This window comes from Halomonas salsilacus, from assembly GCF_051216275.1.
In the GTDB taxonomy this organism is placed as follows: domain Bacteria; phylum Pseudomonadota; class Gammaproteobacteria; order Pseudomonadales; family Halomonadaceae; genus Halomonas.
The window spans coordinates 112,086-158,370 of the sequence record NZ_JBPKAQ010000010.1; the positions used below are offsets into that span (position 1 = coordinate 112,086).

The window sequence follows — 46,285 nt, forward strand, 5'->3', positions numbered from 1 at the left end:
CTCGCGCTGTGTCTCGCAGCGCGTGATCAACCTCGAGACCGCCCGCAAGTTGGGGACAGCCGCCGGTGCGCTGGCAGGCTCCCTCAAGGGCGCCTATTCATCGCTCTACTCTCCCAGCCGGCTGCTGGCCTCCTCGGCTCAGTTCCCCCTTAGTCGCATTGCCGCCGCCGTGATCGCGGCCGCGTCAGGCGGTATCGCGGGGGCAGCTGCCGGACACCAGATGATCCAGCACCTATTTCCCCCCGGTGAGGGCACCCCCTGGCTGTGCCTGGGCTGTGGCAATAGCTTCCGCATTCTCGATTGATCCGTTCACACCCTTTTCCCTACCCGCCGGCGATTTGCCGGCTTTTTTTCGTCAAGGAGCTTTCCCATGGCACATCTCATTGAGCAAATGGCCTACGTCGGCGATACCCCCTGGCACGGCCTGGGACAGCAGCTCTCCCGTCATCAACCGCTGGAGGTCTGGCGGCAGCAGGCGGGTATGGACTGGCACATCGAAGCATCCCCGGTGCGCTTCATCGCCGATGGCGCCGGGCACCTCGGCAGTATTCATTCCTTCCCGGAGCAGAAGGTGCTCTACCGCTCGGATACCCGGGCACCGCTGTCGGTGGTCTCGCAGCGCTACAAGGTGGTGCAGCCCGAGGAGGTGCTGGAGTTCTACCGTGACCTGACCGAGTACGCCGGCTATGAGCTGGAGACCGCGGGCGTCCTCAAGGGCGGCCGCAAGTTCTGGGCCTTGGCCCGCAGCGGCCTGGGTACCGCGCTGAAGGGGCAGGATCAGGTCAACGCCTACCTGCTGCTGGCGACGTCCTGTGACGGTTCGCTGGCGACGGTGGCGACGCCCACCTCGGTCCGGGTGGTCTGCAACAACACTCTGACCATCGCCGTGGATGGCATGAGCCAGGGCGTGAAGGTGCCGCACAGCACCGAGTTCCGCCCGCAGTTGGTTAAGCAGCAGCTGGGCATCTCGGTCTCCCTGCGTATTCCGGCGAACGTGACCGCTCATTCCGGCGATCGTGACCGAGTTGCTCACCGCTCTCTCGCTGGCTCTGGTTTTGTAAGCTGACCGGTCACGATGGGTCAACTGCTGCCGCTTGCGGTGCGGCGTTCTTTCGCATCGATTCTCCTCTGAGTGTCAGTCGATGGGCGCTGTGCAGCAGCCGATCCAGGATGGCGTCGGCCACCGTCGCCGCACCGATGTAATCGTGCCAGTGCTCGATGGGCAGTTGGCTGGCGATCAGCGTCGAGCTCCGGCCGTGCCGGTCCTCAATCACTTCCATCAGGTCCTGCCGTTGCGGTGCGGTCATCTTCTGCATCCCCCAGTCGTCAAGGATCAGCAGGTCGGTCTTCTGTAGCTGGCCCATCAGCCGGGCGTAAGAGCCGTCTCCCTGGGCAATGCGCAGCTGCTCGAACAAGCGCGGCACCCGCAGGTAGCGCACCGAATAGCCCTGCCGGCAGGCCTGGTTACCCAGCGCGCAGGCCAGCCAGGTCTTGCCGCACCCGGTGGGACCGGTGATACATAGGTTGAGCGCTTGTCCGATCCACTCGCCGGTCGCCAGCGGTGCCATACGGCCCCGCTCCAGGCCGCGTGGATGGCGGTAGTCGATGTCCTCGACGCAGGCCGTCACCCGCAGCTTGGCAGCCTTCAGCAGCCGGTCGAGGCGGCGGTTGTCGCGGTGCAGGACCTCGCGGTCGAGCAGCATGCCCAGGCGGTCCTCGAACGGCAGGTCGTAGGTATCCGGCTGGGTGAGCTGGTGAGCCAGGGCGTCATGCATGCCGGTCAGCTTCAGATGGCGCAGGGTGTCGAGCAGGGGCTGGGTCATCATGGGTCGTATCCTCCCGTCAGTGGTAGTACTCGGCACCGCGCACGTTGGTGTGGGGCGGCAGGTCGTCAGGCGTCTCGGGCAGTCGCACCTGCGGCTGCCGATCCAGCCCCTGCTTGAGGATCGAGGCCACGCTGGCGTAGCGGGTCGTGGGGATTGCCAGGGCATGCGCACAGGCCTGCTCCAGGCGGTCCTTGCCGTAGCGGCGGCTGAGCTGCAGCAGCCCCAGGCAGGCGCGGTAGCCATGCTCAGGATGAGGGCGGTCCTGCAGCTGCCGTTGGGTCATTTCCAGCGTGGCGACGCCGATGTCTTTCGCCCATTCCAGGAAGCGTCCCGGCGACCAGTCGCGATGGGCCCGATGCCGCTTGGGCATGTGCTCGGCCAGCGTCGAGAAGCGCCCCGGCGCGTGGCGCGGATGCGCTGCCACTCGATGACCCTTGTGGAACACCTCGACCACGACGTGGGTCAGGCGCACCTCCAGCACCTGGCCCACCAGGCTGTGGGGGACGCTGTACAGGCGCTTGTCGATGTCGAGGTGGTAGTCGATGCCGGGCCTGGCCTTGCGCCACTCGGCGAACTCGTAGGGTGTCTCCGGCAGGGGGCGGAGTACTGGTCGGTCGATGGCTTCAAACAGGTCGCACCGGCTCTCCTCGCGGCCCTGGAAGGGCCGTCGGTTGAGGTCGTCGAGCAGTTCGGCGATGGCCTGGTTCAGCATGACCAGGGTGAAGAAGGTGTGGTGGCGCAGGCGCGCCAGGATCCAGCGCTCCACCAGCAGCACGGCAGCTTCTGCCTTGGCCTTATCCTTCGGTTTGTAAGGCCGCGCTGGCAGCACCGCGACCTGGTAGTGCTGCGCCATCTCGGCGTAGGTCGTGTTGAGCTGGCTCTCGTAGCGGCAGGCCCGCGTGACAGCGCTCTTCAGGTTATCCGGGATAAGCAGTTCGGGGACCCCGCCCAGGAACTGGAAGGCACGCTGGTGGGAGCCGATCCAGTCGGGCAGCGCCTGGCTCCAGGTCGCCTCGGCGTAGGTGTAGCTGGACGCTCCCAACACGGCCACGAACACCTGAGCGTTACGCACCTCGCCGGTGGCCTGGTTGATGATGGGTACGGTGGGGCCGCAGTAGTCGATGAACAGCTTCTCGCCGGCGCGGTGGACCTGGCGCATGCTGCGCCGCTGACGGCCACGCCAGGCCCGGTAGTGATGGCAGAACTGGCTGTAGCGGTGCGCCTTGTCGCCGCGGGCCTCCACGTACTCCGCCCAGAGCAGCTGCAGGGTCACGCCCTTGCGCTTGAGCGCCTGGTGGACCTGGAAGTAGTCCGGCGCCGAGAAGCGCACCGGCGGCGTTTTGGCCGGGAACAGTCGCGCCTCCAACGCCGTCTCGTCGGTGCCGTCCGGCAGCGGCCACGTGATGCCGGCGACCTGCGCCAGGCTGACGTACTTGCTGACAACGCCCTTGGAGAGGCCACAGGCCCGCGCAATCTTCTCGTGGCTGAGTCCGGCGTCGTACTTGAGGCGCAACACCTCGGTGATGGTTCGCATGGGAATCCTCGGTGCTGGCATCGTCCCCTCCGGGGCCAAAGGCAAAAGGAGGGGTATGCCGTAAAAGTCCGAATCATTCCAGCGAGTTAGATGAGATTCCGGGATCGTGACCGATGATTCCGGCAACGTGACCGCAGATTCCGGGGAAGACGCCGAAATCGGTCACGATGAAACGGAATGGCCAGTCACGATGGTCCGGAATAGTCGGTCACGATAGATCGGAACGGTCGGTCACGATGGCGCGGAATACGCACTCCCAGTGGGACGACTTCATGTATCGGATGAAGACGCTGGCGGAGCGCAAGGTGAGCCAGGGGGAAGTGAAGAGCTATTTCCAGTCGGTGATCTGCAATGCCGAGGAGCCGCTGGAGGATCCCTCCAAGCTGCCCCATTACCGGGCGCTGAATCGCGTCCAGAAGCTCTACCACGGCGAAGGGCGGGGTTCTCAGCTGTGCACCGCGCAGGGCACCGCCTGGGGCCTGCTCAATGCCATCACCGAGTACGTGGACCACGAGAAGCGCGCCCGCAGCAACGACTACCGCATGGACTCCGCCTGGTTTGGCCAGGGGGCCAGCCTCAAGGACAAGGCCCTGGAGTCGGCCATGGCGCTGGTGGCCTGATAGGCATCTGTCGTGGTGGCGCGTTAACTATCCCCCCCCCCAACACACTCACTTATCCTTTCCACGGCATAGCGCCCGGCCCCGACAAGGCCGGGCGTTGTCGTTTCTGGAGGCAGTCATGCAACCGCCCATGACATTCGAGATCTGCCGCGCCCTGACCCAGCTGACTCGAGAGCTGCTGAAGGCCGGCGAGCAACACGCCCAGACCCACGTGCTGGCCCAAGGCCACGTCTATCGCGTGGACGTGTCGCTGGAGCCGGTCCCTGCCGACCAGCTGCAGGACGTCATCAACCGCTATCGCTAAGGAGAGATACCCATGGCAACCCCGATTCATCCTCAACACCCCCCGTCAGCCAAGACCAACGGCAAACACTCCACCCCCCCGGTGGCCCAGCCGCTTCAGGAGAGCTCGGCGATCATTCAGGTGATCGAGCGTGCCGCCCTCAACCCCCAGGTCGACATCGACAAGATGGAGCGCCTGCTGCAGATGCAGGAGCGCGTGCTCGACCGCCAGGCGCTGATGGCCTACAGCGCTGCCATGGCGGCCATGCAGACGGAGCTGCCGAGCATCGCCGAGCGTGGCCAGGGCAACAACGGGGCCTACGCCACCCTGGAGGATATCGTCGACACCGTGCGCCCGATCATGCAGAAGCACGGCTTCGCGGTGAGCTTCCGTATCCAGACCCAGGAGCGTGGCATTCAGATCACCGGCGTGCTGATGCACCAGGAGGGCCACCGCGAGGAGACCAGCATGCTGCTGCCGGCCGATACCAGCGGCAGCAAGAACGCGGTGCAGGCCTTCGGCTCTTCCACCAGCTACGGCAAGCGCTATGTGCTCTGCGCGCTGCTCAACATCACCACCCGCGGCCAGGACGACAACGGCCATGCCGCCGCTCCGGTCAAGCTCGTCACTCCCTTCCAGGCCGGGCAGCTCAAGCAGCTGATCGCGGCCTGTCCTTCCACCACCCAGGAATGGTTCGTCGGCAAGTATGGCGAGGCCGAGCGGGTACCGCGCAGCGATTTCGACAAGCTGCGAGCCTCGCTGCACAAGCGGGCACTGCCCAACCGTCAACGTCACTGAGCCATCGGCGAGGGGTAAGTCCCTCGCCGCTATGCCGTCATGTCACCAAGGAGATCGTCATGCAGATCCTGAAACTGGAACAGGGCACGCCCGAGTGGCATGCCGCCCGTCTCGGCATCATCACCATGTCCGAGCTGAAGACCCTGCTGGTCAAGGGTAAGGGGCCGGCGGGCTTCGGCGCCGGGGCGCTGAGCTACATGCATCAGCTGATCGGCGAGCGCATTACCGGGGAACCCTCAGACGCCTTCCAGGGCAATGCTCACACTCAGAGGGGCCATGAACTGGAGCCCATGGCCCGGGAGCTCTACCAGGAGGCCACCGGACTGCCTCGTCTCGAGCAGGTCGGCATCATCCTTAACCACGGGGTGGGCTACTCACCGGACTGCCTGGTGGATAGCCGAGGGCTGGCCGAGATCAAGACCAAGCTGCCCAAGTACCAGATCGAGCTGCTGCTCGAGGGTGAGCTGCCCCAGGAGCATGTCGCCCAGTGCCAGGGTGGCCTGTGGGTCAGCGAGCGCGAGTGGATCGACTTTGTCAGCTACTGGCCGGGTATGCCGCTGTTCGTGAAGCGCGCCTATCGGGACGAGGCGCTGATCCGCACCATCGCCGAGCGGGTCGAGGCGTTCTACGAAGAAATGGAGCGCCGCATGGCGCTTGTGATGGCGGCCTGAGGAGAACCACCATGACCCATCCCAAGCTGGTGGCCGGCGAAGTGGCCGGCACCTATTACGTCATTGATGCGGTGACAGAAGGTGAACTGCTGCAGATCGCCAAGCGGTTTGCCAAACGCAAGCTGGCCAGGGGACGCAAGATCACCCAGCCGGCGCTGGCCTTCGAGTATCTTCAGTTGCTGATGCAGGACTACGAGCACGAGGTATTCAGTGCATTGTTCCTCGACAACCGGCACCGCGTCATCCGCTTCGAGGAGCTGTTCCGCGGCACCATCGACTCGGCGAGCGTCTACCCCCGTGAGGTGGTCAAGCAGGCCCTGGCCTGCAACGCTGCTGCCGTGATACTAGTCCACAACCATCCCGCCGGTGATCCAGAACCCAGCGATGCAGACCGGCGTATTACCCAGCGGCTGAAGGACGCGCTAGGCCTGGTCGACATCCGCGTGATCGATCACGTCGTGGTCGGGAGTGAAGGGTGCGCGTCCTTTGCGGAGTTGGGGTACCTGTGAATCTAACTACACGCCATAATGCCGGTGCCCCCGTGCGTGGGGGCATCGGACTATGTCGGGATGGTCTTTTTTTTGGTTCATCGCACTTTGCCGGGAAACGCGGCGATCTGCAGACCCAGGCACGCGGGCTGCTGAGCATCAGCGCGCCGGTATCGTTCGCCATCCGCCATATGGCGCCGCTACTCAACGACTATCAGCGCGCGCACCCCGCCGCGGGCATCGACCTGCAGCTCAACGACCGCAATGTCGATATCGTCGAGGAAGGGTTCGATATTGCACTGCGCATCGGGCACCTGAAGAGTTCATCGCTGATCGCCAAACGCATCGCGCCCGTTCGCCTGGTGATGCACGCCTCGCCCGAGTATCTACAGCGTCATGGCATGCCCGCCAGCCCACAGGATCTCCGTGGGCACCGTTTCCTGCGCTACAGCTACATGGAAGAGAGCCGCGAGCCGCTGTTCCAGTGGCTGCAGCTTGCTGGTGGAAGTGAGATGAGCGAGATAAACAGCAACAATGGCGATGTGCTGATGGAGGCGGCGATCGCCGGCGCCGGTATCGCGCTACAGCCGACGTTCATTTCGAGTAGTGCCATCCAGCAGGGAAGGCTGAGGGTGGTGCTCCAGGAACATGAACCCGAGCCTCTCGGGCTCTACGCGGTTTACGCCCACCGCCAGCTGCTGGCGAGCAAGGTGCGTCACTTTGTCGATTTCCTGGATGGGTACTTTGGCAGCCCGCCCCACTGGGACAGTTTTTAGCCTGGATATTGCACCAAGCCGGGCGCTATCGCCTTCAACCCACGTTCTCTGCCGGTGAGAACCCGGTCAGCCACTAGCTAGCTGCGATGGGTCAGGCTCATCAGGTAAAGTGCCCCGGCCAGTGCTAATACCGAAAGTGCCAGGTAGATCGCCTCCAGAGGCGTCTGGAATCGAATATCCACGACCGCGCGGAAGAACTCGATGATCACTGCCAGGATGACGACCCGAGCAATCTTGTCCTTGAGCTCATCAAAGGACTCAACATTGAACGGGTGCTTGGAGGCATGCTCCTCAGCCTGTTCGATAGGAGAAACGAACAGCCGGTAGACCCCGAGCCCGAAGATCAGCAGCACAATGGCCACTAGATAGATGTCCACGGCCATGACGATGCTCGGAACCAGGGTGTCATGAATATCCACGGCCCCATCGACCAGATAATAGGACACTGCGGTAATCGCCAGCTTCAGGATATCCATGGTACCAATCAAGAACAGGACCAACGCCCCAAGAAGGCTCGGTATTACCGCCAGCATCACCAGAAAGCGCGAGTTCCAGAGCCAGTGCTCAACGCGCCCCTCCCATCGTCCTTGCCGGGGAGGGACAGTTTCTCGTTCTTGTAGCCGTTCCTGCGTCATGCCGTTCTCCTGATGCGCCATGGATCAAACTCAGATTGGGTCGTTTCAGCCCCTCCGCAACGAGTACTCGCGTCGCCGTTGTTCGGGGCCTGCCAGATAGGTTTCAACGCCCGTACCCTCGCTCCTCGACCGAAACATCGCCCATGTGCCAACCGTCGCGCCCCTGAGCCTTTACCCGATAGAAGGACCGGCCGATCAGCGCGCCAGACACGCCTGCAATCGGCAACACTGCCGACATTGGGCTGATGTACCAACTGTTACCGGCTCTGCAGCCTGTCATTAGGTAGTGATGAGTCCAGTCCAGCTCGGTAGGCCGCGAAGGCACGTCTGGCCGCCACCATGGCCTGACGTTGTTCTCCCTCGCCGGGACAGTCGAGGACCGCCTGGTCAACGTAACGCGGCCAATATCTACAAGCGCCCGGGGCGCCAAGAAAGCTCAGCGGGACTTCGCTTCCCAAGGACTCGCGAATGCAACGGGCGATCACCTCGGCTCCCAGCCGCGAGCCCTCGAGCACATAGCGAACCCCCAGCAATTCGGCCCGAGTGGCAGGAACCTGCATGCCAGGCATCATCACCCTCTCCTGGGGCATGATCCCCAAGGCTGCCAAATCAGCCTGCAGCTGTGGCAGGCGCATAGGCGATATCTGGTCACTCACTGATAGGAGGACAGCTCCCTCGAACACGGCACTTTCCAGGGCAGCATGGGGACCATGCATGGCGAGCAGCGAGCGCGCATAGCTTTCTCGGGTCAACCCAGAGCGAACCAGACGCTGCAGCTCGGGGTGGTGATCGAGCGCATGATGGTCCGTGCGTGTCGCTTCACGCAGCCGCTGCAAAACGGTGTAACCCTGGCGATCATCCATACCGCCCTCATTCATCATGACCCAAGGCCGTCGACAGCACGCGTAGCTTGAGCAGTTTCAGCTGGGTGTGTGAAGGCCATGGCCGTGAATAGCCCATGCGCTTCTCTACCCAACGCTCGAATGAGCGTCGAGGCGCGATGGGGTGTGCCCCGCTCGAGTTCTCGGCTGGCTTGTCAGGGTTGCCGCCCCAGGCAACTTCATGGATCTCCTCGGCACGGCACAGGAACAGGCGCAGCCGCCGACCGTCCTTGAGCGGTATCGAGGTGGCCAGCAGGCCGGCCACCTCAGAAAGCGGCATGTCCGGACACTCCCTGGCCAAACTTTCGCTGATTCGGGTCAAGGTGCCGTCGCTTTCGCACCAGGCACTCACCGCCTCTAGCGCCTCGGGCTCCAGGCATAGCCCTTCGGTGAACAGGTCACGGCCGTTGTCGAGCATCACGCCATGGGCTTCGAACTCATCCATCAGCCAACGGCTAATCGTAGGCCAGGCAGCCTCGAGGCTGCCCTGCTCGGCCAGATGACGGCGCATGGCATCGAATCGGCGTTCGATGGTATCGATCAGCTCCATGCGTTGACGTGCCTCGTAATCGCGTCTGGCGAACTCGAAGCGCTTCACCTCATCCGACAAGCGACGCAGTGCAAGTGGTGAAAGTCGTCGCGGTGTGTAGGCATGGAGCGAGATCAAGCCTGCCAATTTGTTGGCAACCAACAGAGGAAACGATACTGCGCCCTGCACGCCCATGTTCCCCATATAGTGCTGGTGCACGGGCGATACACTGCGCAGATCTACCAGGGAGAGGTCCGGCGGACTAGACGTGAGCCCTACTAACTCGACGCTATCTGCCTGGGCATCGGGGATGGTCCGCCAGGGGTTCTTTGCATACAGCGCCCGAGCCACCTGAGGAATGTCGCTAGCCGGGAAGCGCAGGCCCAGATAACTGCCCTGCGCCTGCTGACTGGTTGCCTCGGCGATCACCTCCCCATTGCCGCCGTGTAGGAATGTGTAATAGAGCACGCGGTCGAAGCCGCTGTACTGTCTGAGCGCGCTGACCAACGTCTCGCGGGCTAACGCGACGTCGGTGTCGTTTCGAAACGTTGACCAGTCGCCCCCCCGGGCAGACGACTGGCCCTCCTGATCAGGATGGCTCCCCGTGGCGGGCAGTAGTTCGATCATGATGTGCCCATCATCGCCACGCACCGCCGCCAGTGCGACCTCTTCCTCGAGTTCCCGCAAGGCGTTGTGAGTCAGCCGCTCGCCCGGGGCAGTGCCCAGTTGAGTCAACGCTTTCTCTAAATGCTCGGGGAGTGCACCGCCGACGAGCTGCTCTGCCGTCTCACCCAGCCAGTCGAATACGTTGCGTGAGGCGTGGGTGATGGTCAGCGCAGCATCGACCACCAGTAACGCCCCGTGAGGCTGTATCGCTCCGGAAAGGTGCAGCCTTTCCTGTTCACATGCATCGATGAAGCCGCGGGTGACATTCATGTCATTTTTGTTCCTGTGGTGTCGTTGTAATGTCGCTTCCGCTCAGACTGGCCAGCCGTCCAGCATAGTCAGCCTCTTCCTCGGGGCGAGCCATCAGGTAACCCTGCAACAGGTCACAACCTTGCTCCCGCAGCCATTCTCGCTGGACCTCCGTCTCGACGCCTTCTGCAACGGTCCGCAACTCCAGAGCCTTGGCCATGCCGAGTATCGCTCGCACGATAGCCTCGTCGTTGCGAAGATGACCGCCGAGGCCGTCGATGAAGCCCTTGTCGATCTTGAGTTCGCTCAGGGGAAGTGACTTGAGATAGGCCAGCGACGAATAGCCAGTGCCGAAGTCGTCGATGGACAGAGCGATGCCTGCCTCGCGCAGTCGCTCGATATTGCCCAGCGCCGTGCTGGTGCGCTCCACTAGCGTCCGCTCGGTCAGCTCCACCTGGAGAAGTGTGGCGCTGATCCCATAGGTGCACAGCCGCTCAAGCAGGATATCCAGGAAGCGCTCGTTCTGAAGGCTGGCCCCCGAGATGTTGATGGCAACCGGCAGCTGTACAAGCCCCTGAGCACGCCAGCGAGCCAGGGCCTCTATGGCCAGCTGTAAGACGCGTCGATCCACTTCCATGATCAGGCCGCAGCGCTCGGCGGCCGGAATGAACTCATTGGGAGGGATGTTGCCAAGCTCGGGGTCATGCCAGCGAAGTAGCGCCTCGGCGCCAAACAGCGTCCCATCTGCAGCGACGAACTTGGGCTGGAAAACCAACCGTAGCAGGTGGTCTTTCAAGGCCCGGCGCAAAGCGGTCTCCATATTGGCTTGATGCACCAGTTTCGCTTGCAGCTCCGGCTTGAACACCTCGAAGCGATCGCGCCCACTCTCCTTGGCGCGGTACATGGCGGTATCGGCGGCCTTGGTCAACTCCGATGCATCCTGGCCATCCTCAGGGTAGAAGGCCAAGCCGATACTGGCGGACACAAACAGAGAACGCTGCTGAACCACCACCGGCTCACGTAGCACCTCGACGATGCGCTGGGCGACCAATTCGGCTGCCTCCACTCCGGTGTTGTTCAATACCACCGTGAATTCGTCGCCGCCCAGGCGGGCCACGGTATCTATCTCGCGTACCACACGGCCAATGCGGCCAGCGACCTGAACCAGGAGTTCGTCGCCCGCATCGTGGCCCAGGGTGTCGTTGATGGCCTTGAAGTTGTCCAGATCAAGGAACATTAGCGCCAGTGGACTCTCACTTCGCCGGGCCTGCGCCAGAGCCAGATCAAGGCGATCCTGAAACAGGGTACGGTTGGGGAGGCCGGTCAAGGCATCGTGAGTGGCCAGATACTCGACCTTGCGCTGCGACTCCTTGAGGTTGGAAATGTCGGCAAAGACGCCGACGAAATGCTGGCCATCGCTTTCATCGATGCGGTTGATGGTCAACCACAAGGGAAGCGTTTCGCCGTTCTTGCGGCGACTCCATATCTCACCCTGCCAGAAGCCCTGTTTCTGTAGGGTCGCACGCATCATGTCGACAATAGGCGATTCCTGTGCGTCTTCTGCCATCAGGCGACCGATATCCTGGTCGATGGCCTCCTTAGCCGCGTAGCCGGTGATTCGCGAAAAGGCGGTATTGACGGACGTAATTCGGCCCCGGACGTCGGTGACCACGATCGCTTCGCCGGCTTGCTCGAATACCTTGGCGCTCAGACGCAGTTGACGTTCCGCCTGCTTACGCAGCGTGATGTCCTCGGACTCGGTGATGATCGAAACGGGCCGACCCTCGGCATCACGCAGTATCTGATGCACTGTGCGCAGCACGCGCTCCTGCGCGCCGGGCAGCAAATGCTCCGCGACAACCTGGCACTGTTGCCTGAGCGCCTGCATGTCATGGCTCCAGACATCGGCGGCAAAGGCTTCGGGAAACAGCTCGAAGTCGTTCTTGCCCATCACATTCTGGGCTTCAAGACCAAACGCTTCGCAGAAACTCGGGTTGGCGAATTCGTAGATCCCGGACAGGTTCTTCATCGCCAGCAGAATGGTGGTGTTGTGCATCAGGGTATCGAGCCGCACGCGCGATTCCTTAAGCGCCGTCTGAATCTCGGTCACTTCCGTCACGTCGACCAGACTTACCACCAGCAGTTCAACCTCTTGGCTTTCTCCGATACCCGGCGTGACCCCCATCTGTACCAGGCGCTCGCCCAAATTGATCAGCTCATCGTTCGGTTCGCCATGGGAAATAGCTCCGCTCAGAAGCGACTCCAGCGGCAACAAGGCCTCCGGAAGCCGCAGACGAGTAATGTGCTGCTGCAAAGCGCCTGTGCGCAGCTTGAACTGGCGCGACGCCGCAGCATTGTAGCGACGCAGATGATAGTCCCGATCGAAGACAAGGATCGGAAACTCCAGCGAGTCGTAGAGGTGTGTGTATTCATCATTGAGCTGCTGAAGCTCGGCGGTCTTGACGTTGAGCTCTTCGTTGAGGCTCATCAGCTCCTCGTTGGTGGCCTGCATCTCCTCATTGGCCGCCTCGAACTCCTCATTCGTCGCTTGCAGCGCTTCGTTGGAGTTCTGTGCCTCCTCATTGAGCGACTGCATCTCCTCGTTGGCGGTGGCGAGTTCCTCAATCAGCGACTGGAGATGCTCACGGGTCGCCTGCAACTCGCCCTCGGCTTCCGCAGGAGCCAATCCTTTGGGCGCGGCAGGGCTACCTTTGGCAACGGGAGATTCGCACGGCTCCATCATCACCATCATCATCTGGAGATTGCTGTTAGCTGCCACTGGCCGGACAGAGAGGCGCCAAGTCTCATTGTCGACGACACGCTTGTGGCCCAGCATCACTCTTGGCGACTTGCCTATCTGGTGAAGCATGTAGAGTAGCTCGGCACGGAAAGGGGCAGCGATCGCCTCGGCAATGGCGACCTTGTTGTGTCCCCGAGGAACCAGAAGCACTCGCTCGACGTTACCGGCGGTATGCAGGATGTTGCCCTGGCCGTCACACAGCGCCACCGTGGCACCGAGATGGGCCACCACGCCATCGAGCAGCTGCTGAATTTCGAGATCCCGGCGCTGACGCGGCACCACTGGGGATAGTCGCTTCGACGTCTTAGCAAGGTGGGGCTGTGGGTCGCCCTGTTTACGATAGGTTCGCTCGCGCCGATCCAGGGGGGCGAACAGCGCCTCGGACTGGCCTGCGCTCTCGCTGCGACCAAGAAACAGGATTCCACGCTTGCGCAAGGCGAAATGAAACCGCTTGAGGACACGGGCCTGGAGCTGGTTGTCGAAATAGATCAACACATTGCGACAGCTGACGAGGTCGAGATGCAAAAAAGGTGGATCTTCCACCAAGTTATGACGCGCGAAGACAATCATGTTGCGCAGGCGCTTTCCCGCTTCGAAAGTGCCGTTGTGCGGGTGGAAGTAATCCTGCAGCAACGCTTCGGGTACGGTTTCCATGGCCATCGCCGGATAGACACCACGACGCGCCACCACGAGAGCTTCCTCGTCAATGTCGGTGGCAAAGATCTGGACCGCTGGAGCGTCGGGAACCTCGCGCAGCGCTTCGGCGAACAGCATGGCAATGGAATAGGCCTCCTCACCGGTCGCGCACCCCGCAATCCAGACGCGGATACCCTGGCCATCGTCGCGGCAGCGCTGGCAGATGGTGACCACCCGGGAGCGCAAGGCATTAAAGGCACCGGCATCACGGAAGAAGGCGGTAACGGAGATCAGGATATCGCGAGCCAACGTATCCAACTCATCTGGCTGCTCCTCAACCAGCATCAAGTATTGTTCGTGGGTCTGAGTGCCGGTAGCCACCATGCGCCGACGGAGACGGCGGGACAGGGTGCCGGCCTTGTAGCCCGAAAAATCGATGCTGCGGCGTTGTTTGAGCTTCTCCAGCAGAACGACCGGAATCTCCTCGCCGGCACTGCTTTGCGAGGGAACGTGCATCAGAGTCAGCTCGGCCAGCTTGCCGGCCATCGCATCGGGCGTCAGGACGAAGTCTGCAACCCCGGCTTCGATGGCCGATTGCGGCATGCCGGAGTACTTGGCAGTGACTGGATCCTGAACCAGCGTTACCCCACCAGCGGCCATGATCGTGCCCAGTCCGACGGTGCCGTCTGATCCGATGCCGGAGAGCACGATGCCGATGGCGTTATCGTTGGTATCAGCCGCCAACGAGATGAAAAAGTCGTTGATGGAAGGCGCCGGCACTCCCTCTGTGTTGGCCGGAAGGAGGCTTAACCGTCCCTCGCGCAGGACAACGTTGACGTTGGGCGGTGCTAAATGGATAACCCCCGCTTCAGGCGTATCACCCTCCTGGAGGACACGAACGCTCAGCAGGGTTCCCCGGGAGAGAGTTTCCGGCAGCATGCTGCCGTCGGCTGGTGAGGCGTGCTGGAGCATCACATAGGCGAAAGGGAGGTCAGGATCGAGCCCACGAATCAGCTGCGAGATAGCCTCGAATCCGCCAGCGGAGGCCCCGACTCCCACGACGGGAGTGGGGAGTTCCTGTCTTCTGGCAGCTGCTGTCATGGAGCGATCCTTGCGGGCCGTGTTTTAACTAATGTCAGATTTTGCTGGACCAGAACAATGTCCTGGATCAGGGCACAGGCTAGCGTTGAAGGGACGTTCCTTCTGTCTCACAAACCGTGCGATTGCGGCCCTGCTCCTTGGCTTGGTAGAGAAGCTCGTCGGTTATATGCAAGCTCTCATCCATGGTGCTGGAGCTACTCATTGAGCAAATGCCGATACTAGCTGAGATGTAGAGCGAAGAGGAACTCCCATCTCGCATTGGCGTGGTGGCCAAGAGCCGATGAAGCCGCTCGGCGGCATGCTGCGCTTCCGCTACGCTGGCCTTGGGCAGCATGACCACAAACTCCTCGCCACCCCAACGACCCATCACATCGGCCTGTCGAAACGCCTCACGACACAGCTCGGCGAATCGCACGATGACCTCATCCCCGGCCTGGTGGCCCAGGGTGTCGTTGACCGTCTTGAAGTGATCGAGGTCGATCATCATCAGGGCGGCTGCGGGGGCACCTCGCTGAATCAGTGCCAACTCCTGGTTGTAACGCTGTTCGAAGGCCCTGCGATTGAGCAGCCCGGTGAGCGGGTCGGTGGCGGCAAGCTTGGTCAGCTCTTGCCGCGTTGCCTTGAGCTCGCGAATTAACTCGGCCTGTTCGCTGTGGGCCTGCATCAGCTGCATGTGCGCCATCACCTGGTTGGCGAGGGCCTGGAGAGCGAAGCGTTGGCGTTCGGCCAGTTCGCGGGGTTGATAGTCGAGTACGCACAGCGTCCCGAGCGGATAGCCATCCCGGCTTTCCAATAGCGCGCCGGAATAGAAGCGCAAATGGGGCTCGCCAGTCACCAGGGGGTTGTTGGCGAATCGCGGATCCCGGGTTGTGTCAGGCACGATAAACAGCCCCGGCTGCAGGATGGCGTGCGCACATATCGAGATATCCAGCGGGGTCTCGCGCACTCCGAGCCCCTTCTCTGACTTGAACCATTGGCGATCGCGGTCAATGAAGTTGATGACGGCGATGGGTGCTTCGCAGATGATAGAAACCACCTCGACGATCTCATCAAACGCCGACTCCTCCGGGGTATCGAGAATCTGGTAACTGTCCAGCGCCTGTAAACGCCGCGTTTCGTACTCGGCTGAGCAGCGATCAATGATGTCATGCATAAGCAGGAAGGTATTCCGGTAAGGCGATAAGGTCGTATAGGGGTAGTGGCCGTGAGAACAGGTAGCCCTGCAGCAGATCACAGTGGCGACGCACCATGTCCTGCTGCTCTTCCAGGGTCTCGACGCCTTCGCCGACCACAATCATGTCCATGTGGTGTGCCATGGTGATCACTCCCTGCACGATCGCGGCGGTGTGTCTGTCGTGCGGGGCCTTCTGCACGAAGCTGCGGTCGAGCTTGAGCTTATGGGTGGGCAGGTCGCGCAGATAGCTGAGGCTTGAAAAGCCCGTGCCGAAGTCATCTAGAGCGACCCGCACCCCCATCGTCTTGAGGGTTTCCATCAGTTCGATCACCGGCTCGGCACCGTCCAACAGGACGCTCTCGGTGACCTCGAGTTCCAGTAGCTCTGGCGGCAGACCGGAAAGATCCAGGGCGTTCTGCACCTCCTCGAGAAAACCGTCGCGGCAGAACTGCAGCGACGAGATGTTCACCGCCACCGGCAGCTCCCGGCCCATGTTGGCGAACAGCTCGGCGATATCACGACAGGCCTGGTGCAGCACCCAGCGGCCCAGCGGGATGATCTGTCCCGTTTGTTCCGCCAACGGGATGAACTCTCCCGGGGAGATCATGCCCCGGGTCGGATGACGCCAGCGAACCAGGGCCTCGACGCTGCGCATGCGGCCATTCAAGGCATCGACCACGGGCTGATAGTGAACCTCGAACTGGTCCTCGCACAGGGCCTTGTGCAACTCGTGGCGCATTATCACGCTGTGCCGGGTGCTCTCTGCCCGGCTGCCACAGTACCACTGCCAGGTATTGCGGCCCTGCCGCTTGGCCTGTTCCAGTGCCAGGTCGGCATGCTGAACAAATTCGTGGGACTGCTCCAGCGGCAGACTGTTGCAGGCGATGCCAATGCTGACACTGAGCTGGATCTGCTGGTCATTCACTTCGATGGGCTGAGCCAGGCTGTCGAGAATACGATCTGCCAACTCGATCACCTGAGCACGGTCGCCGAAGTTAGCTAACAGGATGCCGAACTCATCCCCTACCAGATGGGCCACCACGCCAATGGCGTTCAGAAGCGACTCCAGCCGCCTGGCAACGCTGACCAGAACCTGATTGCCGATGTGATGCCCGAGGGCGTCGTTGATGGTCTTGAACCCATCCAGGTCGAGGTACATCACCGCCAGCAGCTCTGCGTTCTTGTAGCTGCTCTGAAAGGCCTCCTCGAGCAGACCCGCGAAGGCCGTCCGGTTGGGTAGCCCGGTTAGCTGGTCATGCGTCGCCTGGTAGGCGATGTGTGCTTCCTGGGTCTTCTGCTGGGTGATGTCCTGCTGAATGCCGATGAAGTGGGTGCAAATACCGCTGTCGTCGAATACCGGACTGATCACCAGGCGGTTCCAGAACGGGGTGCCGTCTTTGCAATAGTTGAGCAGTGTGACACCGACATCACGTTGCTCATGGATACCGGCGCGAATCTCGTCAACGGCCGGCGAGTCAGTATTCGGCCCTTGAAGAAAGCGGCAGTTCCTGCCAATCACCTCATCCCGTGAATAGCCGGTCATGGTCGTGAAGGCCGGGTTGGCAAAAACAATAGGCATCTCGGGATCGAGAGCATCCACCATCAACATACCGCTGGGGCTGGCATCGACCCCGCGGCTGAGCAGCCGCAACGCACCCGTCTGCCGGTTGCGCTCGGTGACATCGCGGCAGATGCCATAGACGCCGACGACCTCGCCATCCAGAGTCACCAGTAGGTTGGTGATCTCCAGATCGTACGCGTGGCCGTCCGCATGGGCGCCCCGCGTTTCACAGGTCATCGCATTACCGCGGCGAGCGGCATCGAAGCCCTGTTCGGTCAGTTCGTGGTAGTCAGGCTCGATGAGTTCGTTGAAGTGCAGTCCGATCAAGTCGGCTTCAGAGTAGCCGGTGATCCGAGCCAGCGCTGCGTTGCCGCGCTGGAAACGCCCCTCCAGGTCGAATTCATAGACGCCATCGGGATGGTTGACGAAGAGCGAACGATACCACTCGGAGAGCTCGCGGTGGCTCCGATCGTCGCGATCATGCACCAGGGCCAGAGAGATCAGCGCTGAGGCCTGTAGCAGGCTCTGCTGATCCTCCCGAGAGGGCACTCGGGTAGTAAGGTAATAGGTGCCAAAGGTGCCCAGCAGTTCGCCGTCAGGACCAAGGACAGGACTGGACCAGCAGGCACGAAAACCCTCGGCCAGGGCGGCGTCGCGGAAGTGCGACCAGCGCGGGTCAAGGGCAATATCCTGCGTGATGACGAGGCAGCGATCATGTGCAGCGGTGCCGAAGGAGGCGACATCGGAGGCGACCGGAACCCGCTGCAGCTTGTCGGTATAGCTCTTAGAGAAGCTTTGGCTGGGGAACAGGCTCAGTGTGCAGTCTCTGGCGTCATAGCGCATGAATGCCACGTTGGCCTCGGGGAGCAGCAGCCCCATCCATCGAGCGATGGCGTCCAGCGTTTGAAGCAGCGGTGCGCGCTGCGCGATCAGCTCGTGGATGCCCTGCTGGGCCTTCAGTAGAGTGAATTGATCATTCATCGGCCATGCCTATGTGATAAAACCAGTTCCCTGCGGTATTTTCGGAGTGGCCGGAAAAGCGCTCAGCATGGACCTCTTACCTTGCCACCACAACTCGACTTCAATCCCCGAATAGCGTGCGTCTGAGCCGCGCGGCCACACCCATTCCACCCGAATGCAGACGACCACCGGTGAAAAGTCCCTCGAAGACGTCATTGAGTCGATACTGGAGTATTCCGTCTTGGCCTTTCCCAGCGCCTTCGAATAATCGACCATCCACCTTGATGGCGGTGCCACCATGAATACCGGCACATAACAGCATTTCGACCTGATGCGCCAAGATCGCCGCAACACTGGCACCACGCCGACACCGCTGGAGAAAAAACCACTTGGTGAACTGATCCAGAAAGCCGCTCTGAGGGGTCAAGAAAGCGAGGAAAGCCAGACCTCCCTGGCCGGTCAGTTGATGCTCATATATTGCCAATAATTAATGTACTTGGCCTGTTTTTTAGCCATGAAAAAAACAAACCTTGTGCAAAGCGGAGAAACCAAATACTGTAAAAAACAGTTACGTCTCTGTACGATTGATGTAACATTTTTCAGGCTGGTATTCGTACTGGCCTAGTGCCTGAGAAATCAGGCACCAAGTTGACAAAGGCATAGCCGTTGAAAAGCGGTGACGCAAAGCTACCTGTCTAAGGGATGCCCGCATCCTAGGATCGAGGAGCCGCCACTTGCTCAGACCCCTGTCGGGGGTCTCCGCCTTGTTGCGGTCCTTCCTGTTGTGATCCTCCCTGGATTTTTAGCGCCCTTGTATCGTCTCAGCTGAGCTGTATTCAGCCGGCAATGCACAGAGCAAGCGTCTGCCCCAGTCTATCGATCATGTCGCCGTCGAGGATGGCGTAATACAACGCAACGGGGAACAACCTCATGAAAATCAAAACTCTCTCTCTACGCAAACTGACACTGGCATCCGCCGTGGCCCTGACCGCGGGCTGGGGGGCGATGGCTCAGGCTCAGGAGAGCACGACCTTTGAAGCCAGCGCCGAGGTTATCGGGAACTGCGTCGTCGCAGCGGATGCACTGGATTTTGACAACTATGATCCGGTTAGTGTCAATTCGGCTACAGGGGTTGATCTAGATCAAACAAGTGACATCCGCGTGACCTGCACCAATGGCATGCCAAGCGTAAAGATCGGCCTAGTATATAATGGTATGATGGACGGGCCCGGATTAGAAGGGGAACACCTCATTTATACCCTCTCTAGTGATTCTGCAGGAGGGAATACTTGGGATGATGTCGAGTTGAATAAAGTGAGTGTCATTGCCGATGGCACGGAGAAGACGCATCCCGTGCATGGCCGTGCACCCAAAGGTCAGAATCTTGCCCATCTGGGTAATCATACCGAAACCGTAACCGTTAACGTCACGTGGTAATGAGTAACTCTAACCTTTTCCAGGCCGCGCGACGCGGCCTGGTTCTGTTCGTTTTCATGTCGACGCTGCTGCTGGCAAGCCAGGTGCTGGCCGGCAGCTTCAGCGTCAGTCCGACCCGGGTGGCCCTGTCTGCCCAGGATAATGTGGTGGCGCTGCGAGTGCGCAATACCGGGGCCGAGGCAACTTCGGTTCAGGTGGAGCTTCAGGAGTGGCGCCAGGAGAGCGGGCAGGACCACTACACGCCCAGTCGCGAGGTACTGGTCACGCCGCCGATCTTCACGCTGGCACCGGGAGAGACTCAGGTATTGCGGGTAGGACTGCGTCGCCCGCCGGAGCGGGATACCGAACTCAGCTATCGCCTGTTCCTACAGGAGTTGCCACCGCCGGCCCCGGAGGGCTTCCAGGGCCTGCGCATGGCGCTGCGCATGAGCCTGCCGGTATTCGTGGCACCAGCCTCCGGCAAGACGACGCCCGAGCTGGCCTGGCGGGCCACGCGGGGCGGCGGTGGTGAGCTACGCCTGAGCGCCCGCAACCACGGCCATGGCCATGGCCAGGTGAGTCAGCTTCGCGTTAAGTTGCCCGATGGTCGAACATTACAGCCTTCGGGCAACGCCTATGTGTTGCCGAGCGCCGAGCAGACATGGGCCCTGAATCCAGGCGGTCCGCTACCCGCTGCAGGTACCGAGCTTGTCATCACGACGAACGTCAATGGCCAGGAGACTACCTCACGCCTGCAGGTGGAGTAGTGGCGTGTAGTGGCGCCGTGGTACAGCGGTTATCGCGTGGCAGGGCGAAGCGGCGTGGCGGCTTGTCTGTCATGCTGCTGCTGATGGCGAGCCCCTCTCAGGCTGACACGGCGCCTGTGACAGCCGCCGACGCCGATGACTGGTATGCCCGCCTTGTCGCCCAGCCTTCGTCGGATGCAGACCGGGCGGCGCCCACCCCCCAGAATTCTCAAGTGGCTCCAGCCACGGAGCCCCCCGAGGAGCTGTGGCTGGAAGCCACGGTCAATGACCAGCGAAGACGCACCTCGGTGCTGGTACTGCTTCGCGATGATCAGGATGTCTGGGTGAGCGCCAGCGACCTGGAGCAGTGGCGAATTGCCCCGCCGGATGATGCGCCCTTCGACCATCACGGCGAGGCGTTTCACCGCCTTGAATCACTCGGCATCGACGTCGAGCTGGATCGGCGCCGCTCCACGCTGGACATGACGGTGCCGGCGGCGCTGTTCGCGGATACCCGGCTCGAGGGCCTCGGCCGGGACCGCGTGCCGCTGACGGCGTCGTCACTGGGCGCCTTCTTCAACTATGACCTGTCGAGCACCCACGGTAGTGGCGAGACCCGCCACAGCGGGCTGCTGGAGCAGGGTGTATTCAACGGCTGGGGCAGCGGCGTCAACCGCCTGGTCGTGCGCGACAACGCCCCCGGCGATCAACCCGCCGTGGTGCGCCTGGACACCCAGTGGCGCCGCGACGATCCCGACAGCATGCGCACCCTGCGGCTCGGGGATACCACCAGCCTGGGCACGGCATGGAGTGGCGGGGTGCGCTTCGGCGGGCTGCAGTGGGGAAGCAATTTTTCCACCCGGCCGGAGATGGTCACCCTGCCCCTGCTGAGCATGGCCGGTGAGGCCGCGCTACCCTCCACCGTGGACCTCTACGTCAACGACGCCCTGCGCCTGCGCCGCGAGGTGCCGCCCGGCCCCTTCGCCATCGACGAGATCCCGATGATTACCGGCCAGGGGCAGGCACAGCTAGTGGTGCGCGACATTCTCGGCCGCGAGCAGCTGATCACCCAGCCCTTCTACGCCAGTTCGAGATTGTTGCGACCTGGCCTGAAGGACTACTCCGTGGAACTGGGTGTCATTCGTCAGGACTATGGCCGCGCCAGCAATGCTTATGGTCGGGCGCTGGGCACGGCCACCTACCGCACCGGGTTGACCAATTGGCTGACCACCGAGTTACATGCCCAGGTGCTAGAGGACCAGCAGATGGCCGGCATGGGGGGTAGCTGGCTGCTGCCCTTCGGCGGTGTCATGCATGCCGCCTATGCCGCCAGCCAGGCCGATGGCCGGCAGGGTGAACTGATGACGCTGGGGCTGCAGCGCCAGGGGTGGCCCCTGAGCCTGGGGGTGGAAAGCCAGTTCGCCAGCGAGGATTTCATGCGCCTCGGCATGCGCCAGGGGTTCGCCTTGCCACGCCAGCAGCATCGCGTCTCCACCAGCTTGTCGAGTGGCCGAGCCGGCTCGATGAACCTCAGCTATACCGCCCAGCACTTTGATGACCGGGATGACGTCGAGATCGTCAACCTAGGTTACAGCAAGGGGCTGGGAGCATTCGGTTACCTGACGCTTTCAGCGCTGCATATCATGGAGAATGGCGAAACGGGCCTGCGGGCGGGCTTCAGTATCCCGCTGGGAATGCCACGCACTCGGGCCAGCCTGAACATCAGTGAGCGTGGCGAGCGTCGCCAGGGCAGCGTGCAGATACAGCGCAGCCTGCCGGTGGGCCGCGGCTTCGGCTATCGCGTTCGCACCGGCCTGGGCGAAGACGACCTCCATCAGGCCAGTCTCGGTCTGCAGACTGACTACCAGACCTATCAACTGGAGGCCTCGCAGCGCCGTGACCAGACGGCCGGGCGTGCCGGAGTCCGCGGCGGCGTGGCCTGGCTCGGCGGCGACGTCTTCGCCAGCCGGCATATCGACCGCAGCTTTGCCGTGGTCCAGCTACCGGGGTTTTCCGATGTTCAGGTCTATGCCGACAACCAGCCTGTCGCGCGCACCAATCGTCACGGCAACGCCCTGGTCCCCCGCCTGCGCGCCTATGAACGCAACCGCATCAGCATCGAACAGGCGGACCTGCCCCTGGGGGCTAAGGTCGGGAGCCTGGAGATGCAGGTATCCCCTTACTACCGAAGCGGCGTGGCACTGCGCTTCCCGGTGACCCATAGCCGTGATGCCTTCTTCCGGATTCTTCTGGAGAGCGGGGAGCCGATGCCGGTCGGCGCGGTGGTGGAAGATGCCCGGGGTGAACACTTCCCGGTGGGCCATCGCGGCGAGGCCTTCGTGACCGACCTCGAATCCACTAGCCTATTGCGTGCCCTCTGGCAGGGGCAGGCCTGCGAATTCACGCTGGACGTCCCGGACATCGAAGAGGTCTTTCTCGAACTGGGTGACGTCATCTGCCACGGAGTCACACCATGAAGCCCCTTGATGAACCATCATGCATCCCTGCCCCGGGCAGCCATCGCGTGGCGACACCGTTGCGTCGGTGGCGCTGGCTGGTCGGCATGGCGCTGACGCTGGCCGCCAGCAGCGTCTACGCTCAGTGCAGTGTCAGTGCCACGGGACTGGAGTTTGCCGGTTATGATGTCTTCAGTGCGGCGCACAATGACAGTACCGCCACCATCACCGTCACCTGCAACGAAGCCACCGAATACCGCCTCGCGCTGAACTCTGCCAACGGCACTTCCCAGCAGCCAAGATTGAGCAGCAGCGGCGATACTCTCGCCTACGAGTTGCACCAGCATGCAAACCGCACAACGGCTTGGGGCGAGGGCTCCGACTCTCTCAGCAGTAGTACCGAGGACACGTCAGAGCATACGGTTTATGGACGCATTAAGGCGCAACAGAATGTCCGCGTGGGTCACTACGCGGACACGATCACCGTCACACTGACGTTCTAGAAAGATTGTCATGCATTTGATCACCCCAGCGCTCTGCGAAGTCTGCGGCCGAGAGTGGACGTCCAAAATAGAAGCCCTGGGCCTCGTCGCAGCCCATGTCGGCCAGGACCGCGGCCTGTTCGGCAGTTTCTACGCCTTCCGCCACGGTCGTCATGCCCAGCGCCTGGGCCATGGCGATGATGGTCTCGACGATGGTGCGGTCGTGCTGGCTCTCCAGCATGTGCCGTATGAACGAGATATCGATCTTCAAGGCGTCGGCGGCGAAGCGCCGCAGGTAGGCCAGCGATGAATAACCGGTTCCGAAGTCGTCGATCGCCAGGGTGTAGCCGGCCTGGTTCAAAGCACGTGTGATCGTCACTGCCTGCTCGGGATCGCGCATGAAATCGCTTTCAGTGAGCTCCAGAGCAAAGGCCGAGGCCGGCACGCCAGAGGTCAGTTGCACGATATGCTCGGCGAGATGGGGGTCGGCGAACTGCTGGGCGGAGATGTTCAGCGACAGCCGGCCGGGTAGCCTCCACCCGGTGCGGCGCCACGCCAGCAGCTGCTGGGTGGCATGCTGCAGCACCCAGTCGCCCAGCGGGCGAATCAGGCCTCGCTCCTCAGCCAGCGGGATGAACTCCCCTGGGCTCACCCAGCCCCACTGGTCGTCATGCCAGCGGCATAGGGCCTCCGCGCCGGTCAGCTGCCCCGTACGCAGGTTGATCTGGGGCTGATAGTGCAATGCCAGAGCGTCCTCGGAAATGGCCTGTTCCAGGCGATCGGTCATCTCCTGGCGGCGTACCAGAGCATGACCCATCGAGGCGGTGAAGGGGCAGATACCCTCGNTGCCAGAGCGTCCTCGGAAATGGCCTGTTCCAGGCGATCGGTCATCTCCTGGCGGCGTACCAGAGCATGACCCATCGAGGCGGTGAAGGGGCAGATACCCTCGTCTTCGCGCTTGGCGTGATACAGGGCAATACTGGCTGCCTTGAACAGTTCCCCGGCACTCAGCGCATCCATGGGATAACGTGCCAGGCCGATCGAGACCTTCAGCGTGAACGTGCGGTGCCCCAGTTGAATGGGCCGAACAATAGTGTCGCGCATGCGTGTCACGCTCGCCTCCACGGCCTCGGGCGATGCCGACGGGACCAGCAGAGCGAACTCATCTCCTGAGAGCCGCGCCAGCGCTTCGCCCGTGGCCATCACACTCTGCAGACGATCCGCGACAGTGGCCAGCAGTTGATCACCCAGTTGGTGACCATGCAGGTCGTTGATCTCCTTGAATCGGCGGAGATCAAGCAGCAGTAAGGCCAGGGGGTGCTGGCGGCGCTCCGAGGTGCGCCGCATCTGCTGGAGGTCTTCCATGAAGCGCACCCGATTGGCCAGCCCCGTGGTGCCATCAAAGTAGGCCAGCTGACGCATGCGACGATGATCCTGGCGGCGCTCCACCTCCGCCGCGGCGCCCGTCGACAGAATGCGCAGCACCGAGGTGGCGAAGGCGCTGGTCTCCAGTGGAGTCCGGTAGAGCACCATGATCACTCCCACCGGCTCACCGCGCGTATTTTCCAGGCGGCGCCCGATCCAGGCGGAATACTCACCGCGCACGCCGGGCAACCAGGCCGGTTTTTCATTCCAACCGGCGACCTCCTGAGCGTCGACCAGCCTCTCGAAGGGCGAACCGATGAGATCGAAGGCATAGTTGTCGAGCGGACGCCCTTCGGCAAACGCACTCACCGTACTCAGGCGGCTGGGTGGGATAGCCCCTGTCGCCAGAACGGTCGCGGGGATAGTGTCCAGGGTGGCGATGACCCCGGCATCAGCCTCCAGGATCTCCACCAGGTGGCCCACCAGCTGGTGAAAGTAATCATCGCCGATCCGCGTGGTGACCGCCGAGGCAACTCTCGCCACGGCATCCTGCACGCGCTGGGCCTCATACTGCTCGCTGATATCGGTGACAAAACCCTCCAGGCAGGTGACCGCCCCCTGGGCGTCGTAGATCGCCTGCCCCTGCTCCAGCATCCAGCGCAGCTGACCGTTTTCCGTACGCAGCCGATAGATGACACGAAAGGGAGTCTGCTGCGCCACAGCGGTCGCCACGGCTTCGACCAACGTAGGCTGGTCGGCCGGGTAGATAAGAGAGGCATAGCTCACCTCGCGGTTGTACAGCAGCGCGTCCGGGGGATAGCCGGTCAGGGCTAAGGCTCCCTGGCTGACCACCAGCATCGTCCAGTCATGATCATTCTGGCAACGATAGGCCATGCCCGGCAGGTGGTTGAGCAGCGTATCTAGCCGTCTCTCGCTCTCTCGGGCACAGGCCTCGCTGTCGCGCAGCGCTAGGGTAGCCTGGGCCCGCTCCATCTCCGCCCCGGCCTGCGCGGCGGCGATGTGAAGGATCTCCTCATCCAGACCAGAAAGCGACATCGGGGTATTCTTGAGCACCGCCAACAGCCCCAGGGGATTTCCGTCCAGGGCAAACATCGGCACTCCCAGGTAACTCTCAGCGTCGAGTTGCCTCAACAGGGCATCATCGGGAAAGCGTTGCTGGATATCGCAAGCGTAGAGACACGAGCGCTGGCCACTGACGGTTTCGCAAGGGGTACCGGCCAGGCCATAGCTCAAGTTGGGGCGGCAAGCGCCCCGGGACCACACCGCCAGGGTATGGGCCCGCCGGTCATCGCCGACTCGCGCAATCAGCGCATGATCGACATCAAGAATCGCTGCCAGGTGCTCCACCAGGGTGGTGAAGAACGCCTCCGTGCCGGCATGCGACATCCCATCGGCCAGCAGGCGAAACGCCTCCTCGGCGGTCATGCGGGCTTTCATGGCACACCATCCATATCCGTTGGTGGTCGGCTATCGTGGCTTCAACGCTAACGCTACCACGAAGCTGTGCGATACGGGCCAATAGAAACACTCTGCATTGCCCCCGATATTCTCGGCTCAGGTATGCTTAACCGAATGCCCCGAGCCCCGGATAAAAGGCGCCCCGATGGATCTGTTTCACGCCGCGTTCGAGCACTCACCGGATGTCTTGATGATCGTTCAAGCAGAACCAGACGGTGGCTTTCGCTACCTGAAGGTCAATGCGGGCTTCGTCGAGGCTACCGGTTTCAAACGTACGCAGGCCGAAGGCGTCCGCCTCGACGATCTCCTCCCCCCGCAAGACGCTGAACGACTCGCCGTGGAATACCGGCGATGTCTTGAAAGGGGCAAGACCGTGGAGTTCGAGCAGCCGTTCGAAGTCCCCTCAGGCCAACGCACCTGGCATGTACGCCTGAGCCCTATCGTGGCGCCCGGCAACCCCACGCTGATCGCTGCCGCCCGAGACATCACCTGGTCCCGCAACTTCGCCCAGCAGCTGACCACGGTCGCCGCCTTCATACCCGGTTTCGTGTATCAGCTCCGTCTGACGCCCGATGGGCACTGGAAATACACCTTCGTCGGCGCGCGAGCCGAGGAAATGTTCGGAGTCCCCGTCGGCGATGCCCTGAAAGATGCCGAAGCCCTGATGGGACTGATACATCAGGAAGATCAGGAGCGTGTCGTCCGCGAAAGCCTTGACTCCGCCGAAAGCTTGACCCCTTGGCACCGCGAGTTTCGCATGTATCACCGCGACGGCCGGCTCCAGTGGGTAGAAGCCCATGACCAACCGCAGAAGCTGGAGGATGGCACCATCCTGTGGACGGGGTATGTTAACGACATCACCGAGCGCAAGGCGCTGGAAGCCTCTGTGATGGCCAGTGAGGCAAAGTATCGCCAACTGGCTCAGTTCGACCCGGTAACCGGGTTGGCCAATCGCACCGAGTTCTTCTCCCGCTTACACCGGGCGATCAACCTTGCCGAGCGCCAAGGTCAGTCTCTAGCCCTGCTGTTCATCGACCTTGACCTCTTCAAGCCCGTCAATGACGCTTACGGCCATGCCGTGGGAGATACACTGCTTCGACAAGTCGGCGAGCGTCTTGTAGCAGAGCTACGTGACTCCGACCTGGTCGCTCGTATCGGCGGTGATGAATTCACGGTCCTGATATCCGGGCCCATCAACGCCGATACAGCCCGGCATGTCGCCGAGAAGCTCGCCAGCGTCCTTGCCATCCCTTTCCCCCTTGGCTCCCAAGAAGCCAGCATCTCGGCCAGCGTCGGGGTGGCACTCTATCCCGAGCATGGCCAGGACACGGAGGCCCTCACCCACGCGGCAGATAAGGCGATGTATCACGCCAAGGCGGCTGGCAGGAACACGGCTGTGCTCTATCCGGGTGGGTATGATGCCATGTGAGAAGATGAAGCCAGCCCGAGCCCTGTCAGCCTTCACCCATTGTGGTCGTCATCTCGCTGGTCAGCAGCAATCGCACAGCTTGCGTTGCAACTAAAAATACTAACAAACATAATGTACTGAATAATACACTGACAAACATGATTCACGGGTACCTTTCTTTAAACAACATATATGGGGGCCTCCGGCCCCCAATTTATCAGCTCTCCTCGCGCCGCTCGTCGACTTTCTAGTCAAATCATAAACCCGCAAGTATTTCTTTTCTCAGATAGCTCTCCCGAAGGGGAGAGAGCTATCGATCTATCTACAGTTATCTTACTGTGGAAGAAGGGTATTGGACCTCACGTCCGTTCAGTCCCAGAGAGAGAGATCCCGAAGGACCAGATCTCTCGATCTCTGAGAACCCCTCCTGTTCTTTCTATGCTATCAGGATTCCTCCATAGTCCTATCGGATAGAGGAATCCGAATAGCTATGCCTTCGAGGACTACGTCCTGAGGAGTTAGTGTTACGTAGTGAGTCCATTTAGCATTCGCAATGGACACAAAGACTACCCCAGCCGTGTTTATTCTGTATCTACCAACTCTTCTGACATCTCAAACGCACTAGTATCAAGCTCCAGCAGCTCAACGGGGCGGCTCTTTCGTATCCCAACCTGGTTCTCAATCAACATTTCGATCAGCCGCTCTCCATCGATCAGCGTGATGGGTGCCGCACCAGGGAAGAGTGCTGCCTGCTCACAGCTGCTGGCGAACTTGCCTAGGGTAATCAGGGTTCCCCGAATCGCCTTATGGTAAGGCAAAGCCCCACGGAGCTGATCGACCACGGGGCGAGTGATGCTACCCTGCTGGCGTTTGACCTGGACAACTTCGGTAATCGTCGTGATACCCACCTGCACGCTGCCTACGACATCGACGCCCTTGTCGCCAGAAGCCTTGGTCACTTCGACGTCTTCATACCCCATGGCACGCAGCAGCTCACCTATCAGGGCTTCAAATTGATAGGGGTCCATCTTGCCAAGATAATCCCTCAGCTGCTGCTTCTGCTGCTGGTTGTAACGATTCACGCCATCAATGATGGCTTTGCGAGGATCATCTGACCGTGTAGGCAAGCTACTCTTGAGCCAGGCAAGGCCACTAGGGGAAATTTGGTAGCGGTTACCCTGACGTTCCACCATCCCGCGAGCCACCAGGTTACTCAGTCTCTGATGAAGTGTCGTCTTGCAGGATGACTCAGCGGCAAAGTTGGAGACCTTGTGCAGGTATGACATCCATTCCGGAAGGATATCGCTGCGTTTCGCCATTTCGAAGCCGGAGAGCAGTTCGAGAACGGCCAGCAGTCCTTCCTCATCATCCAGCTGCTTCAGAAGCTCTTCATCAGCTTTTAGAAACCTCTCACCACGATCAGACGGCTGCCAATTTCCCTCGCTATCGACTTCCATCAGGTCGTAGTTGTTGATGAACATCCAGCTGCCATAGCTGTGGCGGGGGTTCATGACATGGTCATCGGTTTTCCAGATCCTCAATGCCAGCGCTGCATGATCCCCCTTCAGGCGCTCGGCGATCCAGGTATCGGGATCTGACCAGTCCACCGGGTTCTGCGGCGTCCCGGTCTGATCATGGATTGCCGTGATCGTGTCCCGCACAGCCTTCGGCGGTGTACCTGTGGACGCTTCCATCAGCGCCGCTGCCTGCGCATAGGTAGGAAAGAGCGGTGTCCGTACCTTCTTCATCAAACGACCCCCTGTGGATATCTTAAACGGCTGAGGCGCCGCGTATTCCCAAGGCGCGACAACGAGGCGACTGTACTCAGACTTCCTCCCCCGCCAGCTCCGCGCTCACGCTGCGGAACTGCTCCAGGGCGGCCTCCAGCTTCTCGACAATCTCGGTGGCCAGTACGTCCGGCTCAGGCAGGCTGTCGATATCCTCCAGGCTGTCGTCCTTGAGCCAGAAGATGTCCAGGTTGAGCTTGTCTCGCTGGGTCAGCTCGTCGTAGCTGAAGCGGCGGAAGCGCTCGGTCTCCTGGCGTTCGTGATAGCAGCGCACGAAATCATCGAGGTCGGCGTGGGTCAGGCGCTTGGTCTTCAGGGTCTTGTGGACGTTGGTGCGGTAGTCGTAGACCCATAGCTCCCTGGTCTGGGCCTCCCGGGAGGCGGGGCGCTTGTCGAAGAACAGCACGTTGGCCTTTACCCCAGGGCTGTACCAGATGCCGGTGGGCAGGCGCAGCAGGGTGTGGAAGTTGAAGCCCTCCAGCAGGCGCTTGCGGATGCCCTCGCCCGCCCGGCCGGCCTCGAACAGCACGTTGTCGGGCAGCACCACGCCGGCACGGCCGTGGGTGTCGAGGATGGTCATGATGTGCTGGAGGAAGTTGAACTGCTTGTTCGAGGTGGAGAACTTGAAGTCCTCACGCTCGTAGCTCTCCCGCTCGGTGCTCACCGAGCCATCTTCCCCCACCACCTTGTAGCTGGACTTCTTGCCGAAGGGCGGGTTGGTCAGCACCACATCGAAGCGCTTGCCGCCGTCGCCGGAGAGGGCATCCCCCTGCTGCACAGGGCTGCCGCCGTTGCCGATGCCGTGCAGGTAGAGGTTCATGGCACACAGGCGCACCACCTCATCGACGATATCCACACCGTGCAGGGCACTGTGCTTGAGCTGACGAAGCTTCTCGCGGTCCTGGCTCTGGGTCTTCATGTGCTCGAAGGCGGAGAGCAGAAAGCCCCCGGTGCCGCAGGCAGGGTCGCAGACGGTCTCGTCGATCCGCGGGTTCACGCACTTCGCGATGGCGTCGATCACCGGGCGCGGGGTGAAATATTGCCCGGCACCGGAGCGCACCTCGGAGGCGTTGCGTTCCAGCAGACCCTCGTAGATATGTCCCTTCACATCGACCTTCAGGCCGACCCACGGGCCCTCCTTGTCGATCAAGCTGACCACACGCTTGAGCTTGGCAGGGTCGGAGAGCTTATTCTGGGACTTGCGGAAGATGGTGCCGATCAGACCGCTCTCACGGGCCAGGCCCTCCAGGGTATGGCGATACTGCAGCTCCAGATCATCGCCGTCCTTCTCCGCCAGCTTGGCCCAGCGCCACTGGCTGGGAAGGGAGGTCTCCTCGCCGAGCAGCTCGACCCGCTCCTCGTCCATCTTGAGAAACAGCAGGTAGGTGATCTGCTCGATGTAGTCGCCGTAGGAGACTCCCTGGTCGCGCAGCACATGGGCGTAGTTCCAGACCTTGGAGACGAGTTGTTCGTTGCTCATGCGGTGACCTTCTTGCGGGTACTTTTCTTGGGGACGGCGGCGTCACGTTCGGCGCGGATGCGGGCCAGCAGCTCGCTGGCGGGCTCATCGTCGGGGTCCTGAGGCACCAGCTTGCCGGCAAAGGCGTCCTTGAGGATGGACTGACGTAGGGCCGAGGAGCGGGTGAATTCGGCAGAACAAACTAACTCTACAGCAGCAATGCGAGAAAGCTCCGCATGAAGTCTCGACACAATCTCCGCCTGCTCTTCCAGAGAAGGCACTGGAAATTCGATTTCCTTGAACCGAGCCAAGGTGAGATGGCCGATATTTGTGGTAATGCTCGCTGATTTCTTGAATCTCTTACTGTGCAAATAGAAGCGAAAAACGGCAAGAGCAAAGTCAGGATTCACCCATTCGGCAGATCTAAATCTGTGCAGAGTCTTCTGAAAACAGCAATTATCGATTTCTCCGCGAAACATGGCGGGGCGTCCAACCAAGTCCGGAGTCTGCCCCTCGGCAAGCAGTATATCTCCTGGCTCTAATTTATATTTCTGGAAATGCACCTCATCGAAATTCATTTCCTTAACATCGGACAGTTCCAGCCTGTCTTCGTAAACATTCGCTACGCGTAGATAAGGATGCATAGTCTCGCCTGCATGATACTGCGGCGCACGCTGTCGGCCAAGAAGCACATCGCCAGCGGTATCCACTCTTATCCACGTCCACGATTCAGGGAGCGTTATGAGACGTTGAGTTTCTAGAGAGGGCTCCTGATACTTGCCTCGGCCCTGCCAGTTCTCGCGGTGAGTCTGAAGGATACGCTCCAGCAGGCCAATGCTGGACTCCAGGCGGTCGGCGTTCTCGGCGCGCCAGTCGGCGGTCAGCTGGCCGGTGACGGCGGCCTTGAGGACAGACTGGCGATAGCGAGCCAGCAGCATCTGCACATCGCGCAGGCTGGCCTCACCGTGGTCCAGCTGGGCAAAGAGGGACTCGATCTTATCGACGATGCGGCTCTGCTCGGAGAGCGGAGCAATAGGAACAGGAAGATTCTTGAGACGATCGGTATCAATGCTGGCGACCGTAGTCCCATGTTTGGCACAAGCTTTCAGGATGCTGTAGTTATTAGCCCTCAGAAACCAGACCAGATAATCGGAAGCGACCCCGCCGTGAGGCGTCAAGGTTTTCAAGTCCTGATTAACGGCAACGGCACACTCGTTCACTGCCACTGGGAAGGTATGTGCGAGGATACCTGACCTGGTAACCATCAGCACCGAGCCCTCTGGAATCATCTTTGCAGAGGATTTTTCCACAGCCTCTTCAGTAATAGAATCTTCCGCTGTTTTGATCCGTTCACATTTCATGTCCTTGGGCGAAACCCATGGGATGCTTCCACCTGACCAGAAGGCTTTATTGGCCTTTGAAGGGGTCCCACCACCAGACCATGTGCCGAGCTCACCCAAGCGGCTCCAAGCCCATCCCAACGGCATATCGGAGCTTTCATCCATCACGCCACCAGCGCCTCTTGCAGCTCATTTAGCATCTCATTCAATCCGTTACCCAGTACCTGTCTGGCGCGGAGGATACCACCCTGGTCGGCCAGGCTGGGCACTTCAATGAAATCCCGCGGGGCAATCTCGGCATTGGCAGCGAGGTAGGCGGCGATGGCCCGCAGCCATGCCTCCTGCTCGGCGTTGTACTCGCGCCCGGCCTTCTTCTCGCGGCCCAGCCAGAGGTTGAAGCGGCGCTCCACCACGGCATCGATGGGCTCCAGGGTGTCGGTCTGCCCCAGGGCATAGCGCACCAGGCTGACCACCTCGGTGAGCTGCTCATCCACCGGGGCACCGCGAACTTTGGAAGCTTCCAGGCGTTTGTAAGCCTGCCAGACGTTGGCCACCGCCAGGTGAGGAGGCTTCTCCAGCATCGCATTGACCAGCTCGCGGATGGCGGCATAGGTGAGCCGCTGCTGGCCCAGCGGCTGGTTGTAGAGGATCTGCAGGGCGGTCAGCTCGTCACGGTGCTCCTCGATGAAGGCCTTGAAGCTGCTGATGGTCTTCTCGGCCCGCTGGTGGTCGAAGTCGGCGTGCACCAGGGCATCCGTGGTCACCTCGTCGATGACGATATCGCGCTTCTGCTTGATCTCCTTGAGCAGGGTGCGTAGCGCCGGCTTGTCGAAGGGCCGGCAGGCCTCATCCAGCCGCTCCTGCACCACGGCCTGCTCCTGCTCCGGCGTGGGGGCCGGCCCATGCCGCTCGGTAATGGCGGCCTGCTGGCTGTCCGGGTCGATGGCATCGAGCAGCCGGTTGGCGAGCTGACGAGGTGCATGCCCACCGCTGGCCTCGGCCAGGCGGGTGCGGTCCTCATCGGTCAGCTTGCGATCCAGCACCGCCAGGCGAGCCGCCAGGGAGGAGACGGCGTCCTCGTCGCGCCGGCCCATGGCCACCTGTTCCAGCAAGGCATCGAAGCTGAGTGTGGGCTTGCGCTCCAAGGGCTGGCTGGCGTTCTTCTTCGATTCCGTCACCCCCACGGCATCGATCAGGATGAAGCGGGTCTTGGTCTCGGCATCGGGCGTCACCGCCTTGAGGTCGGCATCGGGGATGGTGCGCACCCCGCGCCCCTTCATCTGCTCGTAGTAGCCCTCGGACTTCACGTCGCGCATGAAGATCAGCACCTCCACCGGCTTGATGTCGGTGCCGGTGGCGATCATGTCCACGGTGACGGCGACCCGCGGCATGGGGTCGACCCGAAACGCCTTGATCAGCGCCTTGGGGTCCTCGCCACTGTTGCGGTAGGTGATCTTCTTGGCGAAGTCGTTGCCCTCGCCGAACACCTCGCGCACCGCATGCACGATCTCCTCGGCGTGGTTGTCGTCCTTGGCGAAGATCAGCGTCTTGGGCAGCCACTCCCCGGTGCGCTCCGGGAAGAGCTCGGTGAATACCCGGTCTCGGTAGGTCTGCAGCACGGTGCGGATCTGATTGGGGTTCACCACCGAGCGGTCGAGCTCCTTGCCGGTGTACTCGAACTCCTCGTCCAGGGTCTCGTAGCGCATCTTGCGGGTGCGCCGGTCGCGCACCGGCACCTGGTAGCCCACGTCGTCGGGCTCCACCTTGCCGCCCTCCTCGGTGACCCGGGTGCGGATGCGGTAGATCTCATAGCCAACGTTGACGCCATCGGCCACCGAGCGCTCGTAGGGGTACTCCGCCACCAGGTTCTGGTTGAAGAAGCCCAGGGTGTGCTTGGAGGGGGTCGCAGTCAGGCCGATCAGCGAGGCATCGAAGTACTCCAGCACCTGGCGCCAAAGCCCGTAGATCGAGCGGTGACACTCGTCGGTGATGATGAAGTCGAAGGTCTCGATGGGGATCTCGGGGTTGTAGCCGAGGGGCAGCGGTTCCCCCTGCTCGCCCGCCCACTGTTCGAAGGCCGAGGCCTCCTCGTCGGCTTCGTCCAGCGGCTTGCCACGCAGCATGGCGTAGAGCCGCTGGATGGTGGTGATCACCACCTTGGCATCAGGGTCGATGTGGTGCCCGTGCAGGTGCTGAACGATGTAGGTGTCGGTGAAGCGGTTAGCCGCGCCCACCGGCTGAAAGTTCTGGAACTCCTTAAGGGTCTGGTCGCCGAGGTTATTACGGTCCACCAGGAACAGAATGCGCTTGGCCCCGGCATGGCGGATCAGGCGGTAGGAGAAGCTGCAGGCAGTGAACGTCTTCCCCGCACCGGTGGCCAGCTGAATCAGCGCCCGCAGGCGGTCTTCCGCCAGCGATCCCTCCAGGCCCTCTATGGCCTCGATCTGACAGTCACGCAGGCCTTGGGTCTCAAGCGGGGGCATGTGCCGCAGCCGGGCACGAAGGGTCTCCGGCTGGCGTAGCCACTCATGCAGCGTTTCCGGGCGGTGGAAGGCAAACAGCCGACGAGAGCGCGGCTTGGGATCGCGCAGATTGCAGAAGAAGGTCTCGTCGCCGGTGCTCTCGTAGTGGTAGACGAGCCGCTGTTCCCAGCGTGCCAGGTGCTCAGGCAGCTGCGCCACATACTTGGCCGACTGCTCGGCCACGCCGCTTAGCGTCACCCCGGCCTTCTTGGCCTCGATGACCCCGGCCGCCTTGCCATCGATGAACAGCAGGTAGTCGCAATAGCCAGCGGGCAGGTGGAACTCCCGCACGGCCACGCCCGGCGCCGCCTGTCGGTCGAAGTCGCTTCTGTCCTGGATCACCCAGCCCGCATCGCGCAGCAGCTGGTCGATTCGGGTCCTGGCCTGCTCTTCCGGTTGTTGCACAGCGTTCCCCTTCGTTCCCTGGTCATCGCGTGGGTGGTCCCACGTCTCTGCTCTGGCAGCCCTTCCCTGGTAGCCCTGGTCAGCCGGCAGCCCTTGCTCAGCGCTTTGCGGTCGCTACATGACGAAAAGGTGCTACCCCAAGAGTACCGGCTAATACTCATGTTTTCCTGTTAGTGCCAAAGCCGTTGATCACAGGTTAATGATGACCGCTGCGAATAGCAGCCATGCTTGGCTGGCCATCGCCAATGTCCTGGTGACCACGCTGGTGGGACTGCCGGCCGGCGTCTAAGCCGGGATCGCCTTCGTGGTCGTGCCTTACGGCGCCTGGCTGAAGTGGTTGCTGAACCAGCACATTGCATCGGATTGCCCGCCCGGGCGTATTGACGGCCTGATGGCCGTCTCGCTCGGCTTCGTGCTGTGGTTCGGGCTGTGACCGCTGTTCCGACTAGCGTGACAAGCCAAGGCTGCCCTGCATCCGTCGCGGCACCCCATCAACAGCGAACCAGAAGGGCTTCCAGCCTGACTGGCACCTCATCGCCAATCTGCTCATAGCCGAGCAGCAGCAAGACCGAGCGCATGGAGGGTTACGTAAAGCAGCACCTCTCCCAGCGCTCGGGCCTGGTTTCCCTTACGTAGCCGAGCATATCTTCGGTGTAGAGCGTCGGTGTGCGGTCATAGTAACTGGCGATACCTGCCTTTCAGCCGCCGGCCGCCATGGCGTCGATGATGTAGTGCTGGAATTGAGCTTCCCTGCTGTCTGCCATGCTGTCATCCCTAATGGGGACGGTCATGATTTCCGCTTGGCCAACGCCCTCTGCTCGTTGGCTGCCAAAGGTGTGTTGAGAGAACACGGGCTGGCCTTGGCGCTGCCTCTCCTTGATACTGTATGAATTGACAGTATCCACAGGAGGCTCCCCGATGACGCCCGACGCGCTGATCCCCTCCCATCCGGCTCCGCCCTCCTTGCGACTCCCCCACCCGTTGGCGCTCACGCGCGCCGGCCTGTCGGGCTTCCCGAGTCCGGCTCAGGACTACGAGGGACGCACCCTGGACCTCAACGAGCGGCTCGTGAAACGCCCTTCAGCCAGCTTCTTCATGACCGTCACCGGCGACAGCATGGAGACCCTGGGCATCCAGGATGGCGACCTGCTGCTGATCGACCGCTCCATCGATCCGCGGCCCGGCCACATCCTGGTGGCGCTGGTAGAGGGAGAGATCACCGTGAAGCGCTACCAGCTGATCGACAAGCGCCCTTATCTCTGCTCAGCCAATCCCGACTATCCGCCGATCCCGGTGGAGGATCTCGGCTGCCAGGTCTGGGGCGTGGTGCGCTCGGTCATCCACGACTACCCGGTGTAGCCATGATCGGATTGATCGATTGCAACAACTTCTACGTCAGCTGCGAGCGAGTCTTCCAACCACGACTCGAGGGGCAGGCGGTCGGCGTGCTGTCGAACAACGACGGCTGCGTGATCGCCCGCTCCAACGAGATCAAGGCGCTGGGCGTGGAGATGGGCACCCCGGCCTTCGAGCTCAAGGCGCTGCTGAGGCGCGGCCAGATCCGCCTGCTATCGTCGAACTACGAGCTCTATGGCGACATGTCGGCCAGGGTCCAGTCGGTGCTGGAGGAGTTCTCCGCCGGGGTGGAACCCTACTCCATCGACGAGATGTTCGTGCGCTTCGACGGCTTCGCGCACGACCAGCTGCTGGCCCACTGTCGTGACCTCCACCACAAGGTCCGCCAGTACACCGGCATCCCGGTATGCGTGGGCGTGGCGCCGACCCGGACCCTGGCCAAGCTGGCCAACCGGGCGGCCAAGAAGAACCCCGGTTACCGAGGTGTCTGTGTCTTGCCGCCAGGTGACCCCGAGACCGCCGGGCTGCTGCAGCGCACCGAGCTGGGCGATGTGTGGGGCGTAGGGCGCCGGCTGGTGGAGCGGCTGGCACTGATGGGGATTCGCTCAGCGTGGGACCTGGCCCAGGCCGACCCCAAGGAGATCCGTCGGCGCTTCTCGGTCACCCTGGAGCGCACCGCGCTGGAACTGCGCGGCATCCCCTGCATCGAGATGAACAACACCGACGAGCCCCGCCAGCGCATCATGACCTCGCGCTCCTTCGGCAAGCTGACCGAAGAGCGTGGAGAGGTCCACGAGGCGCTACGCCAGTTCGGGCAGCGCAGCGCCGAGAAGCTCCGCGCCCAGGACAGTCTGGCCCGAGCCGTCTACGTCTTTCTCAAGACCAACCGGCACCGGCCCGACCTGCCGCAATACTCACCGGGTGCCGTGGTAGAGCTGGCTCAGCCGACTGACGATAGCCGGGAGATCCTGCAAGCCGTCACCCAGGCCTTCGATGCCATCTATCGTCCGAACTATCGGTTCATGAAGGCGGGAGTGATGCTGATCGACCTGATCGACGCCAACCGTCAGCAGATGTCGCTACTTGATACGGTCCAGAGTGAAGCCGAACGGGAGCGCAGCGAGAAGCTGATGGCGACTCTGGACGCCCTCAATCAGCGCATGGGCCGAGGCACCGTCAAGCTGGGTGTGCCCACGCCCAACGCCGCCTGGCACCTGCGCTGTGCCAATCGCTCGCCGAGGTGGACGACGAGATGGGACGAGCTGCCTGCCGTGCACATGGGGTAAAGATCAGCCGCGGCCAGGACGAGTCTGCACTATGCTCCACAGCAAGTGGACTTACGGGAGGTCGCCATGGACAAGGCCGTGATCGATGCCATTCGGAAAACAGAGCAGCTACCTGACAGCATGACGGATAGCGACATAGCTCGGGAATACAAAGGGACCTATACCGCAGCAAGAGCCGCGGTGAGCCTGGACCATAAACCACTCGACCAGGTGCTCGCGGATGCCATGGGTAAAATATTCCCTTTCATGAAGAAGAAAAAGTAACGCTGTCAGGCAGGGTTGATCAGCTCGGCACCTTGGCCCTCCCCAGGCTTATTGACCGCCTGGCTCACCGGCCAGTGCGTGATCAGCTCCACATCCAGATGATGCACCACACTGCGAATCGTCTCGCGGTCGGTCAGGTGCGGGTCGAGCCACGGCTCGAGGCTCTCGGCATCCAGGGCCAACGGCATGCGCGAGTGGATCTCCTTGGCCGCTCCGCGCGACGGCTCGGTGATGATTGCGCACCCCGGCGTGCCATCCGCCCGCGCGGTCCATATCCCCGCCAGCCAAAGCGGCTCGCGATCCTCGCGGCATAAAAAATGCGGATGCTTCTTGCCATCGACTGGCACCCACTCAAACCAGCCATCAGCCGGCACCAGGCAGCGGTGACGGGCGAACGCGCCCTTGAAATAGTTGGAGGTCGCCACTTTCTCGACCGTCGCATTGATCGGCTGCGGCGCCTTGTCGCCGGCCCAGTGGGGGCGATAGCCCCACCACAGCTCATCCATCACCAGCGGTGCCTCGTCATCGGCGCGTCGCACTGCCGTGATGAAGGTGCCCGGCGGTACGTTGTATCGTGGCGTCAGAGGCTGCTCAGGCTCCTCTAGGGTTAATTTCAGAGCAGCCGAGAGCTTAGGGTAATCACTGTAGAGAGCGAAGCGGCCACACATGTAAGACCTCCTCAGGCGGGTTCGTGGGCGGCTGTCGCAGCCGCCGCACTTACCTGCCGGTCCTGCCACTCACCATAGCTCAGGCCGCTGCCCTCGGCCTTCCAGGAAGTTCTGCCATTGGCGCTGCGGCCTGAGATCACCGCCGCCGCGGCGCTGGGGCTGCTGAAGCTCTGGTCCTCGCTGAACACGCGGGTGCTGTTGCTGCCTTCCACCAGCACCCCATCCTCACAAAGCTGGTTGTAGAGGTTCTGATAGCCGCGCTCGGTGCCTACCCAGCTGCCCCGGGCGAGAGAACCTTTGAAGACGTAGAATTCACCGTCGATCTCCTGGCCGGTGGCGCGGATGCCGTGCCGCGGCACTTCCAGGTTAAATCGCGGAGAGGCCTCGGGTTCCGTAGCCGGAGTTGCTTCGGGCACCCGCGAGGGGCGCGAGGTCTCGCGCAGGAAGTCGAAGCCCAGCACCGGCAACACGGTGCGGATCTGTTCTACAAAGAATGCCATGTCGGCGCGATCCGACTCGGGCAGGTTGATGTACTCGTGGGCGGTGCCATTGATCAGCTTGCAACGCCCCACCTGGCCGGCGTTGTGAATTAGCAGGCTCTCCAGGTACTTCACGTGGGCCTTGGTGAGGTTCTGGTCCTTGCTGGTGATCAGACAGACCTTCTCCCAGAAGTCCTTGCCACCACGGTCCTCGGTCCGGTTGTGCTGCTTGAGTCGGGTGCCGACGTCATCGCTCTCGCCGATATAGACTAGCGGGCGCAGGCTGTTCTCGGGATCGGGGCCAACCAGGAAGTAAAGCCCTGTGCGACCGCACTCCGGTCGCTGCACCAACTCGCTGAGCTTACTACGCGGCCCGGTGAGCACATGGCCCGTCCAATTCATGATCTCGGCGGTGAGGAGACCATTGGGTGTGCCGTCCACCAGAAAGAGCCGGATGCTGCGTCCCTGTGTCATACCGCCTCCGTTTGGGTGGCCTCGCTGAGGCTCGATGTCTCAACCAGCAGCCTCGCTGACCGCCACCGATCACTTCATTAGAAAAGGTGCTTTCACAAGCGTACCGTCTAACGCCCATGATTTCCTCTTGGGGCCAGAAGCGTTGATGTCGGACTGATGCCCTGTCAGGTGAGTCCGGCGGTTCAGTTGCCACTGGTACCGAGTTCTCGCGTCACCTCGCCATGCTGCTTCACTTTAGTCTTGCCGAGTTGGGTATCTGGATTGAATTCCCTTTGGGTGCTCTTCAGGAAAGGCAGACAGCTTCTCCGCTCTGTCAGCATCCAGGATGGCAAACAGCTGCCGAGCTGTGGCCCGCGCCCCGTCATCCACGGCGACTTTCACCCCCTTCATAAACAGTTCAGCATTCGACACGCGGCCGCAGGCTTTGCACACTTGGAACTCGAGTCGCGCCTTAAGCTTGCCTTTTACCGCTTCATTCAGTCGCGTCTCACTTCCGCACTTGCATTGCATGATCATCGCCCTCTTCTATCGATCACCAGCAGCGCTCCACGGCGCTGCTAGTTTGCTTCCTGACATTTCCAATGCCCCGACAAGCAGTTCGGACCTCACACGCATCAACGACGGCTTTTATCGAAAACCCGCATCCCCAGGCCGTACTGCTTCGTGTCGGCCTTGCACAGGTACGACGCCCGGTAGAAGGCCTGCTGGAAGCTCTCGGCATCCCCTTTATCGATCCAGTACACGGGTTTCTGCGGAACATGTATCCAGGGCTCCTGAGGGTTCCACGCCACCCCCAGCGCGCTGTACCAGGCCCGAGAGATGCGATTGACGAGATTTTCATTGGGTGAGCATGCTTTACCGATCATGTGGTAGGCATCGCGGTTGATGATAAAAAAGAAGTGGTAGTGAGGCTTTCCATTGGTGCCTACCTCGCGACACCAGACGTAGCGCACTCGGGTGCCGGGCACCCAGCCGCTCCGACGTTTCCTTTCCAGGTCGTGATTGATGATGGCCTTGAAGGAAGCAATGAACCTCCGGATCAGCCGCTGATGCTCCTGCGGCGTCATGCTGTCACTGATCGCGGTAGGGATGACCGGGTCGACCCGGAAGGCCAACACTCGAGGGTAGTCGTTGATGGCACGCTCCAGCGTAACCTGGAGCGCCTGCAGGTATTCACTCACCATCGGCAAGGATTCCTGCTGGACCTCCAACCCGTTGAACGAGGTGTAGTGGCTCAGGTGCAGGTTGGGGTTGGTGGGGTGTCTCGTTGTCATTTCATATCTCCGGTGACATGGGTAAGCGCCCATGCCTTGTCGGTCATGGGCGTTTGTTTCAGGCGCGATGAATCCTCCAGCGCAGCGCTGGATCCATTGGCCTATGGCTAGGATGTTCCTTGCTGCTTTCCTTGTTTTGCTGGTACGGGGCTAGTTGCCCCTCCCCTTCACTCTTGGTTAGGGTAATAACAATTAAACAAGGGCCGGAAATACTGACTCAGCTATCAGCGATGCAGGTGGGCTGTAGTGGTCGTGAGGGGTAGGTATGGATTATCGGCTCTTCAATTGCATCAGGAAAACCTGAGGAAGTGCCCGCTAAACAGCTTCATCCCTGCGCTCGATGTTGCTCTGAATCCAGATCTCAATCTCGCTCTCAACCCAGGCAACCTTCCGAGTGCCGAGTTTGATGGATTTTGGGAACTGCCCAAGGCTCATGTACTTGTAGATAGTGGACTTGGCAAGGCTGGTGCGCTTAATAACTTCGTTGATGGGGATCAGTTTCATGCTCATGACGAACTCCTGTCATTCGTTCATGAGATGAAGGCGGCCAGTAATTTTATTTGATACCAATCCCTGCCGGCCTCCAAATATCCCGAGGCCTTGGCCATGAGGTCGGAAATGAAACGCTCTACCTGCTTCAGCGTCATGCTGGCAGCTGCTGATGCGCTGTCTCTTTTCAAGTGATGTGCATTGCATGTCGGACAAGGAGAAAGGGCAACTACCTTTCTTTGATGCTCAGCTCAATCACAGATCTGGCTCACTTTTATGAGCGATTTCGGGGCTATATGCTGCCAAACTGAGACAAAGACAAGACGCAGGGCTGGCCATTACATCCAAATACCAACCCATCAGACATAAGAATATATTTCATATAAATCAGTCACTTGATTTAAAAATAATATTATTTGATGTGAAAAATAACACCTTTGGTGATGCCATGCTGCAGCATTTTTAGGTGCTGAAAATCGCATAAAAGTTTATTTTATTTGGCGTTAAAATAAGCGAAAAAATACCCATGAATACATGAAAAATTGACACAAGCGTCGCCTTGTGGTATTAAAAAAGCTGCTAATTTGGTCTGTTACCAACTACTCCACAGGGACTGCAAAATGGAAACATTATCTAGATGGCTGGAAAAAAAAGGCGTTGAAGCAGAAGAGAAAGCGCTCGATTACTTGAACAAAAAGGGGCTTTTTGGAAAAAATAAAAAACTCAGGGCTATTGATCAGATAAGAGAGATCGAAAAGGAGTACGCTAGGGATCTCTTTTTTAAAAATTGCGAGAGAAAATTAAAAAACAACATACGGCAAAACTTCTCAAAGAATAAAAATCCTGACTCTAAGCCATGCACCTTCAAGCTATCCAACAACAGCCGACAGCTGCTGGAAAAAATAAGAAACCATTACGGAATAACGGCCAGTCAAGCGCTGGAAATGCTGATATGCAACGAAGATGCAAAGCTATTAGGAGTCACAAATCAGCTCGCGCCTCATGTTAACAACCTGCAGAACCATGGAATGCCCATGAATTATAACCATGGCCATAGCGTAGCGTGGGGAAACACTACTACGTCACAACATGACGTTTGGAATGATGGACATGCACAGCAGACCTTCGAAAATTTAAAAAAATTAACAGAAAACATTAATAACGCTTCCCTTCACAACAGGCCAGATGACCACGCCAAAAGCGGAACCTTGCAAAACACAGAAACTTCCCCTCAAGGAAAAAGAAATTATTAACACTCAATAACAACCAATCATAACCAAAACACCCAAGCCTTATAAAAAATATTTTTTATTTAATCTAAACGCACTCCAATGAATAAAGATGGGAATCACTTGCCATCCATGACCACATCGCTGCGCCCACTTGCGCTCCTGGTCAAAATTCGATCAGTTTTTTATAGCGAACCAAGGCCCGGTGAAAGCATATTCAAATGGATGTCTATTCCTCCTGGGTCGATCCCAGAGACACCGAACATCCACCGTTACCGTTTCTGGTTGCCGGCCGGGGGTCGACTGGGACTACCACGATCGCTTCGCCAGCGTTTCAGTAGAGTGCTATCGTCCTATCCGATGTCCTAAGGGAGCTCCTTGCCTGAATGTGGTAGCAGATCAGCCTCAGCCAAGTGGGGAGTACATTGGGGGGTATCCCTAGCTATCTACCTCGAAAACTTCAAGTAAATCATTGTTTATTATAAGATTTATCTGGAGTATCGATTTTCAGATCCAGAACATCGAGTGAGCTCCACGCTTATCCGGCAAGATCATTATGAGTGGACCCCACCCTTCGGACCATCCGACAGTGTAGCGCGTCAATCTCGATGAGAACCGGGGAGAGCTTTTCCACAAATAGTGGGTAAGATCAGGTTCCTCTATGAGGGTTTCGCTGCCATCCAGCAGCGCAGGCAAATCAGCCACATCAACAATGAGGGTCAATGTCAAACGATAGACAATCGCCTTTCTGGCCAACGCCTGCCTGTCGATCCGGTAAACTGGTGCCGCGAGGCGGTAACCAGGACTCGGTTGAAGGGGAGTAAGAAATGAGCATTGGGGCATCCAGCCTGCTGCTGGTAGCCGCTGGCGGCGCTCTGGGCGGCATGGGCCGCCTCGCCGTCACCAACCTGTTCAGCCACTGGCTCGGGACACGCTTTCCCTGGGGCACCCTGGTCGTCAATCTGAGCGGTGCGCTGCTGGCGGGTTCGCTGGCCGCGTGGCTGGGCGTTCCCGCCACCCTGGAGCTCTCCTCGGCGTGGCTGGGGCTGGTGGTGGGACTGCTCGGTGGCTACACCACCGTCTCCTCCTTCAGCCTGCAGACCCTCACCCTCTGGCAAAGTGGTCATCCGCAGCAGGCCGTCGCCAATGTCCTGGCCACCTGCCTGGTGGGCCTGGCCATGGCAGCGCTGGGCTGGTGGCTGGCGGGAGGTAGCGCATGATCCGCTGGTATCCCCATGTTTACCCCTATGCGGCGGTGGGGCTCGGCAGCGCGCTGGGCAGCCTGCTGCGCTATCTGGTGTCGATGAGTTCGCTGGCGGCCTTCGGCCCGCTGTTTCCCTGGGGCACCCTGTTCGTCAATGTGGTCGGCTCCTGGCTGATCGCCTGGTTGGCCACCGTCGGCAACCGCTATACCCAAGGCCGCCTGGCACGCTGGCAGCCCTTCCTGGTGGCCGGCTTTTGCGGTGGCTTCACCACCTTTTCACTATTCAGCCTTGAGACCCTGCATCTGGTCACGATTGGCAGCCCGTGGTGGGCGGCGATTTACGTCGCACTCAGTCTTCCACTATGGCTGGTGGCCGCCTGGCACGGCCAGAAGATGGCCCGGGAGAGAGGATAGTGGCCGATGCGTGAACTCATGGAGCGTCACCAGTCGTGGATCTACCTGGTCGCGATTCTCACGGGCCTGGGGCTGGGGCTCGCCTGGCCGGCCGTGACCGAGCCGCTGGACCGGCTTCTATGGCCGCTGCTCGGTGCCTTGTTGTATGCCACCTTCACGCAGGTGCCGCTGACGCGACTTTCCCTGGCCTTTCAGGACTGGCGGTTCCTGGCCGCCCTGCTGACAGGCAACTTCCTGGTGATCCCGCTGGTATTGGGCGCCCTGGTGCTGTGGTTGCCGCTGGAGCCGGCGATTCTCGTCGGGGTGCTGTTGGTGCTGCTGGTGCCCTGCACCGACTGGTTCATCACTTTCACTCACCTCGGCAAGGGGGATACGGGCCGTGCCATTGCCGCCACGCCGATCCTGCTGCTTGTTCAGATATTCGCCTTGCCGGCCTATCTCTGGTGGTTCCTGGGCAGCGACTGGCTGCGGGTCGCGATGAGCAGCCAATTGCTCACCGCCTTTGCGGGACTGATCATTGCGCCTCTGGCGCTGGCCTGGCTGACCGAGCGGCTGGCCAGACGCCAACTGAATGCCCAGCGCCTGGTCCAGGGGCTGGGGCTCCTGCCGGTGCCTCTGCTTGCCATCGTGGTGTTGGTGATCGCCGCCTCTCAGGTGAACCAGGTTGCTGGCATGACGGGAGCCCTGCTGCAGGTGCTACCGATCTTCGTGGCCTACCTGCTCCTGGCCGCGCTGGTGGGCAAAGCGCTCGGTTGCTGGTTCGGACTGGCGCCGGCGTCTGCCAGAACCCTGACCTTCAGCTTCGGTACCCGCAATTCCTTCGTGGTGCTGCCCATCGCGCTGACGCTACCCGAGGCCTGGCAGGTCGCCGTGGTGGTCATCGTCTTCCAGTCGCTGGTGGAGCTGTTCGGCATGGTGGCCTACCTGAGTTGGGTACCGAGCAGATTGATCCCGGAGCCCTCCTCCACATAGCACACGACTCGCTGGCGTTTCTCCCAATGTCGTTTTCAGAATTCGATAGCACGGAATTCAGGCGTCGGCTGCATTATCGGCGCTGGCAGCCTGCAAGGCGGCGAAGAGCGCTGTAAAGCAACAATCAAGGTGAGAGGCGTGCGCTAAACTTAAGTCTTTGTCTGACTATTCGTTCTTCACGCGCAGCAGCGCCAAGGTTCCAGCCGCCATCAATCCCGCCGCAAGTCCGAACGCAGCCACAGGCGATATTGCTGTCCAGACCACCCCGACACTTGCGCTGGATACAAACTTGGCAACACCGTTCACCGTACCCAGCGCACCATAGCTCATCGTCAAGGTTGCGGGCTGTACCATCTCGGCGGTGACCGTGGCCTCCAGTGCTTCCTGCACGGCCACATAGAGCCCGGCGAAGAAGAAGATGCCTGCCAGCACGGCAACGCTGTCGACACTGAACAAGAATGCGAGCGCGGTCAGAATCGCCGTCGATGCGCCCAATACGTAGCCCGCCACCAGCACGGGCAGATGACCTACGCGGTCAGCAACCACGCCGATGGGAAAGGAGACCGCCACCTGGACCACGTTGCGCCAGACGTAGAGCAAGCCGGCGACCTGTGCCGCCTGGATGACACCCAGCGACGGGATCAACAGGGTCGTGGCAGCCAGAATAAGCAGTGTGTGCGAGAAATCGCCAATACCAAAGATGCCCACAGCGGCAAGGTAATGCTTGAAGCGCGAGGGCAAGCCACGCAACGAACTGAAGAACTTGAGCGCCGGGTTGGGCGAAAACTCGGGGTCCGGAACCAGCACAAGAAAAGCCAGGATGGCCAGCACCCCCGGAATGACCGATAGCCAGAGCACCAAGCGAAACGCCCCGGCATCATCCCCCCAGTGCAGGCCTTGCGCCCAGCCCAGCAAGGCTACCCCCAGCAAAGGCCCGAGCACCGCACCAAGGGTGTCGGCGGCACGATGAAAACCGAAAGCCCGGCCCCGTGTTTCCGGGCTCACCGCCTGGATCACCCGAGTTCGACAGATAGAAGCGTAAGCTACTGATTAACCTGGAAACGCCTTTTCAAAATTGGCACTACAAGCGCGATGCGGTAGGCGCCGGCAGGCCAATCGCTTC

General features: G+C 60.9%; 41 protein-coding genes and 1 riboswitch (1 of these 42 running past the window's edge). Of the genes, 21 read left to right on the top strand and 20 right to left on the bottom strand.

Annotated features, from left to right (window positions below):
- Together ACR80S_RS14455 and ACR80S_RS14460 are read left to right on the top strand one after the other, a co-directional pair.
- Positions 1-304: the 3' portion of a hypothetical protein gene (locus ACR80S_RS14455; protein WP_435403626.1), read on the top strand. It extends 14 nt beyond the left edge of the window; 304 of the gene's 318 nt are visible here — the last part of the coding sequence; its start codon lies off the left edge, out of view; it ends in the stop codon at positions 302-304.
- 66 nt (positions 305-370) lie between these two features.
- Complete coding sequence (locus tag ACR80S_RS14460) at positions 371-1,066, top strand: DUF932 domain-containing protein (RefSeq protein WP_435403627.1); 696 nt, start codon at positions 371-373, stop codon at positions 1,064-1,066.
- A gap of 4 nt (positions 1,067-1,070) precedes the next feature.
- Here the strand turns inward: ACR80S_RS14460 and istB are convergent, their stop codons facing one another.
- Together istB and istA are read right to left on the bottom strand one after the other, a co-directional pair.
- Entirely contained in the window at positions 1,071-1,826 is a 756-nt protein-coding gene (gene istB, locus ACR80S_RS14465; RefSeq protein WP_435403628.1) for an IS21-like element helper ATPase IstB, read from the bottom strand.
- 16 nt (positions 1,827-1,842) lie between these two features.
- Complete coding sequence (gene istA / locus ACR80S_RS14470) at positions 1,843-3,381, bottom strand: IS21 family transposase (RefSeq protein ID WP_435403629.1); 1,539 nt, start codon at positions 3,379-3,381, stop codon at positions 1,843-1,845.
- 215 nt (positions 3,382-3,596) lie between these two features.
- On the opposite strand from istA, the gene ACR80S_RS14475 reads away from it, so the two are divergent.
- From ACR80S_RS14475 to ACR80S_RS14500, 6 genes are all read left to right on the top strand, one after another.
- Positions 3,597-3,980 carry a DUF932 domain-containing protein gene (locus ACR80S_RS14475; RefSeq protein WP_435403630.1) on the top strand — a complete coding sequence of 128 codons (384 nt, stop codon included), beginning with the start codon at positions 3,597-3,599 and terminating at the stop codon, positions 3,978-3,980.
- A gap of 118 nt (positions 3,981-4,098) precedes the next feature.
- The gene (locus ACR80S_RS14480) at positions 4,099-4,284 is read left to right on the top strand and encodes a hypothetical protein (RefSeq protein ID WP_435403631.1); all 186 of its coding nucleotides are present in this window, start codon (positions 4,099-4,101) and stop codon (positions 4,282-4,284) included.
- Between the two features lie 12 nt (positions 4,285-4,296).
- The gene (locus ACR80S_RS14485; protein ID WP_435403632.1) at positions 4,297-5,061 is read left to right on the top strand and encodes an ERF family protein; all 765 of its coding nucleotides are present in this window, start codon (positions 4,297-4,299) and stop codon (positions 5,059-5,061) included.
- Positions 5,062-5,120: 59 nt separating this feature from the next.
- On the top strand, positions 5,121-5,732 hold the full coding sequence (locus ACR80S_RS14490; protein WP_435403633.1) for a lambda exonuclease family protein: 612 nt from the start codon (positions 5,121-5,123) through the stop codon (positions 5,730-5,732).
- An 11-nt stretch (positions 5,733-5,743) separates the two neighbouring features.
- Positions 5,744-6,241 carry a RadC family protein gene (gene radC / locus ACR80S_RS14495; protein WP_435403634.1) on the top strand — a complete coding sequence of 166 codons (498 nt, stop codon included), beginning with the start codon at positions 5,744-5,746 and terminating at the stop codon, positions 6,239-6,241.
- A 32-nt stretch (positions 6,242-6,273) separates the two neighbouring features.
- Positions 6,274-6,996 (top strand): substrate binding domain-containing protein, encoded by a 723-nt coding sequence (locus ACR80S_RS14500; protein WP_435403635.1) that lies wholly within the window; start codon positions 6,274-6,276, stop codon positions 6,994-6,996.
- Positions 6,997-7,073: 77 nt separating this feature from the next.
- Here the strand turns inward: ACR80S_RS14500 and ACR80S_RS14505 are convergent, their stop codons facing one another.
- The 6 genes from ACR80S_RS14505 to ACR80S_RS14530 all read right to left on the bottom strand — a co-directional run bounded on the left by ACR80S_RS14505 (position 7,074) and on the right by ACR80S_RS14530 (position 18,209).
- Positions 7,074-7,631 carry a YqhA family protein gene (locus ACR80S_RS14505; RefSeq protein WP_435403636.1) on the bottom strand — a complete coding sequence of 186 codons (558 nt, stop codon included), beginning with the start codon at positions 7,629-7,631 and terminating at the stop codon, positions 7,074-7,076.
- Positions 7,632-7,888: 257 nt separating this feature from the next.
- The gene (locus ACR80S_RS14510) at positions 7,889-8,494 is read right to left on the bottom strand and encodes a biliverdin-producing heme oxygenase (RefSeq protein WP_435403637.1); all 606 of its coding nucleotides are present in this window, start codon (positions 8,492-8,494) and stop codon (positions 7,889-7,891) included.
- Positions 8,495-8,501: 7 nt separating this feature from the next.
- Positions 8,502-9,977 (bottom strand): GAF domain-containing protein, encoded by a 1,476-nt coding sequence (locus ACR80S_RS14515; protein WP_435403638.1) that lies wholly within the window; start codon positions 9,975-9,977, stop codon positions 8,502-8,504.
- A 1-nt stretch (position 9,978) separates the two neighbouring features.
- Positions 9,979-14,493, bottom strand: coding sequence for an EAL domain-containing protein (locus tag ACR80S_RS14520; RefSeq protein ID WP_435403639.1), 4,515 nt, complete (start codon positions 14,491-14,493; stop codon positions 9,979-9,981).
- A 79-nt stretch (positions 14,494-14,572) separates the two neighbouring features.
- Positions 14,573-15,646 carry a sensor domain-containing diguanylate cyclase gene (locus tag ACR80S_RS14525; RefSeq protein WP_435403640.1) on the bottom strand — a complete coding sequence of 358 codons (1,074 nt, stop codon included), beginning with the start codon at positions 15,644-15,646 and terminating at the stop codon, positions 14,573-14,575.
- Positions 15,639-18,209 (bottom strand): sensor domain-containing phosphodiesterase, encoded by a 2,571-nt coding sequence (locus ACR80S_RS14530; RefSeq protein ID WP_435403641.1) that lies wholly within the window; start codon positions 18,207-18,209, stop codon positions 15,639-15,641. Before ACR80S_RS14530 ends, ACR80S_RS14525 begins: the two co-directional genes overlap by 8 nt.
- Before the next feature lie 625 nt (positions 18,210-18,834).
- Positions 18,835-18,923, top strand: a riboswitch (cyclic di-GMP riboswitch).
- A 195-nt stretch (positions 18,924-19,118) separates the two neighbouring features.
- Between ACR80S_RS14530 and ACR80S_RS14535 the strand changes: the two genes are divergently transcribed.
- The 4 genes from ACR80S_RS14535 to ACR80S_RS14550 all read left to right on the top strand — a co-directional run bounded on the left by ACR80S_RS14535 (position 19,119) and on the right by ACR80S_RS14550 (position 23,309).
- Complete coding sequence (locus ACR80S_RS14535) at positions 19,119-19,625, top strand: Csu type fimbrial protein (RefSeq protein WP_435403642.1); 507 nt, start codon at positions 19,119-19,121, stop codon at positions 19,623-19,625.
- Positions 19,625-20,371 carry a fimbrial biogenesis chaperone gene (locus ACR80S_RS14540; RefSeq protein WP_435403643.1) on the top strand — a complete coding sequence of 249 codons (747 nt, stop codon included), beginning with the start codon at positions 19,625-19,627 and terminating at the stop codon, positions 20,369-20,371. The genes ACR80S_RS14535 and ACR80S_RS14540 overlap by 1 nt, the downstream gene beginning before the upstream one ends.
- A 212-nt stretch (positions 20,372-20,583) precedes the next feature.
- Positions 20,584-22,827, top strand: a complete 2,244-nt coding sequence (locus tag ACR80S_RS14545; RefSeq protein ID WP_435403644.1) for a fimbria/pilus outer membrane usher protein — start codon at positions 20,584-20,586, stop codon at positions 22,825-22,827.
- Positions 22,824-23,309, top strand: a complete 486-nt coding sequence (locus ACR80S_RS14550) for a Csu type fimbrial protein (RefSeq protein ID WP_435403645.1) — start codon at positions 22,824-22,826, stop codon at positions 23,307-23,309. Before ACR80S_RS14545 ends, ACR80S_RS14550 begins: the two co-directional genes overlap by 4 nt.
- Here the strand turns inward: ACR80S_RS14550 and ACR80S_RS14555 are convergent.
- Complete coding sequence (locus ACR80S_RS14555; RefSeq protein ID WP_435403646.1) at positions 23,293-24,075, bottom strand: putative bifunctional diguanylate cyclase/phosphodiesterase; 783 nt, start codon at positions 24,073-24,075, stop codon at positions 23,293-23,295. The genes ACR80S_RS14550 and ACR80S_RS14555 overlap by 17 nt on opposite strands.
- Positions 24,072-26,111 (bottom strand): diguanylate cyclase domain-containing protein, encoded by a 2,040-nt coding sequence (locus tag ACR80S_RS14560; RefSeq protein WP_435403647.1) that lies wholly within the window; start codon positions 26,109-26,111, stop codon positions 24,072-24,074. The genes ACR80S_RS14555 and ACR80S_RS14560 overlap by 4 nt, the downstream gene beginning before the upstream one ends.
- A gap of 166 nt (positions 26,112-26,277) precedes the next feature.
- On the opposite strand from ACR80S_RS14560, the gene ACR80S_RS14565 reads away from it, so the two are divergent.
- Positions 26,278-27,561 (top strand): diguanylate cyclase domain-containing protein, encoded by a 1,284-nt coding sequence (locus ACR80S_RS14565; protein ID WP_435403648.1) that lies wholly within the window; start codon positions 26,278-26,280, stop codon positions 27,559-27,561.
- 560 nt (positions 27,562-28,121) lie between these two features.
- On the opposite strand, the gene ACR80S_RS14570 is transcribed toward ACR80S_RS14565, so the two are convergent.
- The 4 genes from ACR80S_RS14570 to ACR80S_RS14585 all read right to left on the bottom strand — a co-directional run bounded on the left by ACR80S_RS14570 (position 28,122) and on the right by ACR80S_RS14585 (position 35,053).
- Positions 28,122-29,288 (bottom strand): restriction endonuclease, encoded by a 1,167-nt coding sequence (locus tag ACR80S_RS14570; RefSeq protein WP_435403649.1) that lies wholly within the window; start codon positions 29,286-29,288, stop codon positions 28,122-28,124.
- Positions 29,289-29,364: 76 nt separating this feature from the next.
- Positions 29,365-30,807 carry a type I restriction-modification system subunit M gene (locus ACR80S_RS14575; RefSeq protein ID WP_435403650.1) on the bottom strand — a complete coding sequence of 481 codons (1,443 nt, stop codon included), beginning with the start codon at positions 30,805-30,807 and terminating at the stop codon, positions 29,365-29,367.
- Entirely contained in the window at positions 30,804-32,291 is a 1,488-nt protein-coding gene (locus tag ACR80S_RS14580; protein WP_435403651.1) for a restriction endonuclease subunit S, read from the bottom strand. The genes ACR80S_RS14575 and ACR80S_RS14580 overlap by 4 nt, the downstream gene beginning before the upstream one ends.
- The gene (locus ACR80S_RS14585) at positions 32,291-35,053 is read right to left on the bottom strand and encodes a type I restriction endonuclease subunit R (protein ID WP_435403652.1); all 2,763 of its coding nucleotides are present in this window, start codon (positions 35,051-35,053) and stop codon (positions 32,291-32,293) included. The genes ACR80S_RS14580 and ACR80S_RS14585 overlap by 1 nt, the downstream gene beginning before the upstream one ends.
- Before the next feature lie 304 nt (positions 35,054-35,357).
- Between ACR80S_RS14585 and ACR80S_RS14590 the strand changes: the two genes are divergently transcribed.
- A complete protein-coding gene (locus ACR80S_RS14590) occupies positions 35,358-35,486 on the top strand; it encodes a hypothetical protein (protein ID WP_435403653.1) in 129 nt (42 codons plus the stop codon).
- Between the two features lie 265 nt (positions 35,487-35,751).
- Here the strand turns inward: ACR80S_RS14590 and ACR80S_RS14595 are convergent, their stop codons facing one another.
- Positions 35,752-35,958, bottom strand: a complete 207-nt coding sequence (locus tag ACR80S_RS14595) for a hypothetical protein (RefSeq protein WP_435403654.1) — start codon at positions 35,956-35,958, stop codon at positions 35,752-35,754.
- Positions 35,959-35,971: 13 nt separating this feature from the next.
- On the opposite strand from ACR80S_RS14595, the gene ACR80S_RS14600 reads away from it, so the two are divergent.
- From ACR80S_RS14600 to ACR80S_RS14610, 3 genes are all read left to right on the top strand, one after another.
- Positions 35,972-36,412, top strand: coding sequence for a LexA family protein (locus ACR80S_RS14600; protein WP_435403655.1), 441 nt, complete (start codon positions 35,972-35,974; stop codon positions 36,410-36,412).
- A 2-nt stretch (positions 36,413-36,414) separates the two neighbouring features.
- Entirely contained in the window at positions 36,415-37,695 is a 1,281-nt protein-coding gene (locus tag ACR80S_RS14605) for a Y-family DNA polymerase (RefSeq protein ID WP_435403656.1), read from the top strand.
- A 66-nt stretch (positions 37,696-37,761) separates the two neighbouring features.
- Positions 37,762-37,959: a hypothetical protein gene (locus ACR80S_RS14610; protein ID WP_435403657.1), complete on the top strand. Its 198-nt coding sequence runs from the start codon at positions 37,762-37,764 to the stop codon at positions 37,957-37,959.
- Between the two features lie 5 nt (positions 37,960-37,964).
- Here the strand turns inward: ACR80S_RS14610 and ACR80S_RS14615 are convergent, their stop codons facing one another.
- The 4 genes from ACR80S_RS14615 to ACR80S_RS14630 all read right to left on the bottom strand — a co-directional run bounded on the left by ACR80S_RS14615 (position 37,965) and on the right by ACR80S_RS14630 (position 41,364).
- Positions 37,965-38,627: an SOS response-associated peptidase gene (locus tag ACR80S_RS14615; RefSeq protein ID WP_435403658.1), complete on the bottom strand. Its 663-nt coding sequence runs from the start codon at positions 38,625-38,627 to the stop codon at positions 37,965-37,967.
- 11 nt (positions 38,628-38,638) lie between these two features.
- The gene (locus tag ACR80S_RS14620; RefSeq protein ID WP_435403659.1) at positions 38,639-39,580 is read right to left on the bottom strand and encodes a GIY-YIG nuclease family protein; all 942 of its coding nucleotides are present in this window, start codon (positions 39,578-39,580) and stop codon (positions 38,639-38,641) included.
- 614 nt (positions 39,581-40,194) lie between these two features.
- The gene (locus ACR80S_RS14625) at positions 40,195-40,854 is read right to left on the bottom strand and encodes an inovirus Gp2 family protein (RefSeq protein ID WP_435403660.1); all 660 of its coding nucleotides are present in this window, start codon (positions 40,852-40,854) and stop codon (positions 40,195-40,197) included.
- Between the two features lie 315 nt (positions 40,855-41,169).
- Positions 41,170-41,364, bottom strand: a complete 195-nt coding sequence (locus ACR80S_RS14630) for a helix-turn-helix transcriptional regulator (RefSeq protein ID WP_435403661.1) — start codon at positions 41,362-41,364, stop codon at positions 41,170-41,172.
- 599 nt (positions 41,365-41,963) lie between these two features.
- Here ACR80S_RS14630 and ACR80S_RS14635 point away from each other — a divergent pair.
- The 4 genes from ACR80S_RS14635 (at position 41,964) to ACR80S_RS14650 (ending at position 45,162) form a co-directional block, all read left to right on the top strand.
- Positions 41,964-42,596 (top strand): hypothetical protein, encoded by a 633-nt coding sequence (locus ACR80S_RS14635; protein ID WP_435403662.1) that lies wholly within the window; start codon positions 41,964-41,966, stop codon positions 42,594-42,596.
- Between the two features lie 803 nt (positions 42,597-43,399).
- Positions 43,400-43,792 carry a fluoride efflux transporter CrcB gene (gene crcB / locus ACR80S_RS14640; protein ID WP_435403663.1) on the top strand — a complete coding sequence of 131 codons (393 nt, stop codon included), beginning with the start codon at positions 43,400-43,402 and terminating at the stop codon, positions 43,790-43,792.
- Positions 43,789-44,190: a fluoride efflux transporter FluC gene (locus ACR80S_RS14645; protein WP_435403664.1), complete on the top strand. Its 402-nt coding sequence runs from the start codon at positions 43,789-43,791 to the stop codon at positions 44,188-44,190. Before crcB ends, ACR80S_RS14645 begins: the two co-directional genes overlap by 4 nt.
- A 6-nt stretch (positions 44,191-44,196) precedes the next feature.
- Positions 44,197-45,162, top strand: coding sequence for an arsenic resistance protein (locus tag ACR80S_RS14650; protein ID WP_435403665.1), 966 nt, complete (start codon positions 44,197-44,199; stop codon positions 45,160-45,162).
- 165 nt (positions 45,163-45,327) lie between these two features.
- On the opposite strand, the gene ACR80S_RS14655 is transcribed toward ACR80S_RS14650, so the two are convergent.
- On the bottom strand, positions 45,328-46,179 hold the full coding sequence (locus ACR80S_RS14655; RefSeq protein ID WP_435403666.1) for an MFS transporter: 852 nt from the start codon (positions 46,177-46,179) through the stop codon (positions 45,328-45,330).
- Positions 46,180-46,285: the final 106 nt, after the last annotated feature.

Excerpts from the sequence above, each read along its gene's own strand:
- ACR80S_RS14540 (WP_435403643.1), top strand. The coding sequence starts at position 19,625 with ATGAGTAACTCTAACCTTTTCCAGGCCGCGCGACGCGGCCTGGTTCTG.
- ACR80S_RS14635 (WP_435403662.1), top strand. The coding sequence starts at position 41,964 with ATGGAAACATTATCTAGATGGCTGGAAAAAAAAGGCGTTGAAGCAGAA.
- crcB (WP_435403663.1), top strand. The coding sequence starts at position 43,400 with ATGAGCATTGGGGCATCCAGCCTGCTGCTGGTAGCCGCTGGCGGCGCT.
- ACR80S_RS14630 (WP_435403661.1), bottom strand. The coding sequence starts at position 41,364 with ATGAGCATGAAACTGATCCCCATCAACGAAGTTATTAAGCGCACCAGC.
- ACR80S_RS14475 (WP_435403630.1), top strand. The coding sequence starts at position 3,597 with ATGGCGCGGAATACGCACTCCCAGTGGGACGACTTCATGTATCGGATG.
- ACR80S_RS14555 (WP_435403646.1), bottom strand. The coding sequence starts at position 24,075 with ATGACCGATCGCCTGGAACAGGCCATTTCCGAGGACGCTCTGGCATTG.
- ACR80S_RS14645 (WP_435403664.1), top strand. The coding sequence starts at position 43,789 with ATGATCCGCTGGTATCCCCATGTTTACCCCTATGCGGCGGTGGGGCTC.
- ACR80S_RS14565 (WP_435403648.1), top strand. The coding sequence starts at position 26,278 with ATGGATCTGTTTCACGCCGCGTTCGAGCACTCACCGGATGTCTTGATG.
- ACR80S_RS14490 (WP_435403633.1), top strand. The coding sequence starts at position 5,121 with ATGCAGATCCTGAAACTGGAACAGGGCACGCCCGAGTGGCATGCCGCC.
- ACR80S_RS14605 (WP_435403656.1), top strand. The coding sequence starts at position 36,415 with ATGATCGGATTGATCGATTGCAACAACTTCTACGTCAGCTGCGAGCGA.
- istB (WP_435403628.1), bottom strand. The coding sequence starts at position 1,826 with ATGATGACCCAGCCCCTGCTCGACACCCTGCGCCATCTGAAGCTGACC.
- ACR80S_RS14550 (WP_435403645.1), top strand. The coding sequence starts at position 22,824 with ATGAAGCCCCTTGATGAACCATCATGCATCCCTGCCCCGGGCAGCCAT.
- ACR80S_RS14610 (WP_435403657.1), top strand. The coding sequence starts at position 37,762 with ATGGACAAGGCCGTGATCGATGCCATTCGGAAAACAGAGCAGCTACCT.
- ACR80S_RS14650 (WP_435403665.1), top strand. The coding sequence starts at position 44,197 with ATGCGTGAACTCATGGAGCGTCACCAGTCGTGGATCTACCTGGTCGCG.
- ACR80S_RS14580 (WP_435403651.1), bottom strand. The coding sequence starts at position 32,291 with ATGGATGAAAGCTCCGATATGCCGTTGGGATGGGCTTGGAGCCGCTTG.
- ACR80S_RS14460 (WP_435403627.1), top strand. The coding sequence starts at position 371 with ATGGCACATCTCATTGAGCAAATGGCCTACGTCGGCGATACCCCCTGG.
- ACR80S_RS14575 (WP_435403650.1), bottom strand. The coding sequence starts at position 30,807 with ATGAGCAACGAACAACTCGTCTCCAAGGTCTGGAACTACGCCCATGTG.
- ACR80S_RS14615 (WP_435403658.1), bottom strand. The coding sequence starts at position 38,627 with ATGTGTGGCCGCTTCGCTCTCTACAGTGATTACCCTAAGCTCTCGGCT.
- ACR80S_RS14510 (WP_435403637.1), bottom strand. The coding sequence starts at position 8,494 with ATGGATGATCGCCAGGGTTACACCGTTTTGCAGCGGCTGCGTGAAGCG.
- radC (WP_435403634.1), top strand. The coding sequence starts at position 5,744 with ATGACCCATCCCAAGCTGGTGGCCGGCGAAGTGGCCGGCACCTATTAC.
- ACR80S_RS14515 (WP_435403638.1), bottom strand. The coding sequence starts at position 9,977 with ATGAATGTCACCCGCGGCTTCATCGATGCATGTGAACAGGAAAGGCTG.
- ACR80S_RS14620 (WP_435403659.1), bottom strand. The coding sequence starts at position 39,580 with ATGACACAGGGACGCAGCATCCGGCTCTTTCTGGTGGACGGCACACCC.
- ACR80S_RS14520 (WP_435403639.1), bottom strand. The coding sequence starts at position 14,493 with ATGACAGCAGCTGCCAGAAGACAGGAACTCCCCACTCCCGTCGTGGGA.
- ACR80S_RS14485 (WP_435403632.1), top strand. The coding sequence starts at position 4,297 with ATGGCAACCCCGATTCATCCTCAACACCCCCCGTCAGCCAAGACCAAC.
- ACR80S_RS14625 (WP_435403660.1), bottom strand. The coding sequence starts at position 40,854 with ATGACAACGAGACACCCCACCAACCCCAACCTGCACCTGAGCCACTAC.
- ACR80S_RS14570 (WP_435403649.1), bottom strand. The coding sequence starts at position 29,288 with ATGAAGAAGGTACGGACACCGCTCTTTCCTACCTATGCGCAGGCAGCG.
- ACR80S_RS14530 (WP_435403641.1), bottom strand. The coding sequence starts at position 18,209 with ATGAATGATCAATTCACTCTACTGAAGGCCCAGCAGGGCATCCACGAG.
- ACR80S_RS14535 (WP_435403642.1), top strand. The coding sequence starts at position 19,119 with ATGAAAATCAAAACTCTCTCTCTACGCAAACTGACACTGGCATCCGCC.
- ACR80S_RS14505 (WP_435403636.1), bottom strand. The coding sequence starts at position 7,631 with ATGACGCAGGAACGGCTACAAGAACGAGAAACTGTCCCTCCCCGGCAA.
- ACR80S_RS14600 (WP_435403655.1), top strand. The coding sequence starts at position 35,972 with ATGACGCCCGACGCGCTGATCCCCTCCCATCCGGCTCCGCCCTCCTTG.
- ACR80S_RS14480 (WP_435403631.1), top strand. The coding sequence starts at position 4,099 with ATGCAACCGCCCATGACATTCGAGATCTGCCGCGCCCTGACCCAGCTG.
- ACR80S_RS14525 (WP_435403640.1), bottom strand. The coding sequence starts at position 15,646 with ATGCATGACATCATTGATCGCTGCTCAGCCGAGTACGAAACGCGGCGT.
- istA (WP_435403629.1), bottom strand. The coding sequence starts at position 3,381 with ATGCCAGCACCGAGGATTCCCATGCGAACCATCACCGAGGTGTTGCGC.